General features: G+C 34.1%; 50 protein-coding genes (1 of these 50 running past the window's edge). 30 read left to right on the top strand and 20 right to left on the bottom strand.

The window, feature by feature from the left end; all coding sequences use genetic code 11:
• From AAW12_RS05210 to AAW12_RS26015, 18 genes are all read left to right on the top strand, one after another.
• Window positions 1-1,873: RHS repeat-associated core domain-containing protein (locus AAW12_RS05210; RefSeq protein ID WP_046672543.1), on the top strand; the 1,873-nt coding region annotated here is incomplete at its 5' end.
• A gap of 664 nt (window positions 1,874-2,537) precedes the next feature.
• Window positions 2,538-3,140 carry a hypothetical protein gene (locus tag AAW12_RS05195; RefSeq protein ID WP_046672540.1) on the top strand — a complete coding sequence of 201 codons (603 nt, stop codon included), beginning with the start codon at window positions 2,538-2,540 and terminating at the stop codon, window positions 3,138-3,140.
• Window positions 3,141-3,168: 28 nt separating this feature from the next.
• A complete protein-coding gene (locus tag AAW12_RS05190) occupies window positions 3,169-3,693 on the top strand; it encodes an RHS repeat domain-containing protein (RefSeq protein ID WP_084823082.1) in 525 nt (174 codons plus the stop codon).
• A gap of 134 nt (window positions 3,694-3,827) precedes the next feature.
• Window positions 3,828-4,163 (top strand): hypothetical protein, encoded by a 336-nt coding sequence (locus tag AAW12_RS05185; protein ID WP_046672538.1) that lies wholly within the window; start codon window positions 3,828-3,830, stop codon window positions 4,161-4,163.
• A 236-nt stretch (window positions 4,164-4,399) separates the two neighbouring features.
• Complete coding sequence (locus AAW12_RS26025; RefSeq protein WP_084823081.1) at window positions 4,400-4,783, top strand: YbjQ family protein; 384 nt, start codon at window positions 4,400-4,402, stop codon at window positions 4,781-4,783.
• Window positions 4,784-5,064: 281 nt separating this feature from the next.
• The gene (locus AAW12_RS05175; RefSeq protein ID WP_046672537.1) at window positions 5,065-5,676 is read left to right on the top strand and encodes a hypothetical protein; all 612 of its coding nucleotides are present in this window, start codon (window positions 5,065-5,067) and stop codon (window positions 5,674-5,676) included.
• Window positions 5,677-5,769: 93 nt separating this feature from the next.
• Window positions 5,770-7,350 (top strand): FKBP-type peptidyl-prolyl cis-trans isomerase N-terminal domain-containing protein, encoded by a 1,581-nt coding sequence (locus AAW12_RS25340; RefSeq protein ID WP_053003532.1) that lies wholly within the window; start codon window positions 5,770-5,772, stop codon window positions 7,348-7,350.
• A gap of 319 nt (window positions 7,351-7,669) precedes the next feature.
• Window positions 7,670-7,924 (top strand): hypothetical protein, encoded by a 255-nt coding sequence (locus tag AAW12_RS05160; protein ID WP_046672535.1) that lies wholly within the window; start codon window positions 7,670-7,672, stop codon window positions 7,922-7,924.
• 213 nt (window positions 7,925-8,137) lie between these two features.
• A complete protein-coding gene (locus tag AAW12_RS05155) occupies window positions 8,138-9,013 on the top strand; it encodes an ankyrin repeat domain-containing protein (RefSeq protein ID WP_046672534.1) in 876 nt (291 codons plus the stop codon).
• 199 nt (window positions 9,014-9,212) lie between these two features.
• Entirely contained in the window at window positions 9,213-9,731 is a 519-nt protein-coding gene (locus tag AAW12_RS05150) for a hypothetical protein (RefSeq protein ID WP_046672533.1), read from the top strand.
• A 29-nt stretch (window positions 9,732-9,760) separates the two neighbouring features.
• Window positions 9,761-9,949: a hypothetical protein gene (locus AAW12_RS25335; RefSeq protein ID WP_053003531.1), complete on the top strand. Its 189-nt coding sequence runs from the start codon at window positions 9,761-9,763 to the stop codon at window positions 9,947-9,949.
• Between the two features lies 1 nt (window position 9,950).
• On the top strand, window positions 9,951-10,358 hold the full coding sequence (locus tag AAW12_RS05140) for a hypothetical protein (RefSeq protein WP_046672531.1): 408 nt from the start codon (window positions 9,951-9,953) through the stop codon (window positions 10,356-10,358).
• A 288-nt stretch (window positions 10,359-10,646) separates the two neighbouring features.
• Window positions 10,647-10,982: a heavy metal-binding domain-containing protein gene (locus AAW12_RS26805; protein WP_084823080.1), complete on the top strand. Its 336-nt coding sequence runs from the start codon at window positions 10,647-10,649 to the stop codon at window positions 10,980-10,982.
• A 158-nt stretch (window positions 10,983-11,140) separates the two neighbouring features.
• A complete protein-coding gene (locus AAW12_RS05135; RefSeq protein WP_046672530.1) occupies window positions 11,141-11,704 on the top strand; it encodes a hypothetical protein in 564 nt (187 codons plus the stop codon).
• Entirely contained in the window at window positions 11,701-12,804 is a 1,104-nt protein-coding gene (locus AAW12_RS05130; protein WP_156167553.1) for a hypothetical protein, read from the top strand. Before AAW12_RS05135 ends, AAW12_RS05130 begins: the two co-directional genes overlap by 4 nt.
• Window positions 12,805-13,185: 381 nt before the next feature.
• Window positions 13,186-13,452, top strand: coding sequence for a hypothetical protein (locus AAW12_RS05125; protein ID WP_156167551.1), 267 nt, complete (start codon window positions 13,186-13,188; stop codon window positions 13,450-13,452).
• Window positions 13,452-14,450, top strand: coding sequence for a hypothetical protein (locus AAW12_RS05120; protein WP_046672527.1), 999 nt, complete (start codon window positions 13,452-13,454; stop codon window positions 14,448-14,450). Before AAW12_RS05125 ends, AAW12_RS05120 begins: the two co-directional genes overlap by 1 nt.
• 1,143 nt (window positions 14,451-15,593) lie before the next feature.
• A complete protein-coding gene (locus AAW12_RS26015; RefSeq protein ID WP_084823079.1) occupies window positions 15,594-15,758 on the top strand; it encodes a heavy metal-binding domain-containing protein in 165 nt (54 codons plus the stop codon).
• Window positions 15,759-15,797: 39 nt separating this feature from the next.
• On the opposite strand, the gene AAW12_RS05115 is transcribed toward AAW12_RS26015, so the two are convergent.
• The 13 genes from AAW12_RS05115 to AAW12_RS05050 all read right to left on the bottom strand — a co-directional run bounded on the left by AAW12_RS05115 (window position 15,798) and on the right by AAW12_RS05050 (window position 25,036).
• Window positions 15,798-16,574, bottom strand: a complete 777-nt coding sequence (locus AAW12_RS05115; protein WP_046672526.1) for a DUF4241 domain-containing protein — start codon at window positions 16,572-16,574, stop codon at window positions 15,798-15,800.
• Window positions 16,575-16,600: 26 nt separating this feature from the next.
• Window positions 16,601-17,158, bottom strand: coding sequence for a hypothetical protein (locus AAW12_RS05110; RefSeq protein ID WP_046672525.1), 558 nt, complete (start codon window positions 17,156-17,158; stop codon window positions 16,601-16,603).
• On the bottom strand, window positions 17,145-17,573 hold the full coding sequence (locus AAW12_RS05105; protein WP_046672524.1) for a hypothetical protein: 429 nt from the start codon (window positions 17,571-17,573) through the stop codon (window positions 17,145-17,147). The genes AAW12_RS05110 and AAW12_RS05105 overlap by 14 nt, the downstream gene beginning before the upstream one ends.
• 108 nt (window positions 17,574-17,681) lie before the next feature.
• A complete protein-coding gene (locus tag AAW12_RS05100) occupies window positions 17,682-17,942 on the bottom strand; it encodes a hypothetical protein (protein WP_046672523.1) in 261 nt (86 codons plus the stop codon).
• 39 nt (window positions 17,943-17,981) lie between these two features.
• On the bottom strand, window positions 17,982-18,515 hold the full coding sequence (locus AAW12_RS26190) for a hypothetical protein (protein WP_156167549.1): 534 nt from the start codon (window positions 18,513-18,515) through the stop codon (window positions 17,982-17,984).
• Window positions 18,516-18,594: 79 nt separating this feature from the next.
• Window positions 18,595-19,140: an HAD family hydrolase gene (locus AAW12_RS05085; RefSeq protein ID WP_046672520.1), complete on the bottom strand. Its 546-nt coding sequence runs from the start codon at window positions 19,138-19,140 to the stop codon at window positions 18,595-18,597.
• 33 nt (window positions 19,141-19,173) lie between these two features.
• Window positions 19,174-19,851, bottom strand: a complete 678-nt coding sequence (locus tag AAW12_RS05080) for an SMI1/KNR4 family protein (RefSeq protein WP_046672519.1) — start codon at window positions 19,849-19,851, stop codon at window positions 19,174-19,176.
• A gap of 55 nt (window positions 19,852-19,906) precedes the next feature.
• Window positions 19,907-20,200: a hypothetical protein gene (locus AAW12_RS26460; protein WP_197083979.1), complete on the bottom strand. Its 294-nt coding sequence runs from the start codon at window positions 20,198-20,200 to the stop codon at window positions 19,907-19,909.
• A 432-nt stretch (window positions 20,201-20,632) separates the two neighbouring features.
• Window positions 20,633-21,019, bottom strand: coding sequence for a GtrA family protein (locus AAW12_RS05070; protein WP_046672517.1), 387 nt, complete (start codon window positions 21,017-21,019; stop codon window positions 20,633-20,635).
• A gap of 14 nt (window positions 21,020-21,033) precedes the next feature.
• A complete protein-coding gene (locus AAW12_RS05065) occupies window positions 21,034-22,287 on the bottom strand; it encodes a hypothetical protein (protein ID WP_046672516.1) in 1,254 nt (417 codons plus the stop codon).
• Window positions 22,288-22,522: 235 nt separating this feature from the next.
• Window positions 22,523-23,020, bottom strand: a complete 498-nt coding sequence (locus AAW12_RS05060; protein WP_046672515.1) for a hypothetical protein — start codon at window positions 23,018-23,020, stop codon at window positions 22,523-22,525.
• An 11-nt stretch (window positions 23,021-23,031) separates the two neighbouring features.
• Window positions 23,032-23,508 (bottom strand): hypothetical protein, encoded by a 477-nt coding sequence (locus tag AAW12_RS05055; protein ID WP_046672514.1) that lies wholly within the window; start codon window positions 23,506-23,508, stop codon window positions 23,032-23,034.
• Between the two features lie 43 nt (window positions 23,509-23,551).
• Window positions 23,552-25,036, bottom strand: coding sequence for a hypothetical protein (locus AAW12_RS05050; RefSeq protein ID WP_046672513.1), 1,485 nt, complete (start codon window positions 25,034-25,036; stop codon window positions 23,552-23,554).
• 121 nt (window positions 25,037-25,157) lie between these two features.
• On the opposite strand from AAW12_RS05050, the gene AAW12_RS05045 reads away from it, so the two are divergent.
• The gene (locus AAW12_RS05045) at window positions 25,158-26,675 is read left to right on the top strand and encodes a hypothetical protein (RefSeq protein ID WP_046672512.1); all 1,518 of its coding nucleotides are present in this window, start codon (window positions 25,158-25,160) and stop codon (window positions 26,673-26,675) included.
• Here the strand turns inward: AAW12_RS05045 and AAW12_RS05040 are convergent.
• Complete coding sequence (locus AAW12_RS05040) at window positions 26,672-28,186, bottom strand: hypothetical protein (protein ID WP_046672511.1); 1,515 nt, start codon at window positions 28,184-28,186, stop codon at window positions 26,672-26,674. The two genes, AAW12_RS05045 and AAW12_RS05040, sit on opposite strands and share 4 nt — an antisense overlap.
• Window positions 28,187-28,510: 324 nt before the next feature.
• Complete coding sequence (locus AAW12_RS26610) at window positions 28,511-28,666, bottom strand: hypothetical protein (protein WP_231585209.1); 156 nt, start codon at window positions 28,664-28,666, stop codon at window positions 28,511-28,513.
• Between the two features lie 156 nt (window positions 28,667-28,822).
• On the opposite strand from AAW12_RS26610, the gene AAW12_RS05035 reads away from it, so the two are divergent.
• Complete coding sequence (locus AAW12_RS05035; protein ID WP_156167547.1) at window positions 28,823-29,290, top strand: hypothetical protein; 468 nt, start codon at window positions 28,823-28,825, stop codon at window positions 29,288-29,290.
• A 590-nt stretch (window positions 29,291-29,880) separates the two neighbouring features.
• Entirely contained in the window at window positions 29,881-30,063 is a 183-nt protein-coding gene (locus AAW12_RS26800) for a heavy metal-binding domain-containing protein (RefSeq protein WP_084823078.1), read from the top strand.
• Here AAW12_RS26800 and AAW12_RS05030 read toward each other — a convergent pair.
• From AAW12_RS05030 to AAW12_RS05020, 3 genes are all read right to left on the bottom strand, one after another.
• On the bottom strand, window positions 30,022-30,594 hold the full coding sequence (locus AAW12_RS05030) for a PIN domain-containing protein (protein ID WP_046672509.1): 573 nt from the start codon (window positions 30,592-30,594) through the stop codon (window positions 30,022-30,024). The two genes, AAW12_RS26800 and AAW12_RS05030, sit on opposite strands and share 42 nt — an antisense overlap.
• 25 nt (window positions 30,595-30,619) lie before the next feature.
• Entirely contained in the window at window positions 30,620-30,952 is a 333-nt protein-coding gene (locus AAW12_RS05025; protein WP_046672508.1) for an STAS-like domain-containing protein, read from the bottom strand.
• A gap of 149 nt (window positions 30,953-31,101) precedes the next feature.
• Window positions 31,102-31,980 carry a hypothetical protein gene (locus AAW12_RS05020; protein ID WP_046672507.1) on the bottom strand — a complete coding sequence of 293 codons (879 nt, stop codon included), beginning with the start codon at window positions 31,978-31,980 and terminating at the stop codon, window positions 31,102-31,104.
• Between the two features lie 279 nt (window positions 31,981-32,259).
• On the opposite strand from AAW12_RS05020, the gene AAW12_RS05015 reads away from it, so the two are divergent.
• The 6 genes from AAW12_RS05015 (at window position 32,260) to AAW12_RS25325 (ending at window position 40,817) form a co-directional block, all read left to right on the top strand.
• Window positions 32,260-32,544, top strand: coding sequence for a YbjQ family protein (locus AAW12_RS05015; protein WP_046672506.1), 285 nt, complete (start codon window positions 32,260-32,262; stop codon window positions 32,542-32,544).
• A gap of 33 nt (window positions 32,545-32,577) precedes the next feature.
• A complete protein-coding gene (locus tag AAW12_RS05010; RefSeq protein ID WP_046672505.1) occupies window positions 32,578-34,974 on the top strand; it encodes an AAA family ATPase in 2,397 nt (798 codons plus the stop codon).
• A gap of 355 nt (window positions 34,975-35,329) precedes the next feature.
• The gene (locus AAW12_RS25330; RefSeq protein WP_053003530.1) at window positions 35,330-36,808 is read left to right on the top strand and encodes a P-loop NTPase fold protein; all 1,479 of its coding nucleotides are present in this window, start codon (window positions 35,330-35,332) and stop codon (window positions 36,806-36,808) included.
• A gap of 407 nt (window positions 36,809-37,215) precedes the next feature.
• The gene (locus tag AAW12_RS04995) at window positions 37,216-37,944 is read left to right on the top strand and encodes a Cthe_2314 family HEPN domain-containing protein (protein ID WP_046672503.1); all 729 of its coding nucleotides are present in this window, start codon (window positions 37,216-37,218) and stop codon (window positions 37,942-37,944) included.
• Window positions 37,945-38,347: 403 nt separating this feature from the next.
• Window positions 38,348-38,584, top strand: coding sequence for a hypothetical protein (locus AAW12_RS26455; protein WP_197083978.1), 237 nt, complete (start codon window positions 38,348-38,350; stop codon window positions 38,582-38,584).
• Window positions 38,585-38,993: 409 nt separating this feature from the next.
• Window positions 38,994-40,817: an ATP-dependent nuclease gene (locus AAW12_RS25325; RefSeq protein WP_053003529.1), complete on the top strand. Its 1,824-nt coding sequence runs from the start codon at window positions 38,994-38,996 to the stop codon at window positions 40,815-40,817.
• 218 nt (window positions 40,818-41,035) lie between these two features.
• Here the strand turns inward: AAW12_RS25325 and AAW12_RS04980 are convergent, their stop codons facing one another.
• Together AAW12_RS04980 and AAW12_RS04975 are read right to left on the bottom strand one after the other, a co-directional pair.
• Entirely contained in the window at window positions 41,036-45,223 is a 4,188-nt protein-coding gene (locus AAW12_RS04980) for an SMEK domain-containing protein (protein ID WP_046672502.1), read from the bottom strand.
• Between the two features lie 221 nt (window positions 45,224-45,444).
• A complete protein-coding gene (locus AAW12_RS04975) occupies window positions 45,445-45,678 on the bottom strand; it encodes a helix-turn-helix transcriptional regulator (protein WP_046672501.1) in 234 nt (77 codons plus the stop codon).
• A gap of 975 nt (window positions 45,679-46,653) precedes the next feature.
• Between AAW12_RS04975 and AAW12_RS04965 the strand changes: the two genes are divergently transcribed.
• From AAW12_RS04965 to AAW12_RS04955, 3 genes are all read left to right on the top strand, one after another.
• Entirely contained in the window at window positions 46,654-47,028 is a 375-nt protein-coding gene (locus AAW12_RS04965) for a hypothetical protein (protein WP_046672499.1), read from the top strand.
• Window positions 47,029-47,148: 120 nt separating this feature from the next.
• On the top strand, window positions 47,149-48,426 hold the full coding sequence (locus AAW12_RS25320; RefSeq protein ID WP_053003528.1) for a TlpA family protein disulfide reductase: 1,278 nt from the start codon (window positions 47,149-47,151) through the stop codon (window positions 48,424-48,426).
• Window positions 48,419-48,862: the start of a SusC/RagA family TonB-linked outer membrane protein gene (locus AAW12_RS04955; protein WP_046672498.1), read on the top strand. Its footprint extends 2,742 nt past the window's final position; the window shows 444 of its 3,186 coding nt (coding positions 1-444); its start codon is at window positions 48,419-48,421; its stop codon lies beyond the right edge, outside the window. Before AAW12_RS25320 ends, AAW12_RS04955 begins: the two co-directional genes overlap by 8 nt.

Here is a 48,862-nt window from a genome sequence, read left to right as displayed (position 1 = left end):
CAATGAATATGACCATGTGGGCAGACTGGTACAGACCAAGAAGAAAGTCAACGGACAGGATGAAGTGATCCAGAGCAGGCTCGCCTACAACGAGATCGGTCAACTGAAGACCAAGTCGCTGCACAGTGAGAACGGCGGCAGCAACTTTATGACCAATATCGGCTATGCCTACAATGAGCGGGGCTGGCAGACAAAAGCAAGCTCGGCACAGTTCACCTCGCAGCTGAACTATAATGTGAATGGTACAACGGTGCTGGGTAACGCCCAGTATAATGGCAATATCGTGCAGCAGCTGTGGGGCTATGCTGCTACAACAAACAGCACATTTAACTATGCTTACGATGCGCTCAACAGGTTGAAGAGTGGAGTGAGTACAGGTACGGTGATGAGCGAGGTATTGACATACGACGATATGGGCAATATCAAAACACTGGTCCGTGACAATGGCACAGCGATTACGTACAACTATAACAATACCAATAAGAGCAATAGGCTGGAAAGTCTTTCGGGGGGTGTAACCGGCTCATTTACTTATGACCTGAACGGAAATGCGACGAAGGACCGCACGGGGATGACCCTGAACTACAATTACCTGAATCTTCCAAAAACTGTAACCGGTACAGGTAAGAGCATTGCCTACACCTATGATGCATTGGGTACTAAGCTGAACCGCAAGTCTACTGTTGCTGGTATCACTACCGAGCAGGATTATATCGGTGGGATTGAATACAGCAAAGCAAGTGGAGCAAATCCGGTGATCGAACGAATCGCCACGGAAGATGGCTTCCTGCTGAACAGTTCAGGAAATTATAGTTACTATTATAACCTGACAGATCATCTGGGCAATGTGCGGGTGGTACTGAAGAAGGATGGTACGCCAACTGTGCCAGTAGCTACGGTGATGCAGAAGCAGGATTACTATCCATTCGGTAAGACGAAATCTATTGCAACGAGTATCAATAATAAGTATCTTTATAATGGCAAGGAAATGCAGACTGACCTGAATGGTGGGACGCATACCTTGGGAAGTTCTTATGTACTGGAAGGACAGTTGGATTACGGGGCAAGGTTCTACGACGCAGAGATCGGTAGGTGGAATGTGGTGGATCCAATGGCAGATATGATGAGACGGCACAGTCCGTATAATTATGCGTTTAACAATCCGATCAGGTTTATCGATCCTGACGGGATGGCACCAAGGTATAATTGGGAGGAGCATGATAAAGGTAATAAAGGTGTTTACACTGATGATGAAAGCGGAGAGAACGTTTCCTTTGATCAGGCGATGGCTTATCATCAGCAAGGAGGAGATCAGGAAGATCCTAAGAAAAAGAAGCTTTCACCAGAAGAGGTGGATAGACTTAATAAAGAGTCGCTCCAATGGCAGAATGGTGTTTTAAGAAAGTTCAATGAAGGGTTGTTATGGACCCGAATGCTTTTTTCTGGTTTTGGTGGGGAAAAATCACTGACAATGACAAAAGGATTGAGAGGGGGATGGATTAATTTTGGTTCCAGTACAGGTAGTTTAGTTATTCAAGCTGGTGGAAAATTCTCTGCAAGTGAGGTTGCTGCTGCAAACTATCTTAAAGATCAAGGATATAAAGTCATTCTAAGAAGTCCGGTTGGTACTAGAGCCGCAGGTCAAACATCTGATTTAGTTGTAAATGGAGTGAATTATGATGTTTATACACCAGTAACTTCAAACGTAAGCAGGATAGTTTCTGCTGTAGCTTCTAAAAACAGCCAAACTACGGGAGTTATAATTGATTTATCTCAAACAAATGTTGTTTCATCTCAGTTGAATAACATATTGCAGAGAGTGCAGGGTGCCGGAGCTGCCAATATTAAAAATATTATTATAATGCCGAAATAGTTATCGTTATGCCGAAAATAAGATGTGTTTGTGATCATGTAATTAGCTTGAGTGAAATACCAAGCCCCAATCAATATTTGATGATTTCAGATGTAGAAATGGATAATTATGAGGGGCAAGTAGATGCTGAACAATTATACATGGCAATGAAAATAGTTGTGAAGTGTCCAAACTGCGGCAGATTACATATTTTTTATAATGGGTTTGATAAAGATCCAATTATTTATCGAATAGATAGTTAGATGTCAACAAGCCCAATCTGAAAGATTGGGCTTGTGTTGTTATTGTGCATAGGCTTTTCTGGCCTTGTAGGCTCTTATAAGTGCATCGAGGACGAGGAAAACCAAGGAAATAGAAATGGAATCCAATGGTCCTATGGGCGAAGAACGAATAACAAACAAGGATTATTATATGAAGCAAGTTGGTCCAAGTGAGAAAACTTATGTAAAAAAAGTGTATTGAATAAAAAGGAAGAATTGAAGGATGTTAGCAACTCATCAAGATGGAGCTCAACGAGAACTATTTCTTATACATTAACAAAACCTGCTGGACAGCCTAATAGCCAGACAGCATCCTTTAAAACTTTAAAAACAAGCGAGAACACAAAACAGGCAGCAGGTTTTTTAAATGAATTAATTAAAGTCCTCAAACTATTGTTAAAGTAATGATAAAAATATTGAAATTTATTATTGTACTTATAGCCATTTATTCTTGTAAAAGAATAAATGGTTTTGATGCTAAGAATACTCAGATTTTGACTGATCATAAGAAGAATTTTCCCATTGAGTCAATAAAGCACTTTCCTCATGAAATAGGGCACGAGGTAAATATAATTTATAATGAAGGTTTAAAAAACAACAACCTAAATCTATATCTAGTTGAGCGGAACCTAAGTGAAACTGACATTAATAGAATACTTAGTAGTTTGAACGGTATAAAATGTCATAGGGGGAATGATAAAAGACTTTTAATTATAAATAGAAATGAAAGAAAAGTAGAGGGGTTTAGTGAATTTCCGAAAATTGATTCCTCTAAATTAAAGGGGGAGACTCCCATTCCCAATTTTATTGATTATAAAAACGGTATATACTCTGATCCTAATTATGAATTTTATATAATCCATGCTGATAATAAGGAAAGGCTGTTTAAAAATGAAACTCTTGGTGGAAATGCCTCAATGCCATCTGTTTGGAAGCACGGGATTAGTTATGGTGTGGCTGTCAATAGAGATGAGCAAAATGTAATTTATTGGGTCGCAATGTGGTAGTGAGTAGAATGGTATTATCCATTAACACTTGGATTACAGGGCGAGATTCTATGATGCGGAGATTGGTAGATGGAATGCGGTGGATCCGTTGGCGGAATTAGGAAGGAGACATTCTGTTTATAGTTATGTGTTTAACAACCCTGTTAGTCATATTTATCCTGATGGTATGTGGGCATCGAATGTTTCTGAAAATGAATTTGCGGATAAATTTTTGGACAGGGGTATGTTTGATCAAATCGGTAGAAGAGCTCCTATAGATTTCAAAGACAACAAAAATTTCGACTCTAGAGACAATTACAATTCTCGATCGAGTTTTGCATTCAATAAGGCAGGAGATAATGACCAGGTGATGGTAAGAGAAATACAAATAATTATAAGCCTCTTCCAGAGTCATATAAAAAAGGTGGACTACCTGGATTTGAAGGGTCAAAGGGGCTTCCTGGGAAACGAGGAGCTCGCGTTAGTTGGGATCTGGGTAAAACTATGCCTAAGGGCAAAAGGCGCCCTACCTATGATAGATTTCATACAGAGCCAGATGCAGATCAGACGCTAGCTAAGACTTGGAGATCTCCAAGATACAGTCCACCTGCTCCATCATCAACTACGGCTACAGCGGGAGCATTGACCGTATTATTAATCTTTGGTATGATTTTACTAGCTCCTGTTGGCCTCTAATTTATATTATTTATGAAAGAAAAGTATTATTATTATCAACTTTATTTACAAATTGTCTCAAAAGGGGCAGATGTTGTTTTTGGTTACATTAATGTCTCTCATATTCCTTATGAAAAATTTTATGAACTTTTTCTGGATCAAGTGACGACTGAAACCTTCTTATTTGAAGACGTTAGTTATTTTATAGAAAAAGAACTGTATGAGAAAAATAAAGTTTTTTTAGACAAAGAGATTCCTTTTATATTTGATTTTGATTTGTTCGAGTACAATATTGGTCTTACCGGAGACAAGATCGAAAAATATAAAAAAGATTATTATGAAGAACTACCCCCTTTAATAAAAAGATAAAGATCTTTGGGCTTCATATAAAACAACAAGACCCAATCTCAATCGGATTGGGCCTTGTTATTATTTGAGTATCGCATTGCGGGTGATACGAAAAAACTGATTGAAGACATCATGCAACAGATCGGTTCAGTAACCCGAGTACCAGAAAAGCATTGAAAGGGAATATTAAATTTTCGAATGTACCTAATAATTCCGTACATCGAATCAGACATACTCCGATTGAAAAGTAGCATGCCATGATAGTAAGCACGACCAATTCCATCGAAGGGAGGGAGATTTCACGCTATAATGATCCAATAGCTGCCAATGTTGTTATCTGCACCAATGTCTTTAGCAATATTGGAGCAAGCTATGTAGATTTCTTTGGAGGTCGCTCTACCAGCTATGAGAAGAAGATGCAGGAAATCTGCAAGCGCGTTACCGAAACGCTCAAGCAACGTGCACAAACAATTCGTGCTGATGCTATAATTGGGCTTAGTATTAATCTTTTCGTATCACGGGATAAACCGATTACCGTAATATCTTTACACATTCCGGCAAACCAGTCGATAATATACATCTTGGCACCAGCGCTAAACTGTTTCGTGCCGATACGTGTTTGTAGTTTCCCTTCACCATAACTAATTTCCTGTTTGATATTAGCAACCAATGTCCAGAATGGTGTAGGTTTTAAATGATCCATATTGATTCAGTTTTAATTGAAATATGGTGAAGTTCAATTATTTTATTAAAGATGTTCTGGTATTTTGCACTGTTCTTTCCATGATCTATCAGCGGAACAGTTACTATATTTTTTTATTTCTTAAATATAAGGCCGCTATCAAATATAACTATTATTCCGTTCATGCTTTTTCGATGCTACAAATTTTGTAAGTTGGTATCATAGAAAAGCAGCAATTTTATGCAACGATCTACAAAGACAAAGCGGTCACTGATTTTAACAACAATTACCTGTAGCGTTTATCTTGTGCTGACCATATTTTACCATCATATTGACAAGTATCTTTCTGGTATTTTGTTTTGGGGTCTGACAGCTTTAATCCCCGTTACTTTTGTCACGATGTTTGTTTTTGAAATCAAGGGAATTATCGAAATTATCCGCAATCAGAAGAACTTGTCTTTCAAATTTTGCTTACCAACAATAGTTTGTTCAATTACAATTTTGTACACGCTATTTAGTCCCTACAGGCTTGATTCAGAAAAACTCCAAAGCGTCGTGGAATTTAGAGCCTGTTATGGAGGAACTCAAAATCAAGCTTATATCCTTTTTAGAAAAGACAACACATTTGAATTGCATTGGACAGGCGTTTTCGGATATAATGAATGGAGGACGGGCAAATGGCAGAGAGTAGGTAATATACTAACGCTCCAATATGATGGAAACAAAGTTGAACAACTTGGCGAAGAAATTTTGATTTCCGGGGATTATCTAAATCCAATCGGAAAATCATTTGATAAAAAGAAATATCCACAACCGATGTTTTATCTTGGATACTGTAAACATGAAAATTAAATTGTCATCCAAACTAAACGAATAAAATAAGTTACCGACATTTAGAATATTAATTCAAAATTTCCGTAAATTTAGTAGTATATAAACTACGCCATGAAAAGACCTATTTTGCTAGCATTACGATGCTGTGCGCTCCTTAGTTTTCTATTCAGTTTTATTTCATATGCTCAAAATTCAAGGCCTTCTGCGCCAAAAAAACACTCAGGGAATGGAAATAGCGGCCCAAAACAGGTAGATATCTATGTAGCTGGTTCCTGTTACAATGAAAATACACAAAAGCACACTGCTGTATACTGGAAAAATGGCCAGCCAGTAGCACTTACGGATGGGCAGACTACCGCTGAAGCGGTCTCTATGGCTATTTCAGGGAATGATGTCTATGTAGCGGGCAATAGTCTTGGACAGGGCTTATATTGGAAAAATGGACAGGAGGTAAAGTTGGAAAAAGATGCAAATGCTTCCAATCATGCTTATTCCATTATGGTTAAAGATGGCGACGTATATGTGTCTGGTTTTTATAGATATATGTCCTCTGATGGGAGATGGCATGACTTAGCCAGGTACTGGAAAAACGGGCAGCTTGTTGAACTACCAGTTGGAGGCAATAATTTTAGCTATGCCACTTCCATCGCAGCAGTAGATGATGATCTATATATTATCGGGAGTGCTACTGACAACCACGACGATTTATACTGGAAAAACATCCAAAAATTGGAGACGATCAATGAATTAAAAGTGGTAACTGGCATTTCCCAACTGCAGGGCAATGTTTATGCGGTAGGCGAAACGCAAAGCGGACAACCTGCATACTGGAAAAATGGTCATACCGAAAGCCTGTCCGGCATACGTGGTGTCACTACTTGCGTTGCTGTATCGGGCAATGATGTATATGTAGCCGGTGTTGACGACAGTAATGGAAATGGCTATACACTTGATGGAAGAGGTTATATAGATGAAGGTGATGTCGGTAAATGTTGGAAAAATGGACAATTACTGGCAAATCTCAAAGATACAGAATATACGATCTATAAACCGCTTTCCATGGCTGTGTCCGGTAATGATGTATATATTGTAGGATATGCCACTGATGGCCATAATATAGCGCCCCCTAAATTAATGAAGAATGGTCAAACCGTAAAATTAGCTACGATTGAAGGCAGTTCATGGTGTGAAACAAATTTTGTCATATCGAGCGAAGTCGGTGATAATCGGATTTCGAAGCAAAATAAAGGTAGCTCAGAAAACTATAATGCAAATGTTCCAAAGAATACTTCTGTCCAAAAAGAGCCTTCAAATAATCTTATTGCAAAATTAGAAGCAGTTAATAAATTTTTTGCCGAAAATAAAAAGAAACCTGGAGTTATTACCTTACCAAATGGTATTCAATATGAGATTCTGAAACAGGGAACTGGTCCTAATCCTACAATTTCGGATAAAGTGAAAATAAAGGGAAATAGTACTTTGATGGTCGGTAGTGAAATTACAGAAAGAATTGAAGTGTCAAATCCAATTGAGGTAACAATAAATAAACTGATAACTTGTCAAGAACAAGGGTTATTATTAATGAATGTAGGAAGCATTTATAGAATCTTTTCACCTGACAGATTTGTTAATAATAAGAATCCTGGAACGATATCGATATTTGAAATTGAGCTTTTAGAAATTGTGAAGTAATTCTTTAATTAATAAGTCTTTATAAGAGAATAACCTAAGTTGGAACTGTTGCCCCATTTAATCATATTATAAATAATCCATCTTTATTGCAGAAGACAAAATTTATACAAGATGGAAATCAAGTATTTTGGAATGGTACAGGCTTTGTAAAATAATTTTATGGAAATAATAACAGAAATATCTGATGTAAATTATATGCTTCAGAAATATAAGGGAGCTAATCTGCAGCTTGCATTTTATAGCGAGAGTTTAAGCAGGCTGGCAATAAGATTGTATTTCACAAATCAAAAAAAAGTAATTTATATAATATTTTTCGATTATGAAAAAATTTTTGGAACTGATTAACAAATTAATTGATCCCTCTTTAAAAGGAGAAATACTTACCTATGAAAATTTGAAGTCTAAATTCGAAATGAATATTGCGGCCTCGGATTTAGATATAGATAAATGTAGAGCGACTTTAGAAGCAGGATTACCCAACGATTATGAGTTTTTTTTGAGAAATTTTAATGGAGGGAAGCTATTTCTAGTAGATGATTTTGCAGGATTCAAACTATTGGTAGTGAGGAATTGATCAATCACAATAAGTTTCAACAGGAAAACTTTGGAGAAGATTGGGATAAACATGTAGTGTTATTTTGCGAAATTATTGGAGATGCTGAATACCTAGGTTTCAAAATAGAGTATTAACTCTGTGATAGAGACTCTGATAAAACCTACGGTAGGTCAACAAATAAATAGCGGATTGAGAAATTCCACTACTCCTTCTCAATTTAAATTTTAGATTATGAGAATTTTTATAATAGTATTAGCTTTTACACTTTGTGGTTGTCATAATAGGGATGATAAGATCGATAAAGAGAAACTTCTGGGTAATGACTATCGGCTTTTCCAAGGTTCGCCTAGTTGGGATTTGGCAAAGGCAGTGGAAGATGAGAATATTAATTTAGTGAAAAAACTAGCTAACGAAGATAGGCAGCCCGTCAATTACCAAGAGCCTAAATTTGGCAAAACTTTATTGATGCTCGCGATTAATAATAACGACTATCAGAGTGCAAAAACATTATTAGCTTTGAAAGCTGATCCCAATATCGCAGACAGATATCGAGGATCTACAGCGATGCATGATGCCGCAGCAAATTCAGACTCTAAATATCTAGAGCTTTTGATAAAGTACCATGGTAACCCAAATGTTGTTGAGAATAAGCTGATTACGGATAGTGACAATGGAAGGGAAACGCCATTAAATATAGCAATTACATATATCTCAGGTAATAATCTAAATAAAGTTAAACTCTTAGTTAATGCGGGGGCTGATGTTAATCTTTACAATTCTTGGTATACTTATTATCCGCATTTACCATTATCAGATGCAATAAGCCATCAACAGTTTGATATAGCACAATATTTACTTGAACAAGGAGCAGATTATAAGCGAATCATGTATAGGACGGTGCAAGGAGACTCAATCTACATTTTGGGAGCGCTTAGAAGAGAAATAGTTGATTTGGATAAAAAAGAATACCTTCAGAAGAGAAATGTCATATCCTTTTTAAAAACTAAAGGATTGGATTACGCGAAGGAACCAGTCCCTGATTTTATTGAAGAAAAGATCAAAAAAGATTATCCGGAGAATTGGCAAGAGGTTCTAAAAAGTTATTAATTAATATGACTACGGGGCGAGGTTTTATGACGCCGAAATAGGACGATGGAGTGTGGAGGACGGGCCACTCCCGGGTTGTATGGGTGGACCGGAAATCCTGGTCGTATTGTAACTGGAGGTGCTCCCTTAGATCTGAAAGAAACTAAGTCGGTTTTTAATAAGAATTGGTGGAAATGGTAAACATAACAGAATTAGAAAGATGAAAATTAACTATTCTTTTGTCGTATTTTTATATGCCTATTTGAACCAAATTGACCTTTCTTTGGATAGAAGTAGGTGGGAACCTCTTGATAATCTGAGGGATTTTTATCGAAGCCAAATTTCTCCTAAAACAGTCGCAAATTATCTCATTGATCAATTGGGGCTAAATGTTGAAAAATTAAATTATTTGATTTTTATTGATGAAGAATCTTTATGGGATAAAATTAAAGATTCATTATTATCTTCCTTCAAGAGAGATGTTATTTTGGAAGACGATAAAGTATACTTTTTGTGTCAGAAATTATTGCTCTTGGCTAGTTTCTTAGAGAATGGCGAGCAGGTGCATAGATTAGAAATTGAGAAATTAAGGGTAGAGTTTTCTAAGCTGAATTATGGTACTATTACATTTAAACTTGTCAAGAAGGATCGTTTAAAGGCTAACAATATTGAACATTTCTTGCAAAATGAAACTTTACGAACAATTAAAATTTGTGAGTTTAATAATGATTATTTATAAATCAAAATGGACATCTGGCAAAACTACTTATGGGAGCAGAAATCGGTGCAAAAGCAGGAGCTATAGCAGGAAGTGTCGAACCTGGAGGAGGTATCGTTTTAGGTGGATTTATCGGAGGATTAATAGGTGGGGCAGCTGGATATTTTAGTTGCAGAACAGCAGGAGAGACTATATACGATAAAGTTATAACAAAAGGTGTAGAATTAGAAAATAAATAATATGACAAAAACTCTGAAAAATATCTATTACAATTTTGAAGAAGGAAATTATGGACTTAAGGTTGTGTTTGATTTGGACGGATTATACCTGCTGTTCGATTCGACGAATTTTATATATACAGATGCTCCTGAATTTGATGGATGGAGAAATTGGAATAAACTAATTTATAAAGAACTTGAAAAAGATTCATTGCACGTTACAGAAATTAAAGAAGATGAATTGACAAGTTACTTCGTCAAGCTTTCAAATAGCGATGTATTTTATATTTATCAGCATATGGATTTGGAAGGGACCTGGCACCAAAATTTTACAATGGTCTCCCCGGAAGAGGACTATTATAATGAAGTTGTCGAATACATGGAAGAGGAATGGGTAGAAACAGTCGTTCCTGAATTCCGAAACATGTAGCATCATTACCCTCACTCGAAAGGAATCAGTCCAAGGCGGATAAGTTGTTCCAGTATATGCCAGTCAATTAAATTCTCCAGCAATGTAGTTTATCATTCGATTCCTAGCGGGATTGTAAAGAGAGCATCTAGCCAACATGGCCTCCCCCGACGGTTAACGAGGGAGGCCTTTTTGTTTATTTTATTGTCTTATTAAAACGGTCGAATAAATCAGCTACGGTTTACCATAACCAATCCTTCTTTCAAACCAATACCTTAGCCTTACAGTTTGTAATAATCTTGAAAGTTAATATTTGTAAGCCTATTCATTCAGCCAACCACGACCAATTCCATCGAAGGGAGGGAGATTTCACGTTATAATGATCCAATAGCTGCCAATGTAGTCATCGGTACCAATATCTTTAGCGATATAGGAGCGAGCTATGTCGATTTCTTTAGCGGACGCTCTACCAGCTATGAGAAGAAGATACAGGAAATGTACAAGGGTGTTACCGAAACGCTCAAGCAACGTGCACAGGCTATTCGTGCTGATGCTAATATAGGTTTTAGCAGAGGATTTATCAATTGGAGGAAAAATCTGTTGGAAAAACCTACATGTAGTACACTTTTGTGTAGAATTAACTAATACTTACCTTTATATTTTTCAGGTTTTCTTATATTATCAGATGATTATATTATCAAGTGAAAAGATATTTAGTATTTATTGCGTTACGAATATTTGCGTGTAGGATATTAAACAGTCATAAAGCCTAAAATTAATTAATAACATAAGCTATAAGCAACATGAAGAGTAAATTATTGCTATTACCCACTTTATTTGCAATCTTATTAGGTTGTTCAAAAAGGGTAAATGATCCTTTTATTCCAGAAGAAAAAAGTCAGTTGGACAGTATTTATCAAGCTCCTAACGATCCTTTTTTGGGAATTCCCGAAAAGATGTCTGTTGTACATGTACGAACTAGTATTATAAAGTATAATCAATGGCAAAACTTCTTCGTTTCACCAGAAAAGATGACTATTGTGATGTGGCCAAGCCATGATAAAACATTATTCATAAAAGATGTCGACAAGGCTATTCAGGGCATTGCAATTGATAAGGAGTCAAACACCGAAGTTAAAACAGATAATATCACAATTACTTCTGGCATTACATTTCAAGATTATTCTCCCGGCAAGTATTTGGTAGCAGTAATTATGAGCGACGAGAATGGGCAGGGTAAAAAAGCTTATAGTAGCAAAGAAATTACCATAAAAGAGCATGGAAAATATTACATGCATAAGGTATTCTCTTTCAATGCAAAAGATAGAGAATTTGAAGAATGGTCACCAAAAATAATAGAGAAATGAAAATAAAATTGACATTAATATTCTTCTTTAGCCTGTTATTAAATAGGGGAATAGGACAAGTAATTAGTGGTGAGGCAAACCCATGTCCAGAAACAAATTATACTTATACATTTAGTGGATCTTCCTTTAATAATTATTTTTTATGGTCGATAACCGATGGCCAGATTATTAGTCAAAATACGAATACCGTTGTTGTTAAATGGTATAACAATATTACTGAAAATGGAAAATGGAAACTTCGCGTCCAATACGAAACAATAAAGTTCGATGGAACCTCTGGAGGTTCAACGTATTTGGATAAAGATGTAAAGGTTAACATACCTTCACGTTATACTATCAAGGGGGACAATGAAATTCCAGGTGATTTTAGAGGGAACAAAACTTATACAGCACAAATAGTTAATTCAAATTTTCCTGCTGCATCATTTGTATGGACTACAAATACAGGTATTCAGACGACAACAACTAATCCTTCATTCAATTTAAATTTTTCGGATGACCAAGTAAAATGGATTACCGTTTCGGGAAAAAGTTCTACGTGTCCACAATGGGGTGAAATATTTAAATTTGATATATTATACACGCCAGTATTTAATGGGCCTACAACTATTTGCTCTGAAGGAATTTACACAATCACTAGCCCCGGAACAATAACCCTTGAAAATGCAGCAGGCGTTGCGACGTTAACTGCATTGGGAAATAATCAGTGGAAAGTTACTAGAATCGGCAGTGCAAATGGTCTTGTTGAATTGAGATCGACATCTAATGGTAAAACTTTTGATAAAGATATTGAAATTGGTATTGTAGCAAAGGGTTCAATTAGCGGAAATGCAGTACTTCAATTAGGAGAATCACAAACTTATACCTTGGCATTAAATGGTAATACAGATTATAATTGGTCAGTAACATACAACCCTAATGTAACTTGGACTAAACTTTCTCCAACATCCATTAAATTGTCTACGACAGGTAGCGTTCCAATGGGATGGTCTGAAAATATCACTATTTCTGCTCAAGCTATTGGCAGTTGTGGGACTTCAAGTAATTACATTTCAAAAACAATTAAATTCGTAAACGAAAGAGATCCACGACTTGACTAAATTAACAAAAGCCTAGACCAAAAACCTAGGCTTTAATGTTATTTGTTCGTGCCCAAAAGCTTGGGCAAATAACCTAACGACAAAAGATTGCTAGCTTTAAAATACTTTTCAGCATTCTCAGGTATCCATTTCATATATGTATTTTATAAAGTCAGAGATTGCATCGAAATAATAGATATTAGCATCTAATATTCTTCCAAGAGGAAATGAATAGGAATAATTTATATAAGTACAATAGAAGATTGAGCCATAACCAGTTCATAGCTTAATGGTTAAAAAAAAGCTTATTGTATGACTCTCTACACTTTTGTGTAGAACTGATCTATAAAATGCATTCTCCACGGCAATTTTAGTTATCTTATCAGCTAATTATATTACCAAGTGAAAAGATATTTAATGTTTATTGCGCTGCTAGGGCTAGGCTTTGGCGCGTGTAAGAAGGAGCAGGCTGCTGAGCCTGAAAAGCCAACTGTTGAAACTATAAAAATAGCAGGCTACGATTATCCAAAAGACTCTACTTTTACAGTGTTTGCCAAATATTCCGGCCTACCAAAAGAAGATCTTAAATTTCTTCAGGACGAGGAAGTCTTCATTTACAAGGATTATTTAAAAGTATTGCCTTCCGATTACCTTACACTTAAGAAATAATGAAAAAAATAATTTTATCAGCGATTTATCTGTTTATTTCTGTTATTACCTTTGCACAAACTAATCCTGTAAAAGTAGCTGATTTTTTCGCTGACTTTGAAATTAAACCATACAATGGAGATGTTATGGATACGGTGTATAATACAGGTGTTGATGTTATGTTACCTGTTTTTGTGCGATTTAAATTAAAAGTCCCATATGGAAGTGGAAATGTTAATACTATGCCGCAACAATGTTATGCAAGTATAATGTACGAGCATGCTAATGGCTTCGATTTTAATCCTTTACCTAATAATATCTACCTTAATGCAAACGCGTGGACGCCTTTAACCGGAAGTTTATATTCTCCTTATGTAAAAGTTGATCTTACATTATATAAAGAATATCTAAAATCAGGGAAATTAAAAACTTATTACATGTCAGAATATGACGCAGTAAACAGGGGGTGGCAAAACAGACTCCAAGCCAGTTCTACAAGGAATATCACAGTAATACAAGTTCCCAACTTTATCGGACCAAATCAAATTTGTGATGAAGCTACGTATACAATTGAAAGACCTGATGTAGTAACTCTTGAAAATGCAGTAGGCGTTGCGATGTTAACTGCATTAGGAAATAATCAATGGAAAGTGACTCGGATAGGCACTGCTAATGGTTCAGTTAAGTTAAGATCAACTTCTAACGGGAAAACTTTCGATAAAGATATTGTGATAGGAACTCCTGCCCCAACAATATCAGGTACGTCTCAAATAAATACAGTCGGAGAGTATGGATATATCGTTTCTAGAAACCTTCCCGGATCAACTATTGAATATAACTTAATGCTTGGAGGAGATGTTGAGTTAATTCCCGTATCTGATACGCAATTCATGATTAAAGTTGTCAACCCAAACACTTCAGGTTCTACTATGGCAGTGAAAGTTAGAGCTAGAGAAACAAATTCCTGCGGTACATCTAGTTACACTATAAAAAATATTACTTTAAATGGAAATATGTAGATATTTCTAAAATTCAAAAGCCTAGCTAACAAGGTAGGCTTTTGCTCTCTTTATTTCCACAAAAGCCAAGTTTAAAGGCTTGATTGATACAATGAATATGCAAAGCGGATATACAATTGTTCATCCTAAAAAACTTAACGATGACATACCAAGATATGGGGAATGTGGATTAATGGAAAATACACATGTCTTAAGAATTTTACCTAGACAACCATCAAACCCACCTCAACAATAACATATAAGCCTAGACCAAAATCTAGGCTTGTACGGAAACTCTGTTCGAGTCTTTATAGATCCCATTTGTAGGACAACAAGTGGAGCCAACAAAACTAATATTTCCAAGTTTGACGATACCTACATATTGGGATAAATTTGTTTTTAATAAAACTACAACTAACATCACAGTGCCAAACATTTTTGACTTATGAAAAACTTTTTGATTTATTTTTTAGCATATATTCTTTGCGCTGCTATAACGGTATTGGTACTTTATTTCTTAGATCCAAGTCCTGGAATTTCGAGATATCTCACAATAGGATTAGTCACAGCGACCACTGTTGTTTTCTCCTTTTATTATTCAATTAATAAATCTGATAAAAGGAGTGCTTAATTGAAGAAAGGGACATATTTGTGAACTAAATGTTTAAGGGCAGTCATAAGGCTGTCCTTTTTGTTACTATCCACGGCCAGATTTTTATTTTGCGATGATATTCATCCTTATTAAACGTACTAGATTTGAAGATTCCGGTAGTATTTAGCCTTTTTTGAAGATATTTTAACAGTATCATCCCGTTCAGTGGGGGCTATATATGGATCATTCCCGCTTTTTTGATGCCCACTGGAATATCGATACTTTTGAGCGGTGCTTGAGATGTTTGAAAGATATTTCGATATGCCAGTGCTTACTTCCGGTGACGAAAAAACATCCGTTGCTGTCCAAATGCCTAAGCCAGCTTTAAGATAACAGGGGAGACTACTCGTATTCTTACGGTTTCCCGTAACCAATCATACCTTTAACCCCATACCTTAGCCTTACAGTTTGTAATAATCTTGAAAGTTAATATCTGTAAACATATTAATTCAGAATAAATAATGTATATTAGGCTTGGGTATTAACCTTGCCCGATTGAAAAGTAAAATGCCATGATAGTAACCACGACCAATTCCATCGAAGGGAGGGAGATTTCACGATATAATGATCCAATAGCTGCCAATGTTGTTATCGGCACAAATATCTTTAGCGATATAGGAGCGAGCTATGTCGATTTCTTTGGCGGTCGCTCTACCAGCTATGAGAGGAAGATGTAAGAGATGTATAAGCGTGTTACCGTAACGCTCAATCTTTCGCTACTCTGCAACATTCCGCCACAGTACAATATCAAAGTCAGTCAACAGCTGGCAAATTTTACCATCACTGCCCGTTCCAATGTAAGTAGCATAAAAACCATCTCCATATCCAGTGGAGAAAAAGACGGCATTGCAATTTTGAAAATAGTAGTTTAAATAATCCTTGAATTTTTCGGAGAACATATTGTCCCAGTTTTTGTCGAGGAGCGTATTCAGACTGTCCTTTGCTTCCTGATCAACGAAAAGACCTAGTCCTGCATCTACTCCATATCCATATATTTCTTTGGAGTTGAGGTGGATGGGAGCCTGTCCAGGTAATAATGCAAACTCCCATTTACGGATCGGCTTATCAGAGAATTTTACTCGTGCAAATGCAACCCTCCGATCCTTATTGGCGCTGATATTTGCCATTGCCAATTCGACCGGGAACTCGCCAATAGGGAAATTTTCCCTAAAAGCTATAGCATCGTTTAACATAACAGGATCAGTTGCGATAATCTTGCCTGATGATACCTTTAGATTTCCTAAAGCTATCTTATCAAAAGTTATTTCCGTGCCGAATTGTGCTACTTTTGTAGCCTTAACGAAACTTCCCTCAAATATTTGCGGGAATGCCAGTGATGTGTCCTTAATTATTATTTTCGGTATGGTATCTGTGAAGTCAAATTTGGCTGTCGGTACAACTATGTCGTTACTATTACTTGGAACTTTGTTCGTCGAAGTACATGAAAATTGTACGAGGGCCATTAAACATATTGCTATTATTCTTTTGTGCATTGAACGTATAATTATCTTTTTCTAATTCATGACTCTACAGGATGACCTATCTCCTTAAAAAACTTTCTAAGCATTCCATATGTGCTACTATCGGCAGTAACCTGATTGGAACGATTTAGCGCCATTGCCTCACAACTTAAACAGATATTCAAAACAGATATAATTTCGCCCGAGCTTTTATAGAACACGATAGCATCCCTGTAAATAGGGGCACACATCCAATTGTTGACGTTAGTTGTTTTGGTAAGTAAAATATTCTCTAGTAGACTGATTTCATCATTTCCACATATAAATGTATTGGTTCTTTGACTAGAAAAATGAAATCGACCTGTATTGTCAATTAAGTACTGTGTTACACCTAATAAAGCGTTCAGCTCGATCAGGCGAATTTCTTCATTTTCGTTGAGATTGTTTCGTTTTTGTTTTCTCACTTTTAAGCGATTGTGTTCAGGTTTTAGCACTTGCATCGCAGCTTGATATTCCTCTCCGCGCTGGAGGGAATATGTTTCGATGTAGTCGAATGAGAAGCCGTTTATATAATCAGAAGAACATATTGAATTGGTTTTTACGCTACCTTTGGACATATATAAATTCAACCTTATAGTTATCTGCTAGACACTCGAAAGTTTCATCCTTAAAGAAGAAAAGGAAATGTCTTTTATTATCTGAATCATCACTTAACTGTACAATCGGTTTAGGCAATTTCCTATCTAAACCGCTAATTATTTCGTAGAATTCTCCCCATTCAAGTTGCTTCCAATTTATCCGATACTGTCCATAATAGTACCCCTCGTCATTGCAAGAGTTTAATGAATACTTGTAGGAGTTTTCAAATGTAATACGTGCTTTATCGCCCTTGACAAAGCTATCGAACATATAGTGATTAAGATAAATCTCCATTATCAAATTTTTACCTACAATTTGTAGGTTTACTTCCGGTGATACAGGGTGTGCATTCCAGTTGTTTGATAGCTGGATAAAATCAATAACTTTTGCCATATTGTCTTTAGATATAATTATATTGTCAGGAAATTGTACACCTTCACTTGGATCAGTGATCTATTTTCAATGTATCATTCAATATTTCTAAGATCTTTCCTGTACCGATCACACGGGGGCCTCCCCAAATTCAAATAACATACCTTCGGCAAGTCTTCCTCTAAAATATATGACACCCGCTAATCGAATCGCCGCTTTAACTTCCTCTCCGGGATACACTGTATCTTTATCGATAAATGTTTGTTCACCTGATGTTTGCATTTCATCAAAATCAAATTTGATCTGTAGTCTATATTTAGAGAAAGCAGGCGTCTTTCTTCCACCTTCTTGTGTTGTTCTGTATTGCAGCAGCGCTATGAAATCAGACATATACTAAGACTTTTTCTAAAATTAATCAATTTATCGCAGTCATAAGTTGTCATTGGGATTGTACTTCTTATGATGTATACCCAATGCAACTCCAAATCCAACAAGTGAGCACCATATAGTGATGATATTCTCACGCCCATTTAGTGCTGCGAATTTAAATCTTGGATGGGCGTGCATATAATCTGCTATCGGCCATACTGGTAAAGACAATACGAATATAACCACCATTGACAGCCAGAACTTTGGAAAAGTCAAGTTTATATTTGTAATAAGTGCAAATAGTATGGCAGCTAAAGCCGAACCAATATACATCGCATGCATTCCCATCGGAGAAAGAATAAATACAGTGATGCCAATCGTGATGATAAAGATAACAATACTCAAAAACCAATGTAGGAGTATGCCTATCAATTTCTTGGGAAAACTGATCCTATCAAAATTGCTTAATGATACGGCTAATGATATTAGTGTCGGAATAAGAATAAATGACCAATCCCATTTTATGAAAGCTGAAGAAATAAAGCCCGCCAAAATGCAGCAGAGTGAAGTCGTGGTTATTCTAATAATTTGCATTTTCCTGTTTTTAGATTTTAGTTCATGAACCCCGATCGTTATTTGTACAGTGAATGTTTAATAAGATGAATATAATCATCTATGTCGGCAAATCTTGATTCCTCCAATATCTTTTGTCGATTTGTCTGACATTCCGTACATTCTTTAATTGTTTTAGGTAAGAAGCCAATAGGAGTAACTCATCATCGTTGGCGTTCCCTGTAAATTCAGCTATTTGGATTGCATTGCCATAGTTCAGCATTGATTTTTCAGCGGTGTCGTCTATTATGAGCGTTCTTTCCAAAAAGAAGCCTTTGCGTTTTACTTTGGATAACCTTTTTACGTAATAATATTCATCAGTCACACTCATCCGTTTTTTTGTTGTGCGAGATCTTCCCCAGATAAATTCAAAATCGACAGCGTCTGGTTTTATTTTATCAACGAGCTCATACACGTAAGTATCATCCGCAGAGCTCCAAATGGCCAGTTTAAAATCTCCAGCCAACTCTGATAAAAAATAGGCTAAATTTGGACGGACATATACATAATAAGGCCCTACAACAAAGTCTTCCCGCTGTTCCAGCTTATCTTTTGTAGCGTACAGCAATGTTTCGTCCAAATCCAATACCAAAAGAGTTTCCTTCATATTTTATACCGGTACATTTCCGGGGTTCTGACTTTAATATCCAAATTCCTCAAAGTTCGCCCGGCCCATTGTTATCCAGCTTTCCCAATATGATCGACCAGTAGACCCAGCACCGTCTGGGTCAATAGTATAAAAGTCAGCGATTACTTCAAAATGTTTTCTTGTATTAGTTTCGTTTAAAAAATGGGTTAAGCATGCCAACATCTTGTTGAATGACGAAAAGATAATTTCGCTCAGTCCGTCGAGCTCGCCATCATATTCATGGTCGTAGACTCTGATCGGATAATCATTTGTTTCGACGGATCCTCTCGTATCAAATACCAGTGGCCCTGTATCATTACCTTCACTCGCAAACGGAATCAGGCCAAGTGGGATAAGTTGTTCAGGTAGGTACCAATCCAGATTAGCTGTTATTTCAGCTAACGGTTGAGAAGGCAAGGAGTGAGGTAGTCTGACGATTGAACAATCACAGTCGGCAAAGAAATAGCGCTTATGCCATTCAATAAAGCTAACGGGTAACGAAGTGCCAAATTCAGCAGCCACTTTTTTGTAATCATCATTACTTAATGATCCAGGAATAAGCTTCCATTCGTACCAGCCATTTTCGTTTACCTCGGATGCCATCATTTCCTTTGGAACATCTTCTGTGTAAACAGAACTTACATCTCTGGTCAGATATGCATTAAAAAATTGTTCGACATTGTCGGTCATTTGCAGTCAGTTTTATCGCTTTAATTATTTAGTATTCTTGTGCCATGTTCCAATTTTAAATCACCATCACTGAATGATCTCTTATCTCTGTCGGCATTTGTCCTGTTGGCAATCTTTTGGCTAATTCGTCAATCTGTTGATTTGTCAAACCTTCTTTTAATTCTACTTTATATTCGTCTCCATCTTCTGAAATATATTGTTCGGTCAAAATGGAAGTTAGTTTTTCCGTAGGTGTCATAAATTCAATTGTGTTTTCTTGATGTGTCGTGTTATCCTTGTAGGTAATTGGCGCGGCGATTTGTCGTAGCTGTATCGAAGATACGAAAGTGGAGCTGTTTTGCCAAGTCACTTGTTATAATTTAGCTGATGCGCCATTAAATGAGGAATCTGAAGTTGTCGGAATTTTTATAGAGATACCACTAGATATTGACAGGGAATTGAGATTTTTTGAAGTTGAGAAAACCTTGAAGACCATGGCTTATTGACCGATTATCACGTGCAAAAATATATAGCCATGATACAATGTGGAGAATTAAAGTGGATAAAGGACGATATTCGATGAAAAAGGATATAAAGTTCAAATGTGATGTGTGTGGTCAGAAGCAAGTGGTTTAGGTTTCTGTTTTGCATGGCGGTGGAACCTTGCAAATTATGATCGATCGGTTTTTTATAATGGGTGTAGATTTTCGCATTGGCTATTGGGTAATGCTATGAAACAATACGAGCTGGTTGACAACCGATGAACTTGCTATTATCCTGTTAATCCAATTACACTCAGTTGCTATTGATGGAATACATAGAAATAATTGGCAATAAAATTCCAAAACATGACCACGGAAATACTCCCAATTTTTGCTGAATAAAATGATAAGTTAACCTTCTCGTTAAGCAGATACAATACGATATTATTTAATAAAAGACCTACTGAGCATACTAAAAAAAATAGTGAGAATTCTTTCAATACATTTGGACTATAATTTTGAAAGGTCCAATATCTGTTTAATAAATAATTGTTGATTACAGCAAAAGAGAATCCAAAACTATTGGCCACAAACTTATTTACTTTGAGTTTTTCTTTCAATAGATATGTAATGCTAAAATCAATAACAAATCCTATCGAGCCGACAATACCAAAGCGTACAAATTTCAAAATGGTTTCACTCAACATATAAGTTCTTATTTTTACCTTTTTAACTTTAGTTTAGTAAAATCTGGCCTAGATTCTATCGTAGTTTTAAGACGTGCTTTAACAGAATAGGCGTTTTTCCAAGTTTGGACATAATTAAAGCTATAACATAGAAGAGCGAAAAAATAAATGCCCGCAAATATTTTTGTTCTTGTTTGAGATTTGAAGTATAAAATTTGAAATATTCTAATAATGAGTATGCAGACTCCTATACTCGCTAAATACGTATAACGATCGGCGATCAGAGAATATCTTGCCAATGAGGTTAGGTTACATACAAGTAATATATTGATTGCAAAAAAGAACATCCCAAAAAGGATTAGTTTATCTTTGACATAACATAAATTCCATAAAAGAAAGGGCAGGGCTATTGGATACAGCCACATCCACAAGGGGGCTTGGTCGCCGTTTTTAAATGGAAACGGATATAAATAGGATAAATTAATTGGGATAACGCACTTCGTTAGATATTCAAAAAAAGTAAAGATAGATAATGGAATTCTCTGAAAGATGGGATAGAAATTATTACCATTATCGTTTAACTCTTGAGAGTCTATTGTTACTAATCCAAAAAGCAATGACAAGATTAAAAATGGGGCTTTTTCTAGCCATACATCTCTATCGTTGAAATTTCTACCTTTATACCAATCTAGTAATATCAATGTTAAAGGTAGTGTTACAGCCTGTTCTTTTGCTAAAAATGATAGAACGAACACGAACAATGTCAAAATATAAAATTTCTCTTTACGCCGATCAATATATCTAATGTATAAATTAAGGGCAATTAAATAGAAGAACGCGTATAAAATAACTTTCGATGCGCTTACCCAGGCCACTGGTTCTATGTTGATCGGCATAATGGCGAAAAGTGATGCCGTAAGGAATGGGAAAATATTTTTCGGGCAATTCTGAGCATTCTTGATTACACTTTTCGTAATCTGAAATACCAACAATGTATTTAATAGGTGTATAGATAAGCTGGCTAAATGAAAGATAGGCTTATTATAGCCGAAGATATTATGAAGGGTAGTATAATAAAGTTGGTTGACTGGCGCATACTGACCTCGGTAAAATTCGGTGAAAATTGCAAATATATTGTCTCTATTTATTCCTCCCTCTGTATAGTAATTCGTTACAAACCATTGATCATCCCAACCGAATAAAAAATCTGCATATAAAACTTGGGAATATATGATACTAATCAATAACACCAATAAAACACCATAACGGATATTGATTTTAGATAACATATTTTTTTAAAATTTTATTATTGTGGGGTAATATCGGTTTGAGCAACAAAGAAATAAGGTAAGTCTATTTTTTTTATAAAATAATAGTTCAATGCTACAACACAGTTGATTGAAATCAATAATAACAGGACTATAAATGCAATTAACTTAAATATTTTATTACCCATATTTAATAAATTATTTACTGACTGGCGACTATAATTGTATTGGCCTTTTAATGAATGGTATTGAGAAATTATGAGATAGCACGTGCTGTCATTATTTTTGATAAAATCTTTTTATATAAAAAGTATTTACCCTTGAGCGGTTTATTATCAAATAAGTATAAGTTAATTAGATCAAATTGAAGTATACCCGATTCACATTCATCAATTACACCAGTATCGATTTGGATCGGAATAATTATTTTCTCATTCACTTTTCCTAGCGATTTTAGATCCATATAAAGAGATTCAAAATCTATATTGTCTTGTATTCTCCTAAACTCTTCTATAAATTGTGGATAGGCACTATCTGAGAAATGGAGTGAGTTTATTTTACCAGTTTGATCAAAGGAAATGACCATTAAAGTCAATACTGGAATACACCTTTCTTGTAATTGTGCCGGGTATTTGAAATTTCTAAGAAACGAATTTTCAAACTTTTTGTAGTTATCAATTTTACCCTTGTCCTGAGCGTATACGCTATTGATCATGGCATACAGGATGATCAGTATGAATTTGATTGATTTCATTGTCTTAATATTTAATCGTTTATAACCGTTAGGACTAGGGGAGCATAAAAATAGAATTCTCCAAACGCTTGTTTTCCTTTAAAATTATATAGATTTTTAGTTACATTACTTTTAGGATCTGAAAACTCCTTTGAAACTTTTGCTAATCTTATCTCAATTGGAATAATGATAGGTAAATTACGTTTTTCAATATTAAGATCTTCATATACTGAATTAAAATCTAATTTATCTTTAATTCTTAAAAGCTCTTTAATCATAAGCGGATGCGCACTATCAGAAAATTCTAAATTGTATTGCCTTGCTTTCTCGTCATATTGTACCATTACTGTAAAAAATGATGGTATAGAGGCTTTCTCCAAATCCTTTGGATACCTTAAGTGAGTGACAAAACTCGATTGTAATTTTGCTCCATGATTATTTGTCTCTTGGCTGTAAACGATACCGTGAAACAATATTAGCATTAAAGCAATTATTACTGATTTTTTCATGGTTGAAATATTTTTCTTTAATAAATAGTTCTAGTATCTACTGTTATGGTTGAATTGGCTGCGTACATTTCTTTCCTTTATATCCCATTTCATAATCTGCCATTATCGTGGTTCTTTCATTGAGGGTAGGAAATACTGTTCCAAGACTTGTTGATAAACCATCGGTAATTTGTTGTTTTGTATCGCTTGATAATTCTCCAAAAGCGGTGTCTAATCCATTGAATGCTAGTGCATAAGCCTCTTTGTTAGGCGTTTTGAATTTATTGATCAGATAATTTGCCATAAAAGAAACATAAGTTTTTAACATTACAACATGTTGTGCTTGATTATTTTGTGATATGAAGCCCTTATACGATAAATAAGCGTGGACTCCTTCATGAACTGTTGTTACAGCAACGATCTCTTGTGACATAGTCGACAGCCTTGGACTATTTAACTGGATGGTAGCATCCATACCAGATATTTGACCTTGCGAATACCTTATATTTGAGGCTAAGCAATTTCCAAGATTATTATAGCCCAAGGGCTCGTTATCATAAAAGTATAAATTAAAATCGTTCGATTGCCCAAAAATTGTATTGAGTGATTGTCTTGCCGTAAACACAATATCTTTACTAATAATTGAATCTACCATTTTTCTAACACATGGATTTTGTACATTGTTCACAATCAAAGCACCGCCACCACCGTAAGGTGGATTTCCCCCGGTATTGCCTGATCCAATACCAGAACCGCTACCACCTGAGCCACTACCACTGCCACTTCCGCAAGTGGTACAAACACTTGGGCATTCGTGCCCTGCATAAGAAAATGTTCTCTTTGTAATACATCCATTTTGATCTGATGTAGTTTCCTCATAGATTGTTACAACACAACCTTCACGTGTTGCTTCTGTTGGAACCGTCTTTATCCAATAGGGAATGACAATTGGGCATACAACAGATTTTTTATTAGTTGCTTTTTTTATATTTATGTTTTCCTTCCTTTCAAATTCTGAAAAAGGCGAAGTACTAACTTTAGCAATAACATCACTTTTCAACTTTCCGTTTTCATAAACGCGAGCGTAGTTATACCTATAATTTATATCGTAATATAAAAGGCTACCATTAAAGCTATTCGGAATTTCTTTAGATAGACTCAACAGATCATCTACTTTCTTCGGAAGATCATCTTTTTCTCCGATCACTTCAACAATATTGGCACGCTGTACTTTTTCATTTTCTAAATCAAAAGTAAAATATCTTCTGATGTGAAAATCTTTGCTGAAGAGCTTCCTTTCTGGAGCTGGTACAATAAGAAATTCCTTGCCATTTTTTTTTAGAAACCATGATTCTTTCCATTTGGCATCCAGTCTATTTCCGCTCTTTGAATTAATATTCTCCATGTAATAGATTTTTGCATTTTCTAATATGGAGGCGGATGGACTTTCTTTTCCATCTAAGATAAATTCTATATCTTTCCTGCAAGAAAAGAGCACAAGCAGGCAGCTAAAGAGAACTGATAGAAAATACAGGTAAGTTCTTTTCATAATCGTTTATATGGTTGTTGGACTTAATTTACTATAAAATGTTTATAAACAAAAATAAATTTCAATTTATTTGTTTACTTCGTTATTTCAAATGGTATTGTAACGAGATATAATTTGTTCTATGTTTAAAAAATTAAAATTTACTGAATTAATTGTCTTCTTGTTGCTTGTTATGATAACAAGTGTTTGGTTGTTTAAATTATCTCATTTTCCTGGTCTTCATGGAGACGAAGCTTGGTTCGGAATTCGTGCTAATCAACTTGACAATGGCGGAGCTTTCAGCTGGCATGGTATGAATTATTATTCAGGCTCGTTACAAGAAATTCTCTCCGCAGTTAGCTTTAAGCTACTGGGAAAGGGAATATTCCAATTAAGAATTGTGGGGCTGATCAGTAATGTAATCGCGTTATTGTTATTTGTGAGGAGCCTGAGCCTGATATTTTCGAATAGGACGGTAGCAATTTTTTTCCTTTTGTTGTTTGCTCAATGCACTTCTTGGTTAGTTTATCCCCGTATAGCATGGGAAGTGACAAGCCTTACTTTATTATTTTTAAGTGTAAGTTTATGGTTTTCTCGAAAAATTATTAATGGTAATTACCATTTTTATTACTCATTTGCTTTTCTTGGAGTACATTTACTCGGCTCTTACAACCATATTATATTTGCTAGTGTTCCGTTGTCAATGTTTGTAGCAGCGATCACATTTAGTCTCATAAAGCATACATTCGATATCAAAATATTCGTCATTACATTGTTTAACATACTAAATGTCGTTTGGCTTTTCTTATTGATGAATTATCAAAAAGGGTATCTTCTTGATGTGTATATAATACCATCCGCTATTGGGGTACTTTTCATTTTATTAAGTGAATCTTTTATTATAGGAAGAATAAAAAATAGACATGTAGACCTAAACAAACTGCGTCTAAATAGATGTTCAGTATATATTAAAGGATTTTTAATTGTCGGAGTTTGTTTTTTTGTATGGAATCACGGTGTCGCTTTTTTTGGTTTTCTATGCAATTTTAAAACCTTGGAACACGTCTATTCCTTCGAGAGTTCACTTGTAATGATTGGTTTCAATTGCCTTTTGGTGTCAGCATTGCTTTTTTTCTTCATCAGAGGATCGGTTTTTGATCTGATGACTTTTAGTAGTTTTCCTGTGGTATTCATATTCTCATATATGGGGGTTTTTTCTTTATTTACAACAGCCAATTCTCCAAGATATTATCTGTGTATCTCTATATTGATTTATCTATACACTGCATATTCGATCTATAAATTTCCTCGAAAAGCGTTACCAAAATTAGCGATACTATTTATAGTGGCAATTATTTGTCAGCTCCAGCTCTGGAAAATATATACCGATTTGAATTATAAGTTTACACCCAAATATGTGTCTTTTGGAAAAAATGAAGAGCCATCGTCCCATTTCTTCCCAGTTTGGCCCGTTGTAGAATTTTTAAGAATCCATAAAATTGAGACGGTACAAACTATTTCCAACGATTATTTTATTAAAACACCAATTCAATTCATGGAAAATATATGCCCTTGGCAGAAAAATATGGGCACCAAAGTGATCGTTGACTACAGTGAAACAGGTATCAACGGTGGTTTTATAATTTTAAAAAAGGATTAGTTTACTTTTTTAACAAACTTATATATCTGAATGTTATCATTGTTGTCAGGATCATATAGATAGATAATTTTTTGATCATACCATGGTATGGTTTGATCGACCAATTTAAAACCCAATGCATCCAATCTTTCTAAGGTTTTGACTCCTGTGACATCCTCGTTTGAAAGCATTAAAAGATTATCCATATTTGGTTTGATGATTTTTTCAAAATCTACATTCCAAATTGAGTATATATTTGTAATATCGACATTTTTGTAGCTAAAAAATGTATTTCTACTAAATGGCCAATCATTATATGGGCTAATTGCTCCAATATAAATTACATGTACAGGGATGCTTTTATAATTTTCGTGCATAAAATCCCCAATTCGTTGTTTTGCATTACCTGCACTTTTTGAGCCAATCACGACCAAGCCCATCATATTTGCTACTAGGAATAATAATACAAAGATATTTAGGAGATTTGCTTTCAATCTATTTAAACTTTTAAAGCCCTGGAGAGCATATATCAAGAAATAAGGACAAAGAAAAACAAGAGGAAATAAAAATCTCATTTCTTTGTGCGGAATTATTGAATGGATCACTAAAAAAGGTACAACAGTCCACAATATTAGATCATTTTTGTTTTTTAATAGAACAAAGACTACTGAAATTGAAATTCCAAAACCGATGACAAAGCTAGGACTAGAAAATATAAACCAAAGATATTCGTACCAAGGTGATACGCCGAAGGTAGATGCGACATCTTTTATAATATTTGCTTCAAAATAGTTATAAATTGTTACTACAGGTTTTCCATAAAACCAAAAGTCTAATAAAAATCCAAAAAACAAAGTTGTAGAAATGCCTAGTGTTATATAGATAAATGGTTCCCACGTTGATTTTTGTATTAATAATAACCATAAGCAAATGCCAAACGCGAATAATAGACTCTGATAACGAAATAAAACTGAAAAGCCTATTATCAAACCAAAAATGAATCCGGATCTCGCTTTTAATGGGTTAACTTTTAAATAGTAGAGTGCAAAAAGTAAAAAAATGCCCGACCATGATTCAGATGAAAATCTAACACTGACGTATGGAATAAACCATAGTAAGTACGATAATATGATATAAAATCCATAGTAGTTTTTATTGAGTAGATCTTTATTACTCTTTCCAAATAAATGAATCGCAGTAATTGCGATGGCAGAAGTCAATAATCTAAGAGCTAATGTTTTAATGAAGACATCATCCAGCCCCAGTAAATCCAAAATTGAAAACGTCATATAGGCAATGCCTGGTTGAAGCGAAGGTCTTATTTGAGCGCCATATTCCCATGAAAGATCTGTAGCTTCGGTTTTTCCAAGTTTGTAATTGGCAAATTCAATAATCTGAAAGTGTTCATCAGGCTGATGAAATCCTGTACTTTTAACTGCTGTAAAAGCATAGAATAGGGCGATAAATAGCAAAAAAAAGGGATAGTGTTTTAACACTATGTTATTACAGCAGTTAAGGATTAATTTGGTCATCAAAAATTTAATGGTCTATTAAATAAATATAACGAATATTATCAATTTTAAAAGATAAAATCTGGATAGAAGAGACGCAGATTGATCTGATCGATGGCGAGATTGTTTTAGAATATAGGTATTGTTCATTTTAGAAGACCTGTTTTATAGGAATGGCATTAAAACTCATCCAAGGAGTTGATAATAAATTAGAACTAGCGTGATGAACAGGTTTGTTTGACGTCTTAAAGATCCTTACGGTTTCCCATAACCAACCCCACTTTCAAACCCATACCTTAGCCCTACGATTTGTAATAATCTTGAAAGTTAATAGCTGTAAGCCTATTAATTCAGCATACCGATAGCAATTCCAACCTTCCGATAGCTGCCGCTGTTGTCATAGGCATCACTGTCTTTAGCGATATAAGCGCGAGCTATGTCGATTTCTTTGGCGCTCGCTCCACCAACTATGAGAAAAAGATGCGACAAATGTGTCGGCATGTTATCGAAACGCTTAAGTAACACATCCAGACAACTTGTACGATGCTATAATCGGGCTATGATAGGCATAATACATCCGATTACATATAAAAAATGGGAAACGCTAAATATCTTTCCTGTATACAATATTACTAATATTATTAGTAATATTGTGAAATGAAACCGCTAGAAATCTTTTGCCGAAATCGGGTAATGTACGCTCAAATTACCGTGCATGATAAAAGCATGGGCATGAAAGATTATCATCTTCACAACAAAAATGGTCTTGCTTATTATGTTTTCAGGAAATCTCAGGGAGTGTGGGAGTTGGCATTTGGTGTACTCGCCGATGACATCAAGGAAGCGTGCATAGACGCCCTTATACTTCGCTTTGATACCGATGTGCCTGAGTTGTTTTATCATCATGGAAAACGCCAGGTCGTGGAAGTTCGGGCCAAGAAGTACAGCCTTTGGCATATATACCTCAATAATGCTTATGTAGGGAGTATTCAATATGACACCTTCACTAAGCAGTTCAATTACCACCTTGACGACAATTGCTTATTGACCGATGATCACGTGCAAAAATATATAGTCCTGATACAACGTGGGGAATTAAAGTGGATAAAGGACGATATTCGATGAAAAAGGATATAAAAGGAATAAAAAAACCTTGAGTCTGGGACTATAGAGAATCTAAGCACCAAAAAATATTTTACGTTGACAGATCAGGTGTGGGTTATCATAGAAGAACTTTTGATAAAAGACGCTTGTCATTATCGAAGAGTGGGTTGATCTGGAGTGTTCGTGAAACTGATAATAATATTTGATGAAGTGAAATAGCCTTTTGGAATTAAATTATTATCAGCAGTCCTCATTTAAACAACATTTTAGCAGAAATGAACAACTATTATCTCAAATAATCTAACGATCTTTACAATAGAAGAATGCCCCAAGCCGGTTAGAATTAGGCGACAGAGCATTTAGCCAACATTGCCTCCCTTGACGGTTAACGAGGGGGGCTTCTTTTTATTAATCTTTTACTTTATTGTCTTATTAAAGGGTCGAGTAAATCAGCTACGGTTTCCCGTAACCGATCATTCCGTCAAACCAATACCTTAGCCTTACAGTTTGTAATAATCTTGAAAGTTAATAGCTGTAAACATATTAATTCAGCATAAATAATGTATATTAGGCTTGGTTATTAACCTTGCCCGATTGAAAAGTAGCATGCCATGATAGTAACCACGACCAATTCCATCGAAGGGAGGGAGATTTCACGATATAATGATCCAATAGCTGCCAATGTTGTCATCTGCACCAATTTCTTTAGCGATATAAGAGCGAGCTATGTAGATTTCTTTAGAGGTCGGTCGCTAAGTCTTCGGTTTAATTCTATCAGTATGCGATTTGAATAATTTTTTGTTATAGGTTGCTATTTTGCAACCTTCCTTTGTAAAATCACCATCATTAGTGATTAAAATTGCATCATATTGTTTTGTAAGCTGATACAAATAATTGTCATTGAAATCCATTTCATCTGGGGAAAAGCAGGTAACAGTATTAAGATCTAAATGGCGGAGTTCTACTAAGATTAGAAAATCAACATAATTTTCAAGATCCTCCTTTATCAAGTTATACTTATCAGTAAAGTCTCGTGATTTTCTAAAATTAGATTTGTAATAGTTTTTAAAATCCCCGTTTTTTCCATCCCTGATATATTTTTTATATGCGTGAAAACGAAGCCATCTATTAAAAATTTCACTTATTTGAAGAGGTGAAATCAAAATTCTGCAATTCTCCGATTTAATAATCTTTGAGAAGTAGGATTTATAATGGTCGGAAATATTTTCATCACTTTCGAATCCTAAAATAGGAAGCCAAATGTTTGTATCCAGGACAAAAAAATCACCATCTTTTGGTGATGGTGAACTTTGTAAAAATATCATGCTTTTTATGATTTAATCACATAATTTAAGCAAACTCAATATCTCTGTATGCTTGATAGTTATCTCTATTTTCAAAATTATCCCACATATCTAAGAACTTGTTTTTGAAACTTGAGATATGTTCATAGTTAACCGGATGAAATGATTGCTCAGTTTCTTCTTTGCCAAACTCAGCCAATAACTTTCCAAAAGATGCATTTAAGAAAAGTGTAGATAATCTATTGACTCCCTCAAAATCAACATCAATTGATTTATGTTGCTGATTAAACACGTTTTTTACTTCATTAAATAACATAATTCCATCATCATGCAACAACGCATTTTTGCTGTGGATTATATCGTAAACTTTGACTTTCATAATGATAAATATTATTTTAATCTACAGAAGATAGTAATAAAAAATATCAACTCTTTATTATGTATTACTAAAATGATGCCAAATAGATTATTAATAATTTGGCGCAAATATACAATTAAAAAATGTTTTAAGTTTAACTCTACCGGCTCTTATAAATTTAATGCTTTTTTGTTGAATTCCAAATTAATAACAGTTCCCTGAAAAAAATGTTTTAGAGGCATAGAGCCATCTGGGAAAAGGAGAGGTTTTGATTCAGCGGTTTCGCTGCACCACATCGAATCCCCTGATATGATTTGGAGTTTCCCTTTTCCATCTGCAAAATATCTACGCAGCCCAATAAGTCCGGTTCCTCCTGGTGCATCTGGTTTGGAACTATTACCTTCTGCAGCCCATTGAATTGCTTTTTCGTAAGTCTGAATTTCAGGTATCCTTTCTCTTATTTTTTCAAGGAAACCAATCCCTAGGTCACAAATTGTAAATTTTACGACAGCAAATCTTGGATAATATTGTCCGCAGACATAAAATGGCATTTCAGTAAAGGCATGTTTATCGATATTGCCATAAAGCTCCCCAAGATCATCCAAAAGCTTATCGATTACTTCTACCTCAAATTTAGGCATTGCTGAATGTTTCAATACGTCATTTTCGACATAATCCATAAATCCATCTTTATCTTTGACCTCAAATCCTTTAAATGGTATACAGGATGACTTCCTTGAATCACCAGTTATTTCAATTGGAAGAAATTGATTATGAATTAGTATGTCAAACTTTTTTTCAACTTCCGATTGCTTTACAGAAAAGTAAAGATTATTTGTCTTATTTAACCGATATAGTAATGCACCTAAAAGAGAACATAAGTTGCCATCAAACCACTCCAAATCAGTTAAGCATATCTCAATGGTACAGTCGTTATGTTCCTGACACTTAAAGTAGAAATCAAGTATTTGATTGACACCCGTTCTGTCCGAATATATCTTAGATATTCCCAAAGGAATTCTTATTTTATTTTCAGCTAATAATGACACTTAATTATTCAGGTTTATATTATATGGTATGCAAATATACAATTTATTCGTAACGCTTTTTATTTCCATTTGATAATTTTTATAAAGTTAGCGCAATATCCAATTACTTATTTATTTCTCGATACGGTTTCCCGTAACCAACCCTACTTTCAAACCCATACCTTAGTCTTACAGTTTGTAATAATCTTGAAAGTTAATATCTGTAAACATATTAATTCAGCATAAATAATGTATATTAGGCTTGGGTATTAACCTTGCCCGATTGAAAAGTAGCATGCCATGATAGTAACCACGACCAATTCCATCGAAGGGAGGGAGATTTCACGATATAATGATCCAATAGCAGCCAATGTTGTCATCGGCACCAATGTCTTTAGCGATATAGGAACGAGCTATGTCGATTTCTTTGGCGGTCGCTCTACCAGCTATGAGAAGAAGATGCAGGAAATGTACAAGCGTGTCACAGATACGCTCAAGCAACGTGCACAGGCAATTCGTGCTGATGCTATTATTGGGTTTAGTGTGAATGCAGGCAATTATAATAAAGGTACATCTAGTTTTTAATTATAACTGAAACGATAAAATCTAAAGTAAATTATGATCACGAAAATTGATATTCCTAGTTTTGGCTTGTATAATAACTATATATGGGATAAGTCTATTGGACGGACAGAAACCTTTAGCAGGCTTAACATTATTTACGGGAGAAATTATTCAGGAAAAACAACTTTGTCAAGAATTTTTAAGTGTATTGAGGAGCAATCATTACACAAGAATTATGATACCGGATCGTTTAATATTTCTCTATCCGATGGAGCACAATTATCGTCTCAAAATTTTAATACCGATTTTATATTTAGAGTTTATAATTCCGACTTTGTGAGAGAAAATCTGAGTTGGTTGCATAACGATGACGGCTCGATAAAGCCATTTACCATATTAGGTGCTAAAAATGTGGAATTAGAAAGGAAATTGGAAGAGATTAAACAGAAACTTGGAAATGAAGATTCAGGTCAGGGACTTCTCTATAGTCTTTCTGAAAAAGAAAAAGAACTTACTCAAACCAGTTTATCTTACACAAAAAGGAGTGATGGCTTAGAAGACAAACTTAGATCAAGAGCCAATGACAAGATTAAGGTTACTCCACATCTTTTTCAACCAACTCAAAAAAAGAAAACATACTCTATTTCGGATATTAAAAGTGAAGTTGAAAATATAAAGGATAATCTTTCGGAGTTTCTGTTGTTAGAAAAAGAGTTGGAATCTTTGAAATCTATTCTAGGCGACAAGCCTTTGACAAACATAGAATTGTTAAAAGAATTTAGACCTAATTTCTCTCAGCACTATGAATCCGTTGAAAAAATTGTATCTAAGAGTATTAAGCCAAGTTTAGCTATAAGGGATCTAATAGAGGATAACCTATTGCAGGAGTGGGTTAGGCAAGGGATAGAAAAGCATAAAGGAATAAGAGAAACATGTGCTTTTTGTGGAGCGAGCTTGTCGCCAGTTATATGGGAAAAGCTAGATGAGCACTTTAGTAAAGAGTCTGAGGATCTAAGAACCGAAATAATTCGTACAATTGGGCTATTGGAATCTTCTAAAACAAAGCTTGGAGAATTTGTACATCTGAAAAAAGAGGAATTTTATTCAAGTTTACATGAAGAATATGATCGTGTTAATCAACAATGGAATTCCGCAATGGAAGGCTACAGATATTCACTTGATCAATTAATATCAGAATTGAATAACAGAAAAGATGATATATTCAAAATCATTCAATTAGCGAATATCGAAGATCATTCAGAGAGTATTTTCAATACAATAAAAGAATTCAATAAACTAATAGAATCAAATAATGATAAATCCGTGTCGTTAGAGTTCGACCAGGAATCTGCCAGAACTAAGTTGCGTAAATCCGATATTGCACAGTATTTAAATGATATTGAATATGGAAAACTCACAGCAGAGATAAAAGAAGAGGAAGAAAAAGTTGAACGAGTTAAGAATTTCATATCACCTTTAAAAACAGAAGTTGAAGTTTTATTAGCCGAAAAAGATAGTTTAGAGAGTCAAGCAAAGAATGAGAGTAGGGGGGCTGAATTAGTTAATGAGCATCTTTCACATTTCTTTGGGCATAATACCCTTCGTTTGACAGCATTTGATGAAGAAGAAGGTGTGAGATTCAAGATTCAGCGGGAAGGTATAGATGCCAACAATCTTAGTGAAGGAGAGTGTAGCTTAATATCATTCTGTTATTTTATAGCAAAGATCCAAGATGAGTTACAGGATGAAATAAGGCGAAATAAGCTCATAATATATATTGATGATCCAATGTCTAGTCTTGATAGTAATCATATTTTCTTCATGTTTAGCCTAATTGAAGCTGTAATTGCTCGACCGAAAAAATATGCTCAATTGTTTATTTCAACTCATAATCTTGACTTCCTTAAATATTTAAGAAAACTTACAATACCAAAATACGGAACTGGTAATAGTAAGAAGGATGATATTAAACATTTACTTATTGAAAGGAAAAATAGAGAGTGTACAATATTAAGATTGGCTCCGATATATTTGAAAAAATATGTAACTGAATTTAATTATTTATTTGAACAAATTTATAGATGCTCAAAAGCTTCCGAAGAAACCATATCCCACGATTATCAATATAATTTTGGAAATAATATGAGAAAATTCCTAGAAGCATATCTATTTTATAAGTATCCCAGCCATAAGATTAGTAATGATCAAAGAATAAGAAATTATTTCAATAATGATACAGTTACTGTTGCATTGATAAATAGAATCACAAATGAATATTCACATTTGGAGGATAATTTTGATAGGTCACTTGCTCCCCTTGATATTGCGGAGATACGTCAAATATCTGAATTAGTTTTAAATCGAATTGAATCTAATGATCCCGATCAGTTTGATGCACTGTTAGAAAGTATTGGAGTAGAAAGGCCTAGATTAGCGGTTCGAAATAATTGAAGTATTTTTAATAGTATAATATAACAATCATGACATTAAAAGAACTTGCAGAGTGCTTCCCCGAAATCTATAAACAGTATAGCGATCATTATTCTAGTCGGAAAATCAAATTAAAGCCCATTGATCGTCTGATTGATTTTATAGAGTCGAGATACAATATTAGCATTATAAATATTGTACAAGAAAAAAATCAGAACTTTCGACCTTGCATAAGAGTAAATGGAAATGAAACGATATATGATATATTATTGCCGATTCGCCAATGCAAGTTGTTTTTGGTTTCTAAAGCGGTGGAAAATATAAATATGGGGATAGTGAAGTAGGCTAACATAATATAATAAACAAAGATTAACACATGAATATTAAAAACGATACTCTCCTTCAAGATTTTTTGAATCATCTAGAACTAGAAGGAAATAACGATATAATTTTTTCGGCACCCTTTGGAACTGGCAAGACCTATTTCCTAAAGGAAGATTTTGTACCTAAATGTGATGAACAGTATAATGCTATACATCTATATCCTGTGAATTATTCTGTATCAAGTAATGAAGATATATTTGAGTTGATCAAGTACGATATTCTTTTTGAATTAGTATTGAAATATAAAGATTCTATCCTGAATATAGATGAGTTAGAATTGGATAAAGGCTTAGCATTGCAGCTCTATATGCAGGACAACTTTAAGGCACTGGATTTTACTCAACAGGTTTTCAAAGCAACTACAAAGCTGGGAAAAAGTATCTCTGATATACTTGACTTGTTAAAACTTGAAAAGAGTAAATTTGACGAGTTTTATGGTAATTTGAAAGCCAATGAGTTTACAACGATAAAGACATATTTGGAATCCTTCGAAAATGGTAAAGGTCTAAAGGAATTTGACGCAATATCGGCATTGATCAGCGAGATACTTGGACGTTTGAAATCGGAAACTAAGCAAAATGTTTTGATCATCGACGATCTCGACCGTATAGATCCCGAACATATATTCCGAATATTTAACGTATTAAGTGCACATCGTGACTATCATACATCAAAAAATAAGTTTGGATTTGATAAAGTGATTCTGGTATGTGATATTGAAAATATAAAGCGTATATACGAACACCGTTATGGAAAGTATGTGGACTTTCAGGGCTATATAAATAAGTTTTATAGTAAATCTATCTACAGCTTTAATAACGCTCGATATATTAGGGGAGCGCTACGGGATTATTTAGATGAATTGCAGTATGAGGATTTTCCTAACGATTTGAGACATTTTCGATTAAATTCCAGAAACGGTGATGGATTTTACAAGTCCTTTTTGTATCTCTTACAAATTTTTGTTGAACACCGTAAATTAAGTCTCCGTTCTTTAAAGAACATTCAGAAAATACCTTTAACTCAGTATAATTTCTTTGACAAGGAGTCGCAAACAAATGATAATATTGTTACTGGTTATGGGTTTCTGGTCCTTATCCAGTATATGTCCATTCTTTTTGGAAGCAGACAACCTTTTATCAAAGCTGTAAAAGAGCTCAAAGAAGAAGATTTTATTTTTGATTTTCATTCTTTGAATGTAGAATCGTATTATTACAATATGTTCCTTAAGAATTTTTTTGCGATGGTCATAAATGTAATTCAGATGAACAGAATGAAAGAAGAGGTAGAAGGTTTGGAATTTTATATATGGGGAACTGATAAAAAAATTCCTTACAATGTAAAACGTTATAATTGGAACAATTACGTCATTGTTACTATTGATAACGATGATTCATTCCATGACGTGGATGTCATTGATTTTCTGGATAAATCCTTGACTATTGTTGAAAACAGGAAATTGCTTTCTTGACTAGATGATTTATTGTCACATAATATAATTCTTTCAATATTAAGATTATATATGTTTTTGATTCTGTTTATTCGTTATTATTGAAGTTGTCGATTCATTGACACTTCTTTTTGGAAATGTTCTGTTATTTACATAAAGAGTTATTATATAATTTAGTAATAGATAGTGGCTGCGGCCAAAGAGTGATTCTGATAGTCTTTGTTTGATATCTAGCTGTCGGAAAACAATATATTAATCTTTTACATCATTTTTATAATATGGGAATTATACATCATAGTGAGGTTGATCAGGTTTTTAATGCTTATAAAAAGCTTAAACATTATTTTTTATGATAAGGCTTCAAAAACAGATAAGTCAAACCTATTGCCGCATGAATACTAAGCCCCAATCCTTATCAGCTTATTATTATGGATAAACCGTTAGAACAATTATATTTAGAAAATGAAATATTCATTAAATCTTTATTAAAAAGATCTTCAAAATTATATTTAACAAAATCTGGTAAACCTAGAAAAAAATTAAATCTAAAAGATTTATATCAAAAAGAGATCTTAGAAATATGTCTTAATCTTCACTCTAATATAAATACCCTATGCTTAAGTCGATGTTTTTTAGTAGAAAATAAAACTTTTTTAAATGAATCGGCACAAATACTAATCAATAAAAGTTCTTTTTTTCGATACCATATCGAATGCTTTTTTATTAGAGTAACTTCTTATAAAGATTTAATAATCAAGTTGATAAATAAAACGTATGAGCTAGGCGTAAATGAAAATATAGGACTTGAGGGAAAAATAAGAAAGGAGGTTAAAAATAAAAAGATCGAAGAAATATCAAAGCTGTTGATTGGACTCGATATAATTATGGATAAGATAAAACCAGTAAGAAATCAACTTGCTCATGGAGATTATTACATTGATGTTAATCTGGCTTTGATTCAGTCAATGGAATCAACTCAACGTATTGAAAGTGATGAATATGAAGAGTCTGTAAAACGCTTTTTATTGAACAATAATATTTCAATGTACACAATTGAATTAATGCTTGTAGTTTATTTAAAATTCATATATAAGAGGCTTTTGCCTAAGCGTAGAGAAATGGAAAAAATGAAAGCTACAGGAGGTAGTCTGCTATAGTAGCGAAATGTGGGTAGGATGTATAGAATTTAAAAATAGAAACATTATAATTGGCTAGCCAAGAGACATTAGTAGAAGTACAACAAAAAAAACTAACTGTGAATAAAACGTTATTGAGCCTTTTTAATGAATCATTTAATAATTTTCTGAGTAGGAATTTAAACAATATTGTAAATGATGTAGCTGAAAGAAATTTATGTTCGAGACTAGGCTTTGAATTTGAACTACTATTTTCTAAGTATAATATTAACGGTTATTTTGCGGACACAGAGTACAATAGAAAACAAGAAGGTAAAGTTAAAACCATATTAGATCTGGAAATGGTTGTTGTTCCGATTCAATGTGATTTAATAATTCATAGCAGAGGTGAATTATCCATAATGATAATTTAATAGCCATTGAAATGAAAAAATCTACAAGACCAAAATCTGAGTTAAGAAATGACCGTAAAAGACTTAGGGCATTAACGAAAGAAAGTTACGATGATATTTGGTCAAATGACGGTAAAGCATTACCCGAACACGTCTGTGGATATGACATAGGAATCTATTTAATTCTAAATATACAGAAGAGAACATTTGACATTGAATATTATTTTAAAGGAAGATTAGTGAAATCTAGAACTATTGATTTTAATTGACATTTATGGTAACAGTGGGTATGCTTGAAGTTAGCTTTTCATAATACTTTTGCTTTTGATGTGTGATGTTTCAGTCAATCTAGCGGATAGCAAAATACACCGAAATTTACTTATTGCATTTGGCAGTTCTCCAATCAAAAGAACATTTAAATCTAATATTTTACAAAAATAGATCAATAGCATTAAAAGTTAATAATTGTAAACATATTAATTCAAAATAAATAATATATATTTGCGGTAAGTCTAGCCAAAAAATTGAAAAGTTAATATTAATTCAAAATTCTCATTCTAAATGATCGATAAAGCAGATAAAAAAGAATTTTTAGTAATTGTTTCGATTGGACATTTCATGTTAAAAAAAAGTAGAATTTATCCTCAATTTAGCTGATCTATATTAACTTAATATTATATGGAAATTATTAAATCAATTGAAATTGTACATTTTAGATCTATCGTAAAATTTGATAATAGAATAGATACAACTGACTTAAACATAATAGTTGGGCAAAATGATATCGGGAAGTCAAACTTTCTCAAAGCATTAAATCTGTTTTTTAATGGTGAGACAGAATTAAATACCCCCTTTCGCTTTAGTGATGATTTTTCTAAGCTTGCTAAAACACCACAAAAAAAGGCTGATGAAATTACTATAAAAATCGAATTCAATACTCCCCGACGTTTTACGGATAGCGAGCCAATTCAATGGAAAAAAGTGTGGCGAAAGGAAGGCCTATTTAAGGAAGAGATAAAAACAATAAGTGGTAAAAAATATGAAGCGAAAAAAGGAATGTTTCAATGGGTCAGGAAAATAAAATATAAATATGTTCCTGCTATCAGAGGTACAGAGTATTTTAATTATTTGATGGGTGAACTTCATGATTCTTTAAGTGAAATCTCACCAACGGCTTTTAATTCTGCCTCCAAGAGTTTTATAGACGGATTGAAAGAACAAGTTGATAAGTTAGTTGATAACATTGCTTCTGACTTGGGCTATGAAAGCGAGATTGACATCCCTAGTAATTTTAAATCGTTGTTTTCTACGTTAGATTTTACTCTAGACAAAAATGGAACTAAAGTATCCTTAAATAAGCGCGGAGACGGTATTAAAGCTCAACATATTCCGATAATTTTAAAGTTTATAGCTAATCATTATAAATCCATTTCGGGGAAAGCTATAATTACTCCTGACACAATATGGGGATTTGAAGAGCCTGAAAATAATATGGAAATGACTAATGCTTTTAAGCTGGCCAAAATATTCGCTAATTTTTCAAATGATTTGCAAATATTTATCAATACCCATTCACCAGCATTCTATTCATTAACAGAAGAAGGATTGAAAGAACGATCACTTTTTCTAGTGAAAACTCCTCTCGATAGTGAAGGGACGAAAATGATAAAAGTGGGGCCAGCTGATATTGAAGTGGTGCACAATGAAATGGGGCTACTACCTTTTATCTCAACATTTATTCAAAATGAAGTCGATCTGAAAGAAGAGGCCGAAAAAAAGGTTAGAGAATTAGAAAATCTCGTAAATGGAGTGCGTGTAGTTGTTTTTTCGGAAGATCAAGATTTAAAATATATTAAAAACTTTTTTAGATTAAATGGTTTTAACGATGAAGAAACACATTATGTAAGTTATAATGGTCGTACTAATTTAAAATCTGCCATCTATACATCAAATATAAAGTTTCCAGGCGCTAAAGATTTAAAGCATGTTATATTTCATCGCGATAAAGATGTTTATGATAATGATGAAATCGACCTTACATTCATTCAAAATAAAATAGAAGAATTAAACAAAAAAAATAAAGAAATTAACTATCATCTTTTTACGACAGATTACTACGATGTTGAAGGTTATTTTGTAAATGCTGATCATATAGCGCATTTATATCCAGAAATCGAAAGAGAAAAGATAGCGGAAATTGTCCAAAATGCTACGAAGGAGAATGAAACAACTTCATTAGATAAGTTATTTGATACCCGAGTTGAATTGATAAGAAAGCAATATGAGAAGAGAGGCGAATTGCAAAAATTTAGTTCCTCTAGAGAAATTGAAAATTGTAAAAAATTATATGAAGAAAATGTTGATGTTTTTAGATATGGTAAAAATGTAGAGGCATCGGTTAGAAGTAAACTTCAAAAAGAGATTGGTGCTAATCCGGATCTTTTTAGAGAAAGTGAATTTATTAAAATAGAATTTCTGCAGAACATATTAAAACAGTATTAATGTTTTATAAAACACGACACTGTCTCAAAAAGATTGTAAGTTATTAATCTGATTATCGTTTCAAAGCGCAAGAACATGATTGAAGTATCGAAGAACTAATAAGCCTTGGGAGTGTAACTCAAACTGTGTCATAGGATTAAAATCTTAAAAACCTTATTGAAGTATTCCGTTGACACAGTTGACCTTACAGTCTCATCTTTCAAATATATGAGTTCACGTTATACGATTAACTCCAAAGCCTCTTTTTCACTTAAAAAATTACTATTTCTTTCTTCAAATCTTTTCGTCAACCTTATTTTCCACCATTCAAGAGATTTTATATTAGGATGAGAGGATAAGTTTTCTTCGATAAGATTGTCATAAAATTTAATAGTTTTTTGGAATTTCTCCACATCATCTGCAGCAATAGTAGCAATAATATTATCAAGTATACCACAAACTGTAGAGCGCCCATGGTCTTCTATATGATCTTTATAAATTTCAAGGGTGTCAAGACATAAAGTGAATATTTCATTAGGATAAAGTAGCTCTACCTTGTCAAAATCCGAATAATGGAGGTTGTCGTTAAATCTCTTATTTTTGAAAGATTGGAAAATCAAAAGCATACATTTACGTGATCCTAATTTCAAACCATTCCTACAAATACTTTTTGGAATGTAATTATAGTAATCCAAATCGTTTTCAAATATTTGTTGATTCTCGACGATTTCTATTAAAAAACGATGATTAAGTTCATTATTATGCAAAAAGTTAAGAATATTTAGCTGCCAATCTTCCGTTATATTAGGGTTGCCCATGAGATATTTAAGTAATGTATCATTACAATTGAATTTTATTAAATACTCGCTACAAATAGCATTAAGATAAGTCTCTTTAGAAAAAAGAATTTCGATAATTTCTTCTTTTACTTCTATGACCTCATAATCAATACAATATTTTATCCCTAATAGAATACTGTAATTATGTGCAGTTCGATTAGAAATTATATCAATCAAATACGGTTTTATTGTTTCGAATGAATTGAGTTTGATTAAAAAGTCATTCATTCTTATTCCGTCATTAGTGTGAAAATCAATAGCTGGATGACATAATAATTGAATCGAGACATCAAATGGTAACTCAATTATGCTTTCTTTGAACCATTTGGCAATTTGAACGTCAATGGAGTCTGGAGCTAATTCGAGCTCATAACTCTTAGTAAAGTTTGTAGATGTTAGAATTAGATCTACATAGTTTTGTAGATGAGATTTTAGCTCCATCAAGAGATCATGGCTATCATGGTATTTCCGTAAAATTATTTGATTTCCTAACATAGTATACCAATTCCGATCTTCACTAAATAAAAAAGGAAATATATCTATATTATGGTATTGTGCTTCGCTCTCAATAGTATCTATTAAAATCGAGTTTTCAAAAATTTCATCTAAATGTTCTCGATAACGATAATCGAAATTTACGAAGCCTTTATCGTCAATAATTTGGGGATTATCATTTATAATATAATGAATTACTTCTTCTATTTGTTTTATAAACTCTTTACGATTTTTTAATGCATTAAGACCATTTTGCAACCATTTTTTTTGCCTACTTTGGAGATCATTGAGAGATTTAATAACAGTAAATTTCTTAGGAAATTTAGAGGACATGAACTTGCTCAAGGTCAAAGATGTCGCTGAACTAGCTGAGCATGTGTTTAAATAAATAGATTTCAATCTTGGAAAGTCTATTAGGTTCGCTTTATACAAATTTATTATTTCATTACTTTGATCTTTGAGTTCGAGATCGAAAAGTTTATTTATTATGTAGCCATTCTTGAGAAATGGATTTGAAGTTAGCAGTAAGTTTAAAAGATCAGCTCTGCCAAGATTTTTGAAAAAAATTAAAGGATCTCCGTATCTATCATTTGAATTGTAACTATAATAGATTTCATTAATATATAAAATGAAATCGTTGATCACTTCAGAGTTCTTGTTTTGTTTATAGAGCTCCGCAAGCCTGATATAAATTTGATCAAAAAAAGTTAGCCTAGGGTAGTCAAAATGTTCTTTTTCACTGAAAAGAGAGACCAAAAAGAAATTCTCTTCAATAGATAATCTAGTAAGTAAATGTTTATAATTGTCAATTTCTAAATTTTTAATAATATATTTTGAAAAAATCCTTTTATGATCTAAAACTCTATTTGATGAATCCTTAATTAAGTGCTCGGCCTTACTGATAATATACTCAAATTGATTCGGAATTTCATGTTTGTCTATTAGTTTAATAATAGTTGTTAAGATTACCCTGTTATTTATCGATGGACAGCGTTTTGCTATATTATTTAAGAAAAATTGATCAAATAAATTTATTTCATCGACAATTTTTAACATTATTTGATATTCATCTTCTTTATAGCCTTTCTGTAAAATATACTTTTGAATTATGGTAAACATGTAGGAGGATTTTCCTTTTGTCAAACGTATTTTTGCAAGTTCTAAGATCAGATAGAGTAAGCTGTGGAAATGATTAGATGAAATATTGCATTCATTTAATTCCTCCATTATGAAGTCAAATATTTCTGTATCGTAATCTATAAAACCAAGGAGAGTTTGCTCACTGAAATCTCCAGCTAGATATGCAATCCCTTCATGTTTGCCCTTATAGACGTAGTCTTTGAAAATTTGTAGGCGTTCTGGTAAAGGGATTCTTTCTTTCTCTAATTTAAGTAAAATTGTAAAATCCATAGATTTTATCTGTGACAGTAGGGATTGATAAACCTCACTTTTTCCATCTAAGATTGAAAATAAAATTACTGTGGTATTTAGTAGTTTGGGATTTAAATAACCTAATTTTTTGTTAAAGAGGATATTTGAGATATTCTTCCATTCTAATTGAGCCAACCATTGAGCAGATAAAAATTCTTGGAAATTGTTGTGTATAAAGCTTATATTCATTTCTAAATCATCTTCATGAATTGAGAAAAATGGATTTGACCGATAATTTTCTTTATTAAAAGAAATCAAATTCTTAAGCTTACCAAACTTAATAGAATTTAGTCCTTGCAAAGTCATAAAAATAGCAGCTTTTTGAATTCCTAAAAATATTTCATTCTTTTCAAGGTATCCATTGTATTTTATGTAATCTCTTTCTATCCGACTTGTAATTATTTTATTATAAAAATCTTTGAGATTTTTAGGAAGCTTTTTCTCAGAATCATTTGACAGCGTAACCATTTCTTGAAGATAGAACGGAATAGATATAATACTCTTAGCCCAAGATTTGTTGACAAGCGTTTTTAGAACATTACTCTGTTGGCTATATTTTTCTATATATAATATGATATCATTTTCATAAAGAGGATTTATATAATATTCTGAAAATCCATTATTTGAAGTGTAAAATGAACTTTCAAAATTTGTGCGTATTGTACTTATAATTTGTATTTTCTCATTGGATTCAATTAAATGATTATATTCTGAAATAAAGTTCCTTTGAATAGTTGCAGGAATTTCATCGAGTCCATCAATTAATAGCAAAATCTCTGATTTGTCATCTAATTTGTCCCAAAAACCGTACTTCTCTTTTATAAAACTATTTAAGTTGTTTGTGTAATTCTTTAAATTAATTCGCAAGGGTATTAAATGACGTTTTACAAGTTGTATCTGATTAGCAATATGGTCTAGTTCAGAAGTTTTGCCTTGTCCAGCATTTGCTTTAATCAAAATTCTTATGGGCTCTAGCCTTTCTATCTTTTCATTAGCAATGGTTATTAATGTCTTCTTCTCAAAATATTGTCCCCAATAATCTTTATAGTCTATACTTGTTAAATGTCTTTGAATATAACGATCGTTCTGAGGATGCGAAGGGATACGAATTTTTAAAGGTTCCTTATGTGCTAGCCATGTTGGAACACTATCTTTTAAACATTGATGAATTTTTTTGAGATCTTCCTGTGGTAAATTCTCTATTAATTTATATAATTGGTTAAAATCTAAAACATTTTCTTTGTTAAAAATGCATGCTTTAACTAGAATGGAATTAAAAGTTTCATTATTAACTATTTTATCAAGTGAAGATTGATTTACACTACTTTGTTGTGTTAAAAATATTATGTAAAGCTTTTCGTATTTTAAATGAAACTCATTAATTATAAAGTCGCTTAGGCATTTTTTAATCTTTTTTGTGGAGGATTCAGATGAAATTTGTATCGCTACCTTATGGTCAAGGGAATAAATGTCAATCGCTGGGTGATTTATTTTTTCAAATTGTTTGAATTCACAACTATAAATATGGCTGAATATCGATTTAAGAAGAATTTCAGAATATTTATTAAAATCTGTATATCCATTAATGTTGTCTAGTTTAATTCTTAAAGATAGATATGCAAGAATAGAACGTGTTTCTTCTAAATAGTCTTTTGTTGTCATCGGCTGTAAGTATTTTCTAAAGCTAATTCATTATAATAACAGATATTGTCTTTCCTTCGACTTTTAAATAGTCATAAGGAAAGATACTTCTTTCGTACATAAATATACAGAGGTGGAAATCTATTTTTAAATATCTGTAATGACTATGGTTGCTGTGATGTATACTTATCAGTATTACTATGAAGTTCTAAAGTCTCCTCCCATAGATTTATTTTTATTCTCTAATAATTGTTACCTTCACCTTTCACCCATTCACTTTGATAAAGCAAATCTCTTATATCCACGTCTAGAAATCTAGCGATATCATTTAGAGTATTTAGAGTTGGCTGTTGTTTATTATTTACCCATCTGGAGACTGTTTCCTTTTTTACCTTAAGATGTTCTACAAGATCATTGTTTTTAACTCCTTTTTCCTCTAAAACTTCGGATATACGATTGATTTTATATATAGACATAAATTATTTTATTTTTATTGTTGATTCTTAAAGTCAACTTCTGTATATTTGTGTATGATTTAGTGTTGCTATATCATACAGTTTGAGCAGTAATTGGACATTGTCTGATTAAATAACGAGTCTCTGACTTCTCAATTGGCACCTGGGATGGGACGGTAAGGTTATGCTCATTTCCTACAGATATTATTATATTTGTTAATAATAATAGCGTAGGGGTGGGCCTTACTGTGCAATCATTTTCAGGTGCCGCCTAAGAGTTTTCTTAGGTCTGACCTAGGGCTTTGCCTTAGTGAGAAGAATGATTAAACGTAAGGTTTCACCCTTCGTTATTATAGAGCTCGTTCACATAGACCAAAAGAATTATGAGAACGAAACGAACACACAACTTCCATCACCCACATTCGATCAAAGATCACTACGCGAGGTATTCCCGCAAATCACGTTTAAAGAACATTTTTCGTGCGCCTGAATAGGGGTGCGCTCAATCTAAAACAGGCTATAAAAGAGCAATAAAAAGGGGAGGTGTTGACTTTCCTTAAAATGAAAAAGACCGCTGAACCCAGTTCAGTCTAATTTCCCTCTTTATACGCCTGTCACCGACCTATTTATCAATATAATTGCATTAAAAGGTAATATTGGCCAATGATACAGCTTGATTTAAAATTCGCACCTTAAAATTAAGCAAATTTTCATTCAGTCCAAACTTTTTACCTGTAGTTTTTATTGCAAGACGATATTGCTGTAGGTCGGTCTTTACATCTTTCCGGCAGGGAGCGCCATAATTAACCCTATTTATGCTTTGAAATTGTATCAAGGCGCTTTTCGGACTTTTAATCTTATTTGTCCATTTGGCATAGGTCTCTTTTGACTCGTGCGATGACAAGCCTTTTTAACGCGAAAAAATCGCGAAGGGGGATGCTATGCGTTTATCTCAGCCAGCACCTCAGGGTTTGTCATACTTGATGAAACTAAATTATGAACCAAAAATCAAAAAACCTGCTGCCCTTTGAGCTAGCATGTTATGAAATATACGACAATGGATACGATCCATTAAATACCATTCGGGAGTTCTGGTCCCAACATACCATTAACGACTGTCAGGAAAGCCTGTGGGCACTCTTCGAGAACTATAGAAAGTGTGCAGCTCAGGAAGATGCTGCTGATTTAAAGCAGATGCATACCTTTTTGATGAAAGTGTACCGTGTGCTGATGGCTTATTTCCTGGTGCACTTCCGCAAGATCGGTATCGATGCTGTGCCATTTGCTTTTGCTGAGCCTGCCGACGTCATTACGGCCGATCTGGAAGCCAAGCAAAGGATCCACAGTTTCTTTAATAGAATTGCTGAATAATACCTAATCCATAAGCAGATGATAAAAAGATCTAATCTATTGACTGCCTTATTAGATAAGGTAGTCAATATTCCAGTTATACAGATTACACTACTTGTAATCTTATTCATACTAGTTTCTATGTTTAGTTTATCAGCTCAGACGCCCCGCAAGGACAGCGGGGCCAATGGGCTCACCAAAATTAAACGGCTATATGTAGGCGATACAATACCTGATGAACTCTGGAACACAATGCTGCCCGTAGCAAACCATCCCGAGGGCAAAGAGCATATTCAACTCAAAGAGGTTAAAGGCAAAAAGCTGATCTTGATAGATTGCTGGGCCACCACTTGTAAAAGCTGCCTAGAGGGTTTGCCAAAGATTCAAAAATTACAACATACCTATTCCGACGTTGCATTTCTACTGGCTACATTACAGCAGGATAGGGCGCCTCAGTATCTGAAAGACAATAAGTATACATTAATGTCCTTTATCGACACCAGGGCAACGCTATTTCAATACTTTCCCTATACCTGGATTCCTTATTACATCTGGATCAGTGAGGGTAAGGTAGTCGCTACGACGCAGGCAACCGAAGTGACCGATGAAAATATAGCCAAACTGCTAAATGAAGGAATTGCGCCCACAAGAATACGGCAAGATCGTGTATCTTTCGACTTAAAGGGCAATTTTTTGAATGATCCACTGATCTTTCGTGCGCCCCAGTTGCAACGTTCCTTTACGATAACAGGCTACTTACAGGATGTCCTTGCGCAGACAAACTATCAGATCGGAAAGGATGGTAAACCCAGCTTTTTTGGAACAACCAATGCGGGGCCGATAGATATCTATAAATCGGCCATTGCCATCGCCCGGCCTGATCTGCGGAAGGGCAATTGGTTTCTATTAGAAACAAAATGGCGCGATAAGCTTTTAAATGTAAGTACAGATCAATACCTCGCCGACAGCACTACACATCTGTATGCCATACAGTTTTATTCTGCTGCTACGGATAAAGGTGAACTGGTTAAAGATTTACTTCGCGAACTCAACACCTTCTTCGGGCAAAAATATGGTATGGAAGGCCATATTGAACAGCGTAACCGTAAAGCTTATGTGATCCGAAAAGATGCATCGTCTCAGAACTTGAAAATTCCTAAGAAGCTAACAAAAGAACTCCCCTTGTATCAATTGGTTGATAGGCTCGATAATGAGAGTGAGCAGAAGAGTAGAGGAATACCATGGATCAACAAAACCGATGAATTTAAAAAACCAATAAAAATCCCCGATGATTGGCCAAATGATCTGATCAGTATCAATGCATTCTTGGTACCACAAGGGTACAGAGCGACATTGGAAACCTTGCCTTTGGATGTATTCGTACTAGGTGATATCGAGAAAGGAGGGCGTCATGAATAGATGGATCGCATTTATCCTTATTATGATAAGCTATATCAATTCGTTCGCACAGGGAGCGAATGGTTTGCACATTCAATTGCTGAGCAAAGCTGATCAAAAACCTATTGCTGGTGCATCTTTAAATTCTCTAACGGAGCCTACCATTGTGACAAAGACAGATCGGGATGGAAAAGGCCATATCAATAAGATTACTTACCCGATATCGCTACGCTTTAGCCACCTCAGTTATGCGCCTAAAACTGTGCAGTTTGACAGACCTGGCGAATATACGGTGGAATTGGAGTCAAACGTACAGGAACTGGAAGAGGCCGTGGTACAGACGGGGTATCAAGCAATTCCAAAAGAACGCGCTACTGGATCTTTTTCATTCCTGACAAATAGGGACCTCAACCGTAGACCTTCGGAAGGATTGGTTGATCGGCTGGAAGGCACCGTA

Origin of the sequence: Sphingobacterium sp. Ag1, from assembly GCF_000988325.1 — a bacterium.
GTDB lineage: Bacteria > Bacteroidota > Bacteroidia > Sphingobacteriales > Sphingobacteriaceae > Sphingobacterium.
This window is presented reverse-complemented; position numbering and strand designations above follow the sequence as displayed.

Excerpts from the sequence above, each read along its gene's own strand:
- AAW12_RS05185 (WP_046672538.1), top strand. The coding sequence starts at position 3,828 with ATGAAAGAAAAGTATTATTATTATCAACTTTATTTACAAATTGTCTCA.
- AAW12_RS26610 (WP_231585209.1), bottom strand. The coding sequence starts at position 28,666 with ATGCCGACACATTTGTCGCATCTTTTTCTCATAGTTGGTGGAGCGAGC.
- AAW12_RS05055 (WP_046672514.1), bottom strand. The coding sequence starts at position 23,508 with ATGAAAAAATCAGTAATAATTGCTTTAATGCTAATATTGTTTCACGGT.
- AAW12_RS05045 (WP_046672512.1), top strand. The coding sequence starts at position 25,158 with ATGTTTAAAAAATTAAAATTTACTGAATTAATTGTCTTCTTGTTGCTT.
- AAW12_RS05130 (WP_156167553.1), top strand. The coding sequence starts at position 11,701 with ATGAAAATAAAATTGACATTAATATTCTTCTTTAGCCTGTTATTAAAT.
- AAW12_RS05030 (WP_046672509.1), bottom strand. The coding sequence starts at position 30,594 with ATGATATTTTTACAAAGTTCACCATCACCAAAAGATGGTGATTTTTTT.
- AAW12_RS26015 (WP_084823079.1), top strand. The coding sequence starts at position 15,594 with ATGATAGTAACCACGACCAATTCCATCGAAGGGAGGGAGATTTCACGA.
- AAW12_RS05025 (WP_046672508.1), bottom strand. The coding sequence starts at position 30,952 with ATGAAAGTCAAAGTTTACGATATAATCCACAGCAAAAATGCGTTGTTG.
- AAW12_RS05035 (WP_156167547.1), top strand. The coding sequence starts at position 28,823 with ATGAAACCGCTAGAAATCTTTTGCCGAAATCGGGTAATGTACGCTCAA.
- AAW12_RS25340 (WP_053003532.1), top strand. The coding sequence starts at position 5,770 with ATGAAAAGACCTATTTTGCTAGCATTACGATGCTGTGCGCTCCTTAGT.
- AAW12_RS05065 (WP_046672516.1), bottom strand. The coding sequence starts at position 22,287 with ATGTTATCTAAAATCAATATCCGTTATGGTGTTTTATTGGTGTTATTG.
- AAW12_RS05040 (WP_046672511.1), bottom strand. The coding sequence starts at position 28,186 with ATGACCAAATTAATCCTTAACTGCTGTAATAACATAGTGTTAAAACAC.
- AAW12_RS05150 (WP_046672533.1), top strand. The coding sequence starts at position 9,213 with ATGAAAATTAACTATTCTTTTGTCGTATTTTTATATGCCTATTTGAAC.
- AAW12_RS05070 (WP_046672517.1), bottom strand. The coding sequence starts at position 21,019 with ATGTTGAGTGAAACCATTTTGAAATTTGTACGCTTTGGTATTGTCGGC.
- AAW12_RS05155 (WP_046672534.1), top strand. The coding sequence starts at position 8,138 with ATGAGAATTTTTATAATAGTATTAGCTTTTACACTTTGTGGTTGTCAT.
- AAW12_RS25320 (WP_053003528.1), top strand. The coding sequence starts at position 47,149 with ATGTTTAGTTTATCAGCTCAGACGCCCCGCAAGGACAGCGGGGCCAAT.
- AAW12_RS05110 (WP_046672525.1), bottom strand. The coding sequence starts at position 17,158 with ATGTCCAAAGGTAGCGTAAAAACCAATTCAATATGTTCTTCTGATTAT.
- AAW12_RS04995 (WP_046672503.1), top strand. The coding sequence starts at position 37,216 with ATGGATAAACCGTTAGAACAATTATATTTAGAAAATGAAATATTCATT.
- AAW12_RS05100 (WP_046672523.1), bottom strand. The coding sequence starts at position 17,942 with ATGTCTGATTTCATAGCGCTGCTGCAATACAGAACAACACAAGAAGGT.
- AAW12_RS05160 (WP_046672535.1), top strand. The coding sequence starts at position 7,670 with ATGAAAAAATTTTTGGAACTGATTAACAAATTAATTGATCCCTCTTTA.
- AAW12_RS05195 (WP_046672540.1), top strand. The coding sequence starts at position 2,538 with ATGATAAAAATATTGAAATTTATTATTGTACTTATAGCCATTTATTCT.
- AAW12_RS05060 (WP_046672515.1), bottom strand. The coding sequence starts at position 23,020 with ATGAAATCAATCAAATTCATACTGATCATCCTGTATGCCATGATCAAT.
- AAW12_RS05080 (WP_046672519.1), bottom strand. The coding sequence starts at position 19,851 with ATGACCGACAATGTCGAACAATTTTTTAATGCATATCTGACCAGAGAT.
- AAW12_RS05135 (WP_046672530.1), top strand. The coding sequence starts at position 11,141 with ATGAAGAGTAAATTATTGCTATTACCCACTTTATTTGCAATCTTATTA.
- AAW12_RS26190 (WP_156167549.1), bottom strand. The coding sequence starts at position 18,515 with ATGCAAATTATTAGAATAACCACGACTTCACTCTGCTGCATTTTGGCG.
- AAW12_RS05175 (WP_046672537.1), top strand. The coding sequence starts at position 5,065 with ATGCAACGATCTACAAAGACAAAGCGGTCACTGATTTTAACAACAATT.
- AAW12_RS05140 (WP_046672531.1), top strand. The coding sequence starts at position 9,951 with ATGACAAAAACTCTGAAAAATATCTATTACAATTTTGAAGAAGGAAAT.
- AAW12_RS26800 (WP_084823078.1), top strand. The coding sequence starts at position 29,881 with ATGATAGTAACCACGACCAATTCCATCGAAGGGAGGGAGATTTCACGA.
- AAW12_RS25335 (WP_053003531.1), top strand. The coding sequence starts at position 9,761 with ATGGGAGCAGAAATCGGTGCAAAAGCAGGAGCTATAGCAGGAAGTGTC.
- AAW12_RS04980 (WP_046672502.1), bottom strand. The coding sequence starts at position 45,223 with ATGACAACAAAAGACTATTTAGAAGAAACACGTTCTATTCTTGCATAT.
- AAW12_RS04975 (WP_046672501.1), bottom strand. The coding sequence starts at position 45,678 with ATGTCTATATATAAAATCAATCGTATATCCGAAGTTTTAGAGGAAAAA.
- AAW12_RS05085 (WP_046672520.1), bottom strand. The coding sequence starts at position 19,140 with ATGAAGGAAACTCTTTTGGTATTGGATTTGGACGAAACATTGCTGTAC.
- AAW12_RS05120 (WP_046672527.1), top strand. The coding sequence starts at position 13,452 with ATGAAAAAAATAATTTTATCAGCGATTTATCTGTTTATTTCTGTTATT.
- AAW12_RS05105 (WP_046672524.1), bottom strand. The coding sequence starts at position 17,573 with ATGGCAAAAGTTATTGATTTTATCCAGCTATCAAACAACTGGAATGCA.
- AAW12_RS25325 (WP_053003529.1), top strand. The coding sequence starts at position 38,994 with ATGGAAATTATTAAATCAATTGAAATTGTACATTTTAGATCTATCGTA.
- AAW12_RS05010 (WP_046672505.1), top strand. The coding sequence starts at position 32,578 with ATGATCACGAAAATTGATATTCCTAGTTTTGGCTTGTATAATAACTAT.
- AAW12_RS04965 (WP_046672499.1), top strand. The coding sequence starts at position 46,654 with ATGAACCAAAAATCAAAAAACCTGCTGCCCTTTGAGCTAGCATGTTAT.
- AAW12_RS05015 (WP_046672506.1), top strand. The coding sequence starts at position 32,260 with ATGATAGTAACCACGACCAATTCCATCGAAGGGAGGGAGATTTCACGA.
- AAW12_RS05050 (WP_046672513.1), bottom strand. The coding sequence starts at position 25,036 with ATGAAAAGAACTTACCTGTATTTTCTATCAGTTCTCTTTAGCTGCCTG.
- AAW12_RS26455 (WP_197083978.1), top strand. The coding sequence starts at position 38,348 with ATGAAAAAATCTACAAGACCAAAATCTGAGTTAAGAAATGACCGTAAA.
- AAW12_RS05115 (WP_046672526.1), bottom strand. The coding sequence starts at position 16,574 with ATGCACAAAAGAATAATAGCAATATGTTTAATGGCCCTCGTACAATTT.
- AAW12_RS26025 (WP_084823081.1), top strand. The coding sequence starts at position 4,400 with ATGATAGTAAGCACGACCAATTCCATCGAAGGGAGGGAGATTTCACGC.
- AAW12_RS25330 (WP_053003530.1), top strand. The coding sequence starts at position 35,330 with ATGAATATTAAAAACGATACTCTCCTTCAAGATTTTTTGAATCATCTA.